The following is a 55,791-nucleotide window of genomic DNA, read 5'->3' as shown; positions in this document are numbered from 1 at the left end:
GTCCGAGGTCGCCGAAGATCGCGATTGCAGGAAGCGGAGCCAGGGCCACCGCACCCAGGAGGGTGTTACGGATCAGCGGGCGGCGCTTGATGCCGGTCTCTTCCACGATGTCGTCGACGATGCGGACCGCAGCCTGGCGGTCTTCCTCGTAACGGATCGCGTGACGCTCTTCGGAGACTTCGTGATCGGGCATCAGGGCTTTGGCCCAGTGCACGATGCCGGTTCCGATACCCAACATGGCAAAGGCAGTGCCAATGCCCAGCAGGGCGTTCTGGAGCCGGATGGTGGCGATGCTGGAGTCGTCACCCAGATCGATGGCGAAGTACGCCACCAGGAAGATCAGGGTGCCAACAACAGAAATGCCAAACAGTAAGGCGACCTGCCGTTCTGCCCGCTTTGCGGCTCTCGGGTCCGTGTCAGCCAGGCGCAAACGATGCGGGGGAATCCCAGGATCCTGGAACTTCTCCACCTCATTCTGACCAGCCGTAGCTACGGTGCCCGAGTGGTTCGGACTGCCGTCACTATGGTTGCCCATAATTCGCCTCATCCTTCTCTCGTCCCGGCAGTTGCCGGGTTAGTTTCTAATTTCAAGCTGCTGACAGGGCAGCAGAAGTTTTGTGTGTCCTGCGGGACGTCAGGAAGTCCTGGAGGTCAGCCAGATGGTGAAGGCGATGATGACGCCGAGACCGGCAACCCACACGAACAGGCCTTCAGCTACCGGGCCAAGGGATCCCAGGTCGGCTCCGCCCGGGGATCCGGTGGACTCGATCTGCTTCAGGAAGGTGATGATGTCCTTCTTGCCCTCGGGGGTGATGTTGGCGTCGTTGAACACCGGCATGTTCTGCGGGCCCGTGACCATGGCCTCGTAGATGTGCTTGCCGGTTACGTCGGCAAGAGCAGGAGCAAACTTGCCGCGGGTCAGCGCACCGCCGGCGGCGGCGGCGTTGTGGCACATGGCGCAGTTGGTGCGGAACAGCTCTCCACCGGCAGCAGCGTCGCCGCCGCCGTTTGTCAGCTCGTCTGCAGGAATTGCCGGGCCGGCTCCCAGGGAAGCGACATAGGCTGCAAGCTGTGAGGTCTGCTGCTCGTTGAACTGGACAGGCTTCTTCATCGCCTGGGGTCCGTTCATCTGCATCGGCATGCGGCCGGTGCCAACCTGGAAGTCAACAGCTGCGGCGCCGACGCCCACCAGCGAGGGACCATCCTTGGAACCGCTGGCACCCATGCCGTGGCAGGTGGCGCAGTTCGCCGCGAAAAGCTTGCCGCCCTCTTCGACGTCGCTTGCGCTTGCCGTGGTGGTGCTCGCCTTGGCCTCGTTCATGCTGGTGGCCACGGCATAGAGCCCACCAGTGATGAGGAGCCCCATCAGGAGCAGCGCTATTGCTGCAAGTGGGTGACGCCGCTTTTGTGAGAGTGCCTTCACGTGGTGGTTCCTTTATTCGATCCTGCGCCGGCTCCGGGAGCCGCTACCTGAAATTCTGCCTCTTGTAGAAAAAGAATCAAAGCTGGCTACTTGAGTACGTAGATGACCAGGAAGAGGCCGATCCACACGACGTCAACGAAGTGCCAGTAGTAAGAGGTGACGATTGCGGACGTTGCTTCGAAATGTCCGAACTTCTTCGCGGCGAAGGACCGGCCCATGATGAGCAGGAAGGCAATCAGGCCGCCAATGACGTGCAGCCCGTGGAAGCCGGTGGTCATGTAGAAGGCAGAGCCGTAAGCGTTGGAGGAGAGCGAGACGTGCTCGGAAACCAGCATTGCGTACTCGGTGGTCTGGCCGGCAACGAAGAACGCGCCCATCAGGAACGTCAGGGTGAACCATTCGTTCATTCCCCAGCGGGCGAACTGCAGGGCTCCGCCGGCGCGGCGGGGTTGCAGCCGTTCGGCGGCGAACACGCCCATCTGGCAAGTGAAGGAACTGGCCACGAGGACGATCGTGTTGACGAGCGCAAAGGGGAAGTTGAGCTTGGCTGTCTCTTCCGCCCACATCTGACCGCTCGTTGAGCGCAGCGTGAAGTACATGGCAAAGAGACCGGCGAAGAACATCAACTCGCTGGACAGCCACACTACGGTTCCGACAGAAACCATATTGGGGCGGTTCAGCGTGGGGTGCGCCGGGGTACTGGGGGCATGGGTCGCAGATGTCACATAGACATTATGTCTGCAAAAGTCCGTGCTGCCCAACGCAAACCGCCTTTTCGGGGGACTTTTTCTACAAAGACGCGAATTCGCCCCGAAAAGTTCCGGCCGACGTTCATATTGGTCAGCGCGCACCATCGCTCGATAGCATCAGCAGGTGACTTCACAGGCATCTGCAGCGTCCGGCAACACCTGGCCCCGGCTCATCTCGGCGCTGATCAAGGGCGCCGATCTTACGGCCGACAACACGTCGTGGGCCATGGACACCATCATGTCCGGCGAAGCGACGCCAACCCAGATCGCCGGTTTCCTCGTGGCACTCAGCGCCAAGGGGGAGACAGTGGCCGAGCTCTCCGGCCTGGTGGAAGCCATGCTGGCCCACGCCAAGCCGGTGGCAATCTCCGGGGAGAAGCTCGATATCGTCGGCACCGGTGGTGACCAACTCAACACTGTCAACATCTCGACGATGGCCGCCCTGGTAGCGGCGGGTGCCGGCGCCAAGGTCGTCAAGCACGGCAACCGGGCGGCGTCGTCGTCGTCCGGCTCTGCCGATGTGCTGGAGGCGCTCGGTGTCCGCCTTGACCTGCCTATCGACCGGGTGGCACGCAATGCGGAGGAAGCCGGCATCACGTTCTGCTTTGCCCAGGTCTTCCACCCCTCCTTCCGGCACACCGCCGTTCCCCGGCGCGAGCTGGCGATTCCCACCGCGTTCAACTTCCTGGGGCCTCTGACGAACCCCGCCAACGTACAGGCGTCGGCCGTCGGCGTTGCCAACGCAAGGATGGCGCCCCTCGTGGCCGGCGTCCTGGCGCGGCGGGGGAGCAGGGGATTGGTGTTCCGGGGGAACGACGGCCTCGACGAACTGACGACAACCGGTCCGTCGACCGTGTGGGAAATCCGCGACGGTGCCGTCAGCGAGCTCCGTTTCTCACCTGAAGACCTGGGCATCAGCCTGGCCACCGTGGAACAACTGCGCGGGGGAGACGCCATTGCAAATGCCGGTGTGGTCCGGGATGTGCTCTCCGGGAAGCCAGGTCCGGCCCGGGACGCGGTCCTGGTCAACGCGGCCGCCGGCCTGGTCGCCTTCGATCTCGACGCAAGTGGTCCGTTCCTGGAACGTATGCAGGCGGCTTTCGTACGGGCGGCGGACTCAATCGATTCCGGTGCAGCCGCTGCGGTGCTGGACCGCTGGGTTTCGCTGTCCCGCGCCTAGGTCCGCTTACTGTTCGAAGCCAAGCGAGAATGCGGCGTCCAAGTCGTGCTGCGAGTAGGCGCGGAAGGCAATATGCGTGGTGGTGTGGACCACTGCTGGCACCTTGGAGAGCTTGTCAGCGATGACGTCTGCCAGGTCCTCGTGCCTTGGCACCCTCGCCACGGCGATAAGGTCCCATTCCCCGGTGACGGAGTACACCTCGCTGATGCCCTCAATGGCCGATATTTCCTCGGCCGTCTCCGGAATGCGTGCGGCGTCAGTCTTGATCAGAACAAATGCGGTGACCACGTTTGAACCCCTTCAATCAGTTCCGCCGCGGCTAAGCCCGGCAGCTGTTTCTCTGCTGCCAGCCTATTACACGGGCGGGCATCTTCCGGATGCCTTCCAGGCTGGGGATTTCCCCGTTGAGCTGAGGCTTCACCTGCGACGCAGGCGTACCACGCCGGCAAGCAGCAGCCGGTAGCCCACCAGGAAAACTGCCAAGGCCAATGTGGCCACGATGATGAAGGGGAGGACCACGGTCTGGGCGGTCAGCGCCCGGAGGACCATTCCACCAACCAGGCTGCCAACCCATACGGGAACTCCTGCACGGAGTGCTGACAGTGGATTCCTCCATGCCCGTGCGGCCATCCAGCCGGCGGCTGCGCCGGCAAGGAATGGCCACGCTGTGAGCAAGACACCCAGGACCGGTTCTTCCCGGTGGTGGGCATCGCGTCCAATTGCCGCAAATGCCAGGATGAGGATGAGGTCAGTCGCGGCGGCAAGGATAACGGTTCGCGCCACAACTGTTGGTGCAGGCTTCGTCTTGAGGGAATCCATGGCTTTCACTCTAGCTGTCCGGGGCAGCATGAGCGGCTGCCGGGCTGGTAGGCAGGGCCAGGGGAGTGGGGTGGTCAGGGTGCCTCCGGAAGGGGGTCGCCGGCAGGCGCTCGGCGCACCTTGCGGACAAGCCAGCTCGCCTCCCAGCTGAGCTGGTACCCGGCGTCACCATCCCACTCAACGAGGACGTCTGTGACTGTATATGCGATGGCGATGGCCCGCAGTGACCGGACCTTAACCGGGGCCGGCCGCAGTAGCAGGATCGGACGTCCCGGAGCCCGCTTCAGGGCTTCCCCCCGCAAATGGCTATGACACGCCTGCCCGTTCGCGGGGCAGGCTGGGCAATGTTGAAGGCAGGCAAATTCTCGCATCGGGCGTCCTGGGAAACGTAGGGGTGTGGGGCGCCGGCGCCAGCTTCATGAAAAGGGCGGCATCCGAGAAACCGCTCCACCGTGTGGCCCGCAGCAGGCCTTTGGGCTTGCCGCCATGTGCAACAGGATAGGACCGCAAAGAGCCGCCGCACACTGGTCGCAGCTACCTATTTGCTGCAATGGGGGGTGTTGTCTCTTCGAAGCAGTTATGGGGGCATGCAGTAATGTCGGCAGGGATCGACGTCACTCCCTGCATCCGGAGAGATAGTGAACAAACCGTTATGGATCTGCACGCTGGTCGGGGCCGCTATGGGATTCAGCCTGGGCCTGGCCCTGTTTCAGAGCCCTTTCTGGGGTTGCGCTGTGGGGCTCGCGCTCGGAGGCGTGGTTGGGGCCTCCATACGCCGGCGCCACTGAGCGTCCGTCAAATTCGGGAGCCGGGAGAGGGCTGCGAAGCGCTCCAGTCCAGGCTCTCCGAAAACGTTACTTTACATAATGTAGATTATCGGCGCTTTGGGAATCTTCGGGAGCGGGGCGGATCCCCAAGGCCCAATCCCGCGAATCGGCTGGTCAATCGGCATGGGGCCCATTGTCTTTGGTGCGGCGCGCGTCAAGAATGAACCAATGACGGCCTACGTGTGTTCCCTGGAAACTGCAGTCCCGACGACCAAGCTGATCCAGTCCGAAGCCCGCGATGTCTTCGCTGCGCAGCCGGGATTGTCGCGTCTGGGATCCCGGCTGGTGAACACCTGCTTTGACGGTGCAGCCATCGAGACACGGTTTACCGCCGTAGAGGAAATGACGAACGCATCCCGCTCGGACAACCCGCAGTTCTACGACCAGGAATCCGGACTCCTGCTGAATCCCAGCACCAAGGTCCGCAACGATATCTTTGCCCGGGAAGCCACGAAGCTTTTCATTGAGGCAGCCCGCGCTGCCCTGGCGGCCGTCCCGGATCTTGGTTTACTTGACATAACTCACCTCATCACTGTTTCATGCACTGGATTCTTCAACCCCGGCCCGGACTATAAGGTGGTCCGGGAGCTGGGGCTGAACCCGGCCGTCCAGCGGTACCACTTGGGCTTCATGGGCTGCTACGCGGCATTTCCCGCATTGCGCGCCGCAAAGTTGTTCTGCGAGGCCGATCCCAAGGCCGTCGTCCTGGTTGTCTGCGCGGAACTGTGTTCCCTGCACGTGCGCACGTCCAACGATCCCGATGCCATCATGGGTTCAGCGCTGTTCGCCGACGGAGCCGCTGCCGCCGTCGTCACGGCCCGGCCCGGAGCCCGCGACACCGCTTTGCTCGCCCTGGACCACTTCGAAACGGTCCTCACCCCTGTCGGCGAAGACTCGATGGCCTGGAACATCGGCGACAACGGGTTCGAAATGGTGCTCGGCAACTACGTGCCCCACATCATCGACGAACACATTGTGGGCGCCCTGGAGCCCCTGCTGGCACGGGAACCGGAACTGGCGGCACTCCCCTACACCTCAATCCCCCACTGGGCCATCCATCCGGGCGGCCGCAGCATCCTGGACAAGGTCGAGTCCCGGCTTGACCTCACGGAGGAGCAGCTGGTGCCCGCCCGCGAAATCCTTCGCAACTACGGGAATATGAGCAGCGCCACGGTGCTTTTCGTCCTCAAGCACATCCTGGAACAACCACTCCGGGACGGAACCGGCGGGGGTGAACGCATTTGTTCCATGGCCTTCGGCCCAGGACTCACCGTGGAAACAGGCCTGTTTACCAAGCTCCGTCAGGCCGTTGCAAGACACGGAAAAACGTCGGATGCGGCCACCGCCGAGGCAGCGGCAGTCGGCTGACCGGGTCCGGGCGATGGATTTCAGGTTGGCCCGCCGCGCTGCTGCTGCCGTCGAGCAGATGGACCGCGCCGACTGTGATGCCCGGCTTTTGGACAACACCTACCGCCAGTTCGGCGTCATCAACAGAGTCTTGTCCGGTTGGCGGGGACTGTACGCGAGGGAGCTTCGGCCCATCGTTCCGCCACAGCCGCGCCCGCTGACCATCCTGGATGTCGGATGCGGCGGCGGCGACCTCGCCGTCATGCTCTCCCGCTGGGCCGCCCGGGACGGGAAGAAGATGCACATCACGGGAATCGACCCGGATCCCCGCGCCGCCCGCTTTGCCCGGCAGCGTGCTGCTGCCTCCGGTGTGGACTTCCGGCAGGCCCACAGCAGCGACCTCGTCCGCGAGAAGGCCCGGTTCGACGTCGTCATTTCCAACCATGTCCTGCACCACCTGTCTCCCGAAGAGCTCCGGCACCTGCTGGCAGATTCGGAAATCCTCGCGGAAAGGACATCGCTGCATAACGACCTCATCCGCAGCCCGGCAGCCTTCGCCCTCTTCAGCGTTGCCGCAATGCCGTTCCGGCACTCCTTCATCCGCGAGGACGGCCTGACCTCCATCCGGCGCAGCTATAAACCCGCTGAATTGTCCGCCGCCGCTCCCCCGGGCTGGTTCGTGGAACGGTCGTCGGCATTCCATCAAGTCCTGACGTGGCGACATGGCTGAGCTGGCTGCCGATGTTGTCATCGCCGGCGGCGGCCCTGTTGGGCTGTTCCTTGCCGGGCTCCTGCTCCAGGAGGGCGTCACCGTCAAGGTGCTGGAACAGCGTACGTCACGGAACCAGCACACCCGGGCCATCGGTATCCACCCGCCGGCGCTGCAGGCACTTAGCCGGATCGGCGTGGTACCAACCCTGGTTCGGGAGGGTGTCCGGATCCGTGAAGGCGTTGCCCTGAGCGGGGGAAGAACAGTCGGCACCATGGCTTTCGGCACCGTGTCCGCCAATTTTCCCTTCGTCCTTGCGCTGCCCCAGTTCAGGACGGAGCAAATCCTGGCGGACCGCGTGCTCGCCTTGGACCCGAACGCCCTGGTCAGGGGCGCAACCGTTACGGGGTTCACTGACGACGGCGCCGGGGTCACCGTAGCGTTCGAGTCCCCGGATCATCCATCGCTCGCGCCGGCGCGGGCCACGGCCGCGCTGCTGGTGGCCGCGGACGGTGCCCGCTCCCGGCTCCGGGGCGCCCTGGGCGTGGCTGCCGCCCGCAGGACGTATCAGGACCATTACCTCATGGGGGATTTCGACGACGACAGCGGACTGGGTGAAAAGGCTGCCCTCTTCCTCGAGCAGCAGGGCATCGTGGAATCGTTCCCGCTCCCGGGCGGAATCCGCCGCTGGGTGGTGCGGCTCGACTGCCCGGCCGGTTCCGCAACGGCCACCGACCTGGCCGGCCTGGTGGGCCGGCGGACCGGAATCGTTCCCGACCCGGCCACCACTTCCATGCTGAGCGCCTTCAGCGTCAGTTCGGCCATCGCCGGCCGTACTGTGGCCGGACGGGTAATCCTGCTGGGCGACGCGGCCCATGAAATCAGCCCTATCGGCGGCCAGGGCATGAACCTGGGCTGGCTTGATGCCGAAGCACTCGCCCCGTTGGTTCTCGAGGCCCTCCCCGGCGGCCCTGCGGACAGCCACTTCAGTGACTTCGAAAGGGCCCGGCGAAGGGCAGCGGTCCGTGCGCGCCGCCAGGCCGAAATCAACATGGCGCTCGGCCGGCCCCTGCCGGCTCCGTTGCTTCGAATCCGTACGGCGGCACTCGGTACTGCCGCCTCCATTCCGGCAGTCAACCGGTGGGCAGCCATGCGGTTCACCATGCAATGAACCAGTGGTGGGCCGGGGCGTGCCTAGCGGAAATAGCAGTCGTAGCTGTCCTGGCTCACAATAAGGCCGTCTTTCACCTCAAAGACGGAGGACGTCCTGGCCCGGATGGTCTCGCCGCGATCCCAGTACCGCAGATCCATCAGCAGGGTGGCCGACCAATCGGCTTCCACGGCCACGCGGCCGCCCTCGCATGTCGTCCGACGGACAACGAACTCCTGGTCCTCCACTACCTGGCGGCTCTGGTCAGCACCGGAAAGCACGCCCTCCAGCGTCCGGGTGGATCCCTCCGGTGCCAGCAGGTGCGGCGCTTCCGTGAGGACAAATCCGTCCGAGAGGAACGGGCGGATTTCAGCGGCGCCACCGCCCGCTTCGAGGACACGGATAAACTCCAGGACACGCGCCAGCGGCGAGCCGTGCGCCAACTCATCAACCATGCAATCGACCCTAGCCGAGGTTTCCGCAGGACGTCCCCCAGTAGGCTGTCATCATGATCCAGAGTGCTGCCCCGACGACTGCCGGACCCGACGAAATCCGTGAGGCCGTGGAGCGGATCCTGTCGACCGGTTCCCTGCCGCCGATCGTCCAGGCCGGCCACCCCGCATTGCGCCAGCAGGCCGCAGAGTTCCACGGCCAACTTTCGGCGGAGCAGCTTGGCCGCCTCATCGAGGTCATGCGCCAGGTCATGCACGAAGCCCCCGGTGTCGGCCTGGCCGCGCCCCAGCTTGGCATCCCGTTGCAACTCGCGGTCCTGGAAGACCTGTACGACGTCGACCCCGACGCCGCAGCGCTGCGGCACCGGAGCCCGCTGGAATTCCTGGCAATCCTCAACCCCCGCTACACCCCGCAAGGGTCCGGGCAGGCAGCGTTCTACGAGGGATGCCTTTCCCTCAACGGGCTGCAGGCCGTGGTGTCGCGGCCGGACACCGTGCTGCTGGACTACCTGACGCCCGACGGCGCGGCGGAGCAGCGCGTGTTTTCCGGCTGGCAGGCCCGCATCGTCCAGCACGAGACGGACCACCTCAACGGCATCCTCTATATCGACCGCGCCCAGCTCCGTTCCCTCAGCAGCAATGCGGAATATGCGGCCCACTGGGCGGAACCGGGCATCGGCAGGGCAAGCACCGGGTTGGGGTTCGACGCCGGCCCCGCGGGAATATCCCTCGGCTGACCTCGGGCGGGCCACCATCTGCCCAGCAACGGGCAGCAGGACGGGCAGGCCACCATAAACTGGTGTCCATGCCATCCGCGGACCTCCCCCTCCTGTGCCCCGTCTGCTCGAATCCGTTGGTACTCCTCGGACCCGGCGCCGGGACGCAACCCCGGCTGGCTTGCGCTGCCGGTCACCACTTTGATGCCGCCCGGCAAGGCTACTTCAACCTGCTGGTTGGCAAGGGAACGTCGTTTGAGGCGGACAGCGCCGCCATGGTGCAGTCCCGCGTCAATTTCCTGGGGAACGGCCATTACCTGCCGCTGGCACGCGCCGTAGCTTCCGCCGTCGTCCCTTATCTCTCGGAAACAGGTGCCGCGGTGCTGGATTCCGGAACCGGAACCGGCCATTACCTCCGCGAGATCCTCGACGCCGCGGACGCTGGCGGGCGGCACGTGGCGGCCATCGGCCTGGATATATCCAAGTTTGCGCTGCGCCGCGCCGCGCGGCTCAACCCGGAAGCCATCAACATGGTCTGCGACATCTGGCAGCCCCTTCCGGTGGCCACCGGCTCGGTGGACGCTGTCACGGTGGTGTTTGCCCCGCGGAACCCGGCCGAATTCGCCCGGGTACTGCGCCCTGCCGGGGCGCTGGTGGTGGTGACTCCCCGGCCCGGCCACCTCGCGGAACTTGCCGCGGTCACCGGGATGCTCGGCATCGAAGAGGGGAAGGATGACCGCCTGGCGGAGGGCATGGCCGGCTATTTCGACCTGGACAGCTCCTCCGACGTCGACATAGCCCTCACGTTGACCCGCGCGGCCGCCGCGGACCTTGCCTTCATGGGACCGGCGGGACACCACCTGGATCCCGGGCACATCGCGGAAAGGCTGGAGAGCCGCCCCGAACCCGTGACGGCCGGCGCACGGTTCAGGCTGATGGTGTTCCGGCCCAGGAAACACGGCGCCGCGTAACGACTTGGCCACTATCCCCGGGCCGGCGCCTGCGTCCGGCGCTCTTGCCCGGTCCCCGGACTAGGATGAAAAGACAGTTGCAGGCGGGTCCGCAGACGCGGCTCCCCCGTGACGAAGGGGGAAACAGGATGTTCGAGTGGCTTGGGGAAAACTGGTGGGCGCTGTGGCTCACGGCGTTCCTGGCGTTTGCCGTGATCGAGATGATCACCCTTGACCTGTTCTTCATCATGCTCGGTGGCGGCGCTCTTGCCGCCCTGGCAGCTGACTTTGCCGGCGCCGAACCCTGGCTCCAGGTGGTGGTCTTTTGCATCGTATCCCTGCTCATGGTCGCGTTCGTGCGGCCGGTGGCACTCTCGCACCTGAAGAAGGGCCCGTCCGAGCAGCGGACCAACGTTGACCGCCTCATCGGCGAACCCGCAATCGTCATGGAGGCCGTGACCTCGGACGGCGGTTTGGTGAAAATCGGCGGCGATATTTGGAGCGCACGCTCCGCGGCGGGAGTTCTTCCCGCAGGCCAGAAAGTGGTCGTCTCGGCCATTGACGGCGCAACAGCAGTGGTTTCGGTGCCGCCGGCGGCGGCCACCGGCCCTGAAACAGCCTGACATTTGGGGGATAAGGAGTTTTATGGAAAACGCAGGCGGAACCGCACTGGCCGTTGTGTTGGTGGTCCTGATCGTGTTCGTCATCATCGTTTTGGTCCGGTCGGTCCGGATCATCCCGCAGGCACGTGCCGGCGTCGTTGAACGCCTGGGCAAATACCAGCGGACGCTCAACCCGGGGCTGACCATCCTGATTCCTTTTGTGGACCGGCTCCTGCCGTTGCTGGACCTGCGCGAACAGGTGGTTTCCTTTCCACCGCAGCCGGTGATCACGGAAGACAACCTGGTGGTGTCCATCGACACGGTGGTCTATTTCCAGGTCACCGATCCACGCGCCGCCACCTATGAGATCGCCAACTACATCCAGGCGGTGGAGCAGCTCACCACGACAACGCTGCGCAATGTGGTGGGCGGGCTTAACCTCGAGGAGGCCCTGACTTCGCGTGACCAGATCAACGGGCAGCTCCGCGGCGTTCTTGATGAGGCGACGGGCCGCTGGGGCATCCGCGTGTCCCGGGTGGAGCTGAAGGCAATCGATCCGCCCCACTCCATCCAGGACTCGATGGAGAAGCAGATGCGTGCCGAACGCGACCGGCGCGCCGCCATTCTTACCGCCGAGGGGACCAAGCAGTCCGCCATCCTTACCGCTGAAGGACAGCGGCAGGCCGCCATCCTCAAGGCCGAGGGCGAGGCCAAAGCCGCCATCCTCCGGGCAGACGGCGAGTCGCAAGCCATCCAGAAGGTCTTCGATGCGATCCACAAGGGAAACCCGGACCAGAAGCTCCTGGCCTACCAGTACCTCCAGACGCTGCCGAAACTGGCCGAAGGCTCGGCAAACAAGCTGTGGATCATCCCCAGTGAAGTCGGTGAGGCCCTGAAGGGAATCGGAAGCGCCTTGGGAGGCAACGCACCTGAACAGGCGGCGAACGGACTGTTCGACGACGTTCCGGCCCAGCGGACCAAGCCCTAACCAGACCCTGAAACAGGGAGGGACCCGCGCCGCGGGCCCCTCCCTGTTTTGGTTCCGGCGGCAAGAAGCCCGTATAATTGTGTATTTGTCCGGCAGGATACCACCAGCTGGAACAACACAGCTTCGCAATGCGTTGAATCCAATGATGCAGCACAGTGCACACAAGAGTCCGGCGGCGCATCGTCACCACCGGCAGTCGCGGAGTTTTCATCCGCGAACCGACCAGAGGGAGAAATCATGAGCGATCGCAGCCTGCGGGGCATGCGCCTTGGTGCGCAGAGCATGGAGACCGAGTCCGGAGTTGAGCCGGCTCCGCGCCAGCGGGTCGAGTACCGTTGCGAGGATGGCGAGCAGGTCTTCGTCACGTTCTCCTCCGAGGCGGAAATTCCTCCGGTATGGGTCTCCAAGACCGGCAAGGAAGCGCTCCTGGTAGACGGCGAAAAGCCGGATACGAGCAACGACAAAGCAGTCCGCACCCACTGGGACATGCTGCTGGAACGCCGGTCCCTTCCTGAGCTGGAACAGATCCTTGAGGACCGCCTCACCATTCTGCGCGAACGCCGTGGAGAGCGCCGCTCCGCTTAGGCCACGCAAAAACGAGGGGGCGTCCCCGCACTTCCAGTGCGGGGACGCCCCCTTTCTTTAACCGTGGTAAGGGCTACGAGTTCGTGTTTTTCACTTTGCCGGCGAGCGTGTTCCAGCGAGCTGCGAGTCCCCACTTGGTGACGTTGATCATGGCTTCCACCACGATGTTGCCGCTCATCTTCGAGGCGCCCAGTTCGCGTTCGACGAAGGTGATGGGGCGTTCTTCGATACGGAGGCCGAGTTTGGCGACGCGCCAGGCGAGGTCCACCTGGAAGCCGTAGCCCACCGAATCCACCTGGTCCAGGTTGAGCTTTTCCAAAGTGCTTCGGCGGAAGGCGCGGTAGCCGCCGGTGACGTCCTTGATCCGGAGGCCGAGCATCAGCCGGGCGTACGTGCTGCCCACACGGGAGATTGCCTGCCGGTACAGCGGCCAGTTGACCACGCTGCCGCCGGGGACCCAGCGCGAGCCCATGGCCAGGTCTGCGCCCTGCTCAATGGCTTTAAGGAGTTGCGGGAGCTGTTCGGGCTGGTGCGAGCCGTCGGCGTCCATTTCGACGAGGACGTCGTAGCCGGCTTCCAGTCCCCACTTGAAACCTGCGATGTAGGCCGCCCCAAGGCCTTCCTTGCCTTTGCGGTGCAGGACGTGGACCTGGGGATCCTCCGCGGCGAAGCCGTCGGCCAGGGTGCCGGTACCGTCGGGGCTGTTGTCATCGACCACCAGTACGTCCGACGCCGGAACAGCCGTCCGCAGGCGCTGGAGCGTCTTGGGCAGCGATTCCAGTTCGTTGTAGGTGGGAATGATCGTAAGGACGCGCACGAAGGGCCTTTCCTGGTGGAAGTGGTCGGAGCACCTGGTGCCGGGCTGGCCGGCGGTGGGCGCAACTACCCATTATAGGGCGGTAGAAACCTGGCTCAGGAACGCAAGGCCGGGCTGGCAAACAGTTCGGCTCCGTCTTTCACGGTTTGGAGGCACACGGGATCCGAACCCGTGTCCAGCGCCGGCAGCAGCGGGGTCCTGGCACGCGGATCCGTGCTCCATGATTGGACCCGACCGTCAGCCACCTGGACCATCAGTTCTTCCACCTCCCATACGGCGAAACTTGCCGGGGCTCCGGGGACGAGTTGCCCGGCCATCGGGTTGGTGTGCCGGGCGGCCCTCCAGCCGGCGCGGGTGTGGCCCAGGAACGCGGCACGTGCGGAAATTCTTTCGCCCTCGTTGTGGTGCTCCACGCACGCGCGGACACTGGACCAAGGACGCAGCGGGGTCACCGGGCTGTCGCTGCCAAAGCAGACTGGGACCCCTGCTGAGTAGAACGAGGCGAACGGATTCATGGACCGGCTCCGCTCCCCCAGTCGTCGCTCATAAAGCCCGCCGGGTCCACCCCAGGCTGCGTCGAACGCCGGTTGGGCGCTCACAGTCACCGAATAGGAAGCCAGTTTTTCGACGGCGGCGGCGTCCACCATTTCAACATGCTCGAAGCGGTGGCCGGCGGCACGCACCCGCTGTGCGCCGACCGCTTGGGCGGCGCGGTCAAGCGCCTCCAGGGCAACGTCCAGCCCGGCGTCTCCAATCACGTGGAAACCGCCTTGGATACCGGCCAGAGAACAGGCGGCCAGATGGGCTGCGGCCTGCTCGACGTCAAGGTACGCAGCGCCGTGCTCGTGGCCGGCGTCGCTGTAACCGGCCCGCAGGGCGGCAGTCCGGGAGCCAATCGATCCGTCAATATTCAGGTCCCCGGCGAGCCCGCGGATGCCACTGCCGAACTGGGCAACGAGGGCGCGGGCCTGCTCCTCGGAAGATACCGCCTCGCCCCAGTACGGCAGGATTTCGGGAACCGGCCGGGCCGATGCATCCTGTGCGTTCCATGCGACGGCGCTCTTGAGATCGTCCAGGCCGCCGATGTGGGGCGCCCCCATCTCGGCGAGGGCGACGTACCCGTTGGCGGCAGCCTCGGCCAGGGCGCGGGCCTGGTGCTGCTTCAGGGCCCCGGCCGGCAGCTTCCGTGTGGCCAGCCGCGCTGCGGCGTGGGCTGCCCGGATGACCCTGGCTCCGCCGTCGAACCCGTCCTGGCCCTGAAGGGCCGCGGACCGGGCAAGCGACGGTGAGACGAGCGCCGAGTGCACGTCAACCCTGGAAAGGTGGACCGGCCGGCCTCCGGCCGCCCGCTCCAATTCGTCCGCCGTGGGCAGCGTGGGGTCGGCCCATGTGGTCTCATCCCAGCCGTGCCCCAACACCGTGCCTTCGCCCTTAGCGCCGGCGACGGCGTCCAGGAGCTCCCGGGCAGACGTTGCTGATCCGAGTTGCAGGGAGTCCAGGGCGATGCCGGTTTCCGTCAGGTGCATGTGCGAGTCCACAAAGCCCGGTGCCACCAGTGCGCCGCGGAGGTCGATGACCTCCATCGAGCTGTCGGCGATGGACGCAGCCGCCTGTTCAGAACCAACCCAGGCGACGGTGTCGCCATCCACCAGCATGGCTGTCGCGAATGGGTCCGCAGCGGTGTAGACGGATCCGTTGCGGTACAGGACCGGAGCGGGGCGGGACGTGGCAGCGGGATTGGGCATGGTGGGCAGGACTCCTGGGGTGTGAACAGGCCGGCGCCGGCCGGCGGGGTGGAAAGATCAGAGAACAGACGAGTAAGCGACGACGCCGCGGCGGATCAGGGTGATGGCTTCAACGCACAGCCGGGACAGGCGTGGATCAAGGCCGGGAATTTTGGCCAGTTGGTCAAGCAGGTCCACAACCTGCTTGACCCAACGGACGAAGTCGCCGGCGGCGAGGTCCGTCCCGCTCAGGACATCCTGCAGATGCCGTCCCCGGGCCCACTTGTACAGCGGCCAGACGAGTCCAAGTTCGGGTTCGCCGGTCAGCGGAAGCTTGTTCTCCTCCTCCACGTCCTCCAGGGCGGACCACTCCCTGACCACAATGTCCACGGAGGTCTCCAGCGAGACGCTGGGCATCCGTGGCCGCAGTCCCCGGTCCTCCCGCTTGGCCTGGTACACCAGGACGCTGGCCAGCGCTGCCACCTCTGTGGCGTCAAGGTCGTCGAAGGCACCCAGCCGCAGGGACTGGGAGATGAGCAGGTCCTTCTCGCCGTAGATCCGGCGCAGCCGCTGCCCGTCGGGACTGATGACAAGCCGGCCGTCTCCCGTGTCTTCCAGGTAGCCGTAAGCGGACAACACGTCGCAGACCCGGTCGAAGGTTTTGGCGATGGTGTTGGTCCGGCCCTGGATCTGCCGGACCAGGCCATCCGTTTCCCGCCGCAGCTTCCACCAGCGCTCGGACCACCGCGCGTGGTCTTCCCGTTCGCTGCACCCGTGGCAGGGGTGCGCCCGGAGGGCACGCCGGAGATCGGCAATGCGCTTTTCCTGGTTGGGCAGCGCCGCTCCGCGGCCGAAGTCGTGGTTCCGGTTCTGGCCGGGCGCGGGTGGGCGGTTCTCCCGCAGCGCATTCCGCGCCGAGGAGGCGAGGTCCCGGCGTGACTTGGGCACCTTGGCGTTGAAGGACTTGGGGATCCGGATCCTGGTTACGGGCGCGATGGGACCCTCAAGGTCGTCCGTGCCGATCCGCCGGAGCTGGTTGTCCAGCGTGAGGACGGCCGGTCGCGGTTCGCGGCTGCCGTGGTCGGAACTGAGGACGACGGCGGGTCCTGGCGCGCGTCCACCCGGAACGTTGACCACGTCTCCGGGCAGCAACCGGGCCAGCGAGTCGTCGCTCAGCGACTTCTGCACACGGGACTTGGTCCGGGACGTGGCGTTCTCGGCGTCCGACAATTCCCTCCGCAGCCGGGCGTACTCGGTGAAGTCGCCCAGGTGGCAGGTCATGGATTTGGCGTAACCGGCAAGGGATTCTTCCCTGCTTCGGACCTGCCTGGCGAGACCCACCACGGAGCGGTCGGCCTGGAACTGGGCAAAGGACGATTCGAGGATTTCGCGGGCCCGGGACCGGCCAAACTGTGCAAGCAGGTTGATGCTCATGTTGTAGGTGGGCCGGAAACTCGAGTTCAGCGGGTAGGTGCGCCGGGAGGCGAGGCCGGCGACCGCCGTCGGGTCCGTCCCGGGCTGCCACAGCACCACGGCGTGGCCTTCGACGTCGATGCCGCGCCGGCCGGCGCGGCCGGTGAGCTGGGTGTATTCGCCCGCGGTGATGTCCACGTGGGCCTCACCGTTGAACTTGTCCAGCTTCTCCAGCACCACCGAACGCGCGGGCATGTTCACGCCGAGGGCAAGGGTCTCCGTGGCGAAGACGGCTTTGACCAGTCCGTCGGCAAAGAGTTTCTCCACCACCTCTTTGAAAGTGGGCAGCATTCCGGCGTGATGGGCAGCGAAACCCCTGAGCAGTCCGTCGCGCCAGGTCCAAAAGCCCAGGACATCAAGGTCGTCCGGTGGGATGTCCTGCCCGGCTTCGTCTACCCGCTGCGCGATGATCCGCTGTTCAGTCTCCGTGGTGAGCCACAGGCCGGATGCGACGCATTGGGCGACTGCCCCCTCACACCCGGCACGGGAAAAGATGAAGGTGATGGCCGGCAGGAGGTCCATCCGGTCGAGGCTGGCGATCACCTGGGGGCGGCTGGCCCTGCGCACCCCTGCGGGTTCGCTGCCACGGACCGGGCGGTCATCGCCGCGCCGGCCGCGCTGGCCGCGCTTTCCCGGTCCCTGCCGGCTCCGGAAGCTTTGCTGGATTTCGCGGCGTGCCACATCAAGCAGTTCAGGGTTGACGTCAAAGCCACGGCCTTTGCCGTCTTCGCGGGGTTTGGCCTGCGCGGGCGCCTCATCAATCCCGTCCCCACCGGGCGGGGCGATCTCGTCGAAGGTGGTTTCGCCGGCGAACAGGTCCATGATCCGGCGGCCCACCATGACGTGCTGCCACAACGGTACCGGCCGGTGCTCAGAGACAATGATGTCTGTGTCGCCGCGCACGGTGTCCAGCCACGCCCCGAATTCTTCGGCATTGGAGACGGTGGCGCTCAACGAAGCTACCTGGACCTCGCTGGGCAGATGGATGATGACTTCTTCCCAGACCGCCCCGCGGAACCGGTCGGCCAGGTAGTGCACTTCGTCCATGACCACGTAGCCAAGGTCGCCAAGCGTGGCAGAGTCGGCATACAGCATGTTCCGGAGGACCTCGGTGGTCATCACCACCACCTGCGCGTCGCCGTTGATGCTGGTGTCGCCGGTAAGGAGCCCCACGTTGTCCGCGCCGTACTTCGCGGCGAGCTCGCTGAATTTCTGGTTGCTGAGCGCCTTGATGGGCGTGGTGTAGAACGCCTTCAGGCCCCGTTGCAGGGCCAGGTAGATGGCAAACTCGCCAACGATGGTTTTGCCCGCGCCGGTGGGGGCCGCCACCAGGACTCCCCTGCCTTCCTGCAGCGAACGGCAGGCCTGCCGCTGGAAGTCGTCAAGCTCGAACTCGAGGGTTCCGGAAAACTGTCCCAGGTACGTGGCGGCTTCAGCCCTGCGTTCGGCGCTGGCGCGGTACCTTTCAGCGGGAGACAGTTCTTCTGAATCGGTGGGCCCGGTGGAGAACGGCCCGGTGTTGGAAGACATATCCCAAGCCTAGCGGCAGGCTAGAGCTTCTTGAGTTCACTGCTCGGGGTGGCTACGTCCGCGGTGGCCTCGGTTTCGGCAACCTGCTTGGCCTGGCGGCGGTCACGCCGCTTGTCATTCATGATGCAGATTCCAATGGCGGCAAAGAACAGCGCCAGCAGGGGCCCGGCGAGCATGAACATCGAGATGGCATCCGCGCCCGGGGCGGCGATAGCTGCCAGGACGAAAACGAGGAACACCGTGATGCGCCACGCTTTGAGGATGGTGCGGCCGGACACAAGGCCTGCCATGTTGACGCCGACCAGGACCACCGGAACCAGGAACGCCAGGCCCAGCATCAGCACCATGCGCGTGACGAATTCGATGTAGGTGCGTGCATCGATCACACTTGAGGAGCCTGCGGGGGTGAATTGCGTCAGCGCATGCACCACCTGGGGAACCACCAGCCACCCAACCCAAATGCCGGCAAGGAACAGCGGGATGGCGGCGGCCATGTAGCCCAGGGTGTAGCGGCGTTCCTTGGACGTCAGGCCGGGAGTGATAAACGCCCACAGCTGGTAGATCCAGATCGGGCTGGAGATCACTGCCCCAATGAGGAGCGACATCTGGAGCTTGAAGTCAAAGGGTGAGGCGATGGTCCCGAAGTTGATGGCGGCCAGGCCGCCGGTTTCATCGGAGATCCTGTTGACCGGCTCGGCCAGCGCCTTCAACAGCGGATCGTAAAGTATCCAGCCCCCAATGCCGCCGATAACGACGCCGATGGCCGACTTGATCAGCCGGTTCTTCAGCTCCTTGAGGTGCTCCCAGAGGGACATCCGTCCCTCTGGGTTGGCTTTACGGGCCCGCGACAGTGCCACGGGAGGTCAGGCGCGGGTCGACGGCGGAACGTCAGTGCCGTCTGTCGGCTCACCGGGCTTCGCCTTGGGATGGTTCACGATGGTGCCTTCCACCGGCCCGGAGGGCTCGGCGGGCTCGGCTTTTCCGTCGTTCTTCATTTCCTTTACCTCGGATTTGATAATCCGCATTGACTGGCCCAGGCTGCGGGCCATGGCCGGAAGCTTGGGGGCGGCGAAAAGAAGCAAAGCTACGACGATGATAATGACGATTGGCCAGGGGCCATCAAAGAGTCTTCCCACGGGAAATCCTTTCCTCTAAATACATCCTACTTCTATGTGAAGTCGAGATCTCCGAACGCCTGCGGCTGGCCCCGGTCCTTTTTGCGCTGCACTCGACGGCGGCGGCGTTCTTCCTGCCTGGCCGATTTGGATGCCTCGTAATCATGTCTCATGACAGCGGGCGAGGCAAAAACGGCCGAACCCGGCGCGACACCTAATGGAGCGGCGGGCTCCTCCGGCAACCCGGCCGGACCCAGGCTTCCCAGCCTGGCGGCAGCCTCGCTGAGGTCCCTTACCGTAGCCATGAACTGGCGGTAAAGGCGGATGCCCAACAGGACATAGAACAGCAGGGACACCGCAACAAGCGCTATCCATATCAGGATCCAGGACCACCAAGGCATGCTGGAAGTCTATCCGCCGTAGGTTGCCAGCGACGCCGCGAGCCACTCGCTTGCCGCCGCGGCAAGTTCCGCCGGCGCCAGGATCCTGGCCGTGCCCCCGTGCTGGGCCACGAACATGGGCAGCCACGCAGTGCTGCCAAACCTGATCTCGGCCACCAGGCCGCCGTCGGGCAATTCCGCGGTGCGCTCCGCGTAATAGTCGTCCGCCAGGCCCCTCCCCTGCCGGGTGAGCTGGATGATCACAGTGGTGTCGTCGTCGTTGGGAGTGAAGAGTTTGGCGGGCACGCCGCCGCCGGGCGTGGCGTGGCGGCCTGCAGGTGCGCCGTTGGGGTGCACCTCCTGCACCCGGTCCAGGCGGAAGTTCCGAAGTCCTGACACGCTGTGGCACCAGGCTTCGAAATACCAGGTGTTGTCCAGCGAATAGAGCCGTAGGGGGTCGACATCCCGGATCGTGACCGCGTCCCGCTGGGGCGAGAGGTAGGTTAGCCGCAGCTGGGAGCGGGTTTCAATGGCCTGCCGGATGGTGGCATGGGTGTCGGCGTCTGCCGGTGCCACCTGGGGTCCGGCAATGGAGGCCGCCTGGAGGCCTTCCTCACCGGCTGCGGCGAGCAGCTTGAGGGTGACCGATTCCAGTGCACCGCCGCCGGGCAGGTCGGGCAGGCCGTTGAGCGTTTCGAGGCCCGTCAGCAGTGCGCAGGCTTCCTCCACGGTGAATCGGACGGGACGCTTCAAGTCCAGATCCTGGGAAATGAAGACGTGGCCGTCTTCCCATTGGATATCAAGCAGGTCATCCGGGTAACCCTCGGGCAGCCCGGAGCAGATGAGGATCTGGAGATCAGCCTCCAGTTCCTCGCGGGTGATCCCGAAATGCTTTGCGACATCCTGGATGTGCAGGCCCTGGTTGTGGACCAGGAAAGGGACCAGTTGGAGCATGCGCTTGAGCTGGTCCTCGGAGGTCCGCTTGCGGGCGGCCCGGGCGTGGACGTCGACGAACGTGTAGGCGGGGATGGGTGCGGCGCTGAAGGCGGCGGCGGCCCTAAGCCGGCGGCGCACGGCAGCGGCGACGTCTTCCGGGTCCACCACCAGCGCGTCCGGCCCGTAGGAGGCGAGTTCCTCGGCAAGCACTTCCGGATCCCGGTATTCCAGGACAAGCCGGTCAAAGCCGTCGGCGGGCGGTCCGCCCGGCACCTGCGTTGCGGCGGCTCCGGCACGGCTCCGCAAGGCGAGGAGGCGCCCCTTCCTGACGTCCACGACGGCGGCGCGCAGCGGCAGTTCAGGCAGCCGGTCCAATGCGGCGCGGATACTGAAGTCCGCGGGCGGGGCGTACTGGTCTTTGCTTAGTACCGTGACGGCGCTGGTGAACCGGGAAAGACGGAAATGCCGGGGCGCGTTGCGGATGCGGTCCTTCCCCATCAGGTACCACTGGCCAAAGCGGCTGCCAAGGCCCCAGGGTTCCACCACCCGTTCTTCCTCCTTGCCGGTGCTGCCGGCCAGGTAGGTGAAGCTGACCGGATGCCGGGCATGCATGGCGGTGACGATGTCATCAAAGGCTTGTCCGGCGGGCTTGATCCGGGGTTGGACACCGGCGGGCAGTTCAACGTCCGCCAGCTGTCCGGAGGCCTGGATTTTGCGAAGTGCGCTCTGGGCCGCCGCGCCCAGGGCCGCCCGCTCCCAGAGCTGCGAGGCGAGCAGCAGGACGGTCCATTCTTCTGGTGCCAGCTGGACGTCGGGGAGCCTGTTGGATTCCTTGCCGATCCGGTAGCGCGTGGTGGCGGGGTCGTCTTCGCTCCAGCCGGTGTCCGTGAGGGTCTCGACGTCGAAGCCCATCGCCCGCAGGTCGTTTTTGTCGCGCTCGAACATCCGTCCAAATGCGACGTCGTTGCCGGAGGCGTCGTGGTAGACCTTCTCCCGCAGTTCACTGCGCCGCAGCCCATAGCGGGTATTCAGGAGCGCGATCAACAGGTTGAGGAGTCGTTCAGTGCGGGATACGGACACCTTGGCTACGTTACTAAACTCCTCCGCCTTAAACCGAAAGCGCGGCAGCACCGGGAAACATCCCCGTGCTGCCGCGCCTGTGGTTGGTGCGGTGTGCTGAAAGTCAGCGGACCCCGACGAGGTCCACAACGAAGATCAGCGCCTCGTTGGGCTTGATCGCTCCACCGGCTCCTCGGGAGCCGTATGCCAGTTCTGAGGGGATCTCGAGGCGGCGGCGGCCGCCGACCTTCATGCCCAGCAGGCCCTGGTCCCAGCCCTGGATGACCTGGCCGACGCCGACACGGAAGTCCAGCGGTGCGCCGCGGCCCCATGAGGCGTCGAACTCTTCGCCCGTGGACCAGGCCACGCCAACATAGTGGGTGGAGACGGTGTCGCCCGCCTGGGCTTCCCGGCCGTCGCCCTCAATGATGTCGGTGATGACCAGTTCCGTGGGGACGTCGCCTTCCGGAAAATCGATCTCGGGCTTCTGGCGGTCGAATTCCCGCTGTCCAAACGACATGCTTGCTCCTCTGCGTGAGTGTACTGGTGGGTGCCGCGAAAGGATGCGGCCTCCTTGTAAGTGTTGCTACTTGACCCCGAGGATGTCCACTACGAAGACAAGGTCACCCTTTGCCTGGCCCTGGCCGGCGTCGCCATAAGCCAGGTCCTTGGGGATGACGAGCAGGACACGGGAGCCGACCGTCTTGCCGGCCAGGCCCTGGGTCCAGCCCTTGATGACACCGGTCAACGGGAAGGTTGCCGGTTGGCCGCGGTCGAAGCTGGAATCAAACTTTGTGCCGTCGGCGAGGTTGACGCCAACGTAGTTCACGGTCAGGGTGTCGGATTCCTTGACGGTGGCGCCCGTGCCCTTGATCAGGTCCTGCGATACGAGGGATGTGGGCGCGGGGGCACCCGCAACGTTGATTTCCGGCTTGCCGTCTTTTTCCGTCACGGTGGGCAGGCCGGGAGGCGGCGTCACGGTCTCGCCTTGGGGCTTGTCCAGGACGGGCGTGGAGTCGGCAGCGGAAATGACTTTGATGATCAGCAACTGGGTGGGATCAGCTGCAGCGCTCGGGCTGGGGCTGGCGCCGTCGGACGGGCTGGGGCTGGCTGACGGGGCACTTTGCTGGCCGGGGACGGCCAAGGCCAGGCTGGATCCGACCTTCGCGCCAACGAAGGCGTTGTAGATGACCGGGCTGCTGGTCTTGAGGTCGTCGGTCAGCTCGAGGCTCTCGGGCTCGCTGGGGAACGTGTCCTCCAGCTGGGATCCGTCGGTGCCGTTCAGGGCCAGGATCGAAATCTTGGCTACCTGGTTTGCCTTGACGGCGTCGCCGCTGCCTTGGGAAACGACCTTGATGGTCGGTTCAGTGACGGACAGGGGCTTGTCGAAGTCCACGCCCGGGGCCTTCTTGTCCCCGTTGTCCGTGAGTTTGAGGGAGTCGAACTTTGCAGTCTCCCCGGCGGACTGGCTGGTGGGCTCAGGCTGTGAAGCTGTGCCTCCACAGGCGGTCAGCAGCAGCAGGCCGGGAAGGAGGATTGCTAGTAGTCGGCGCACGTAGGAAACTTTCGTCGGGGCAAGATGGATACGGCATTCCGCATGGCAGCGGACAATGCCGTGGCAGGTCCCGTTAAAAGGACCTTATCCAGAATAGACCCTGAAGCTGGACGTCAGCCCATAGAGTCGAGCAGGGCATCCACGCGCTCATCCACGCTGCGGAACGGATCCTTGCAGAGAATGGTCTGGTGGGCACGGTCGTTGAGCTTCAGGTGCACCCAGTCCACCGTGTAGTCGCGGCCCAACTCCTGCGCGCGGCGGACAAAGTCGCCCCGCAGCTTGGCGCGCGTGGTTTGCGGCGGCGCGTCCACGGCTCCCTTGATGACGGTATCGTCAACGATCCGGCGCACGGCACCGCGGGACTGCAGCAAATAGTAGATGCCCCGGCTGCGGGAGATGTCGTGGTACGTCAGGTCCAGCTGGGCGATGCGTGGCGCCTCCAGGCCCAGGCCATGGCGTTCGCGGTAGTTGTCCATCAGCTTCTTCTTGATGGCCCAGTCGATTTCGGTGTCGATGCTCCTGGTATCACCGGTCTCGATCGCGTGGAGGGTCCGTTCCCACAAGTCCAGGATTACTGGAACGTGCGGGTTGTGCGCGCCATGTTCCTGGACGAAAGCGGTGACCTTGGTGAGGTACTCCTGCTGGATCTCCAGGGCGGTAAGCTGGCGGCCGTTGGCGAGCCGCACGAGTGCCCTGCCGCTGAGGTCATGGGAAATTTCGCGGATGCTCCGGATGGGGTTTTCCATCCGCATGTCGCGCATGATCACGCCTGCTTCGATCATCCGCAGGACCAGGTCCACGGTGCCCACCTTCATGAGCGCTGTGGCCTCTGACATGTTCGAGTCCCCGACAATGACGTGGAGCCGACGGTAGAACTCGGCATCCGCGTGTGGCTCGTCCCGGGTGTTGATGATGGGGCGTGACCGGGTGGTTGCGGAGGATACGCCCTCCCAAATGTGGTCGGCACGCTGGGAGAACGCGTAGGTGGCTCCGTGCGGCGTCTTGAGGATTTTTCCGGCCCCTGCGATGAGCTGGCGGGTCACCAGGAAAGGGATCAGGATCTCCGCGAGGCGGGAGAATTCCCCGCGCCTCGGGATGAGGTAATTCTCGTGGCTGCCGTAGGAGTTCCCGGCGGAGTCCGTGTTGTTCTTGAACAAATAAACGGTGCCATTGAAGCCCTCCGCCGCGAGCCTGGCTTGGGCTTCGTCCACGAGGTCGTCGAGGATCAGCTCGCCCGCGCGGTCGTGGGCGATCAGCTGGGCAAGGTCATCGCACTCGGCGGTGGCGTACTCGGGGTGGGATCCAACATCGAGGTAGAGCCGGGAACCGTTGGTGAGGAAAACATTGGATGAGCGTCCCCAGCTGACCACCTTCCTGAAGAGGTACCGCGCCACCTCTTCGGGAGCAAGAGGCCTCGAATCGGGGCTTGAATACGAGATCCCGAATTCGGTTTCGATACCGAAGATTCTCTTGTCCATGTGGTCCTCCTAGGCCAGCAATGCCGTAATGTCCGCGTCGTTCAGCCTGCGGAAGGCGCGCCGTGTCCCGCGGGAGCTTTCGGAACGCCTGTCCAGGACCGCCACTTCGAGGGCGCTTGCGGGCAGCGGGGTGGGCGGTTGGTCCGTGTCCGCGGCGGGGGTCAGCCCTTTCAGGGCCAGGCGGACGGCGTCGGCGAACCCCAGGGAGGCCTGCCAGCCGGCGTCGATGGCGGAGGAGACTTTCTCGGCCTGCCCACCCATGACGACGAAGCTGTGTTCGTCTGCGATCGAGCCGTCGAAGGTCAGGCGGTACAGGTGGTCGTCGGCCTGGGTGGGGCCCACCTCGGCGACGGCAAGCTCCACCTCGAAGGGCTTTTGCTCGGCGGTGAAGACTGCTCCGAGGCTTTGCGCGTACACGCTGGCCAGCCCGCGGGCGGTGACGTCCTCGCGGTCATAGGAGTAGCCGCGAACGTCGGCGTAGCGGACACCTGCCTGGCGGAGGCTTTCAAATTCGTTGTATTTCCCTACGGCTGCGAAAGCGATCTTGTCGTAAATCTCGCCGATCTTGTGCAGTGACGGGGAAGGGTTCTCGGCGACCAGCGCGATGCCGTCCGCGCAGCTGATCACTACCACCGAGCGGCCGCGGGCGATGCCCTTCCGCGCGAAGTCCGCGCGGTCCTTCATCAGCTGTTCAGGCGAGACATAGAACTGCTGCGTCATCTCAGGCCTCCCGTCCGGCGATGGTGCGGGATTCGATGATGTTCCGCGACGCGGCCGATAGTTCGGCGTCCGGAACCCGCCGGGCGCCCGTCCTGTCCACGGTATAGACCACCGGCCACAACTGCCGGACGGTATCCGGACCGCCTGTGGCGGAGTCATCATCCGCCGCGTCGTAGAGTGATTCCACGGCCACGGACAGCGCCTCGGCGGCGGTGAGGTTGGGCCGCCAAAGCTTCTTCAAGGCCCCGCGGGCGAAGACTGAACCCGAGCCCACCGTGTGGTGTTCGTGTTCCTCGTACCTGCCTCCGGTGACGTCATAGGAGAACAACCTGCCCACGTTGGCGCCAGTGTCGAAGCCGGCGAAGAGCGGTACCACTGCCAGGCCCTGCAATGCCATGGGCAGATTGCCCCTGATCATGGCGCCCAGCCGGTTTGCCTTTCCCTCAAGGCTGAGCTGGGTGCCCTCGATCTTTTCGTAGTGCTCAAGTTCAACCTGGAAGAGCCGGGTCAGGTCGATAGCAATGCCTGCGGTTCCGGCGATGCCAAGGACCGAGAAGCGGTCGGCGGGGAAAACCTTCTCAATGTGCCGGCTGGCAATGACGTTTCCCATGGTGGCCCGCCGGTCGCCCGCCATCAGGACACCGTCGGTGTAGCTCATCGCTACGATCGTGGTGGCGTGGGGAACCTGCACGGGGGCAGCCGCTGACGCGCTGCCGGAGAAGGACCGGCTAAAGGGCAATAGCTCCGGCCGGTCCCGCTGCAGATGCTCGGTAAAGGACGAGGTGGCGTTGGCGGCTACCTGGTTGGCGGTTGATTCCTGCACTCATCACTCCTTGAACGTGGTACCTCAACGTCGGTACAGATTCCGGCCGGCCGCGGCTTCCGCCACCCATCGGGTCCGGGTTACTGGCCGCCCTTTTGGACGAAGGCCCGGACGAATTCTTCGGCGTTCGATTCCAGCACGCCGTCGATTTCATCCAGGAGGTCGTCCACGCCTTCGGTCGACGCCGATGCCTGCGCCTCGGGCGGTGCCGGGGGTGCCTCGGGAATGTCGTCTTCGACCTGGCTGTCACGTGACTGCGGCTGCTGTTGCTCCTGGCCTGCCATCGGTTTCCCTCCTCGTTCTTCCGGCGGATCCGGCGGATCCTCCGATATCCCCATCCTGCCACGGGACGGGCATTCCGGCGCGGTTTACGCCGCAGGCGGAGTGCTGTTGTGTCCCAGCAGTTCTCCCAGGAACGGTCCGGCTTCCCGGTAGCGCTCAAACAACGCTCCGGTCAGCTCTTTGGTTCCCCTCAAGGGCTCCCGGGTGGGCACGCGTTGGAGCCGTCCGTAACCCGGTACGTCGAAGATCACCGAATCCCAGCTGGCGCCCACGACGTCCTTGCCGAAGCTGCTGATGCACTTGCCGCGGAAGAACGCCCGCGTGTCCTCCGGAGGCTCCGCCACTGCGGCGGCGATGGCGGCGTCGTCCACCACACGCAGCATCCGGCCCCTGGCGAGCATGCGGTAGTACAGGCCTTTTTCAGGCCTGATGTCGGACCACTGCAGATCCACCAAGCCGAGCCGGGCATCACTCCATTCCAGTCCGTCGCGTTGCCGGTAGCCGTCCAGCAGGGAGAGTTTCGCCAGCCACTCCACCGACCCCGCAGCCGCGGTGCGGTCGTTGTCCAGCTGCGTCAGGACGGTAGCCCACCGTTCCAGGACGTCGCGGGTGTGGCCGTCGCCATCCACGGCGTCACCGACGCCGGTGTCCTGCGCAAGTTTTGCGGCGGCCTCGTGGTACATCCACTGAAGGTCCAGCGCCGTCACCCGACGGCCGTCCAGGAGGCGCAGCTTGGCGGTCAGCGACGTGTCGTGGCTGACCGTCTTCAGTGCGGTAACAGGCTCGTAGACCTCGATTTTTGGTGCCAGCCCGGCTTCGATCAGGCTGAGGACCAGGGCGGTGGTACCGAATTTGAGGTAGTTGGACACCTGGCTGAGGTTGGCATCCCCAATGATCACGTGCAGGCGCCGATACTTGTCCGCGGTGGCGTGCGGCTCGTCCCGGGTGTTGATGATGGGCCTGCGGATGGTGGTTTCCAGCCCGACTTCCGCCTCAAAAAAGTCGGCCCGCTGGCTGACCTGGAAACCGGGGACGGAACTGTCCTGGCCGAGTCCCAAGCGTCCGGCTCCGCACACCACCTGACGGCTGACGAAGAAGGGTGTCAGTCCACGGACAATGTCGCCAAATGGTACGGATCGGGGCATGAGGTAGTTTTCATGCGACCCATAGGAAACGGACTTGTTGTCGGTGTTGTTCTTGTAGAGATTGACCGGAGGAAGGGCAGGGTCGGCTGCCAGGCGCCGGACAGCGGCCAGGGCGACCAGGTCGCCCGCTGCGTCCCAGGCCACGGCATCGCGCGGGTTGGTGACCTCGGGGCTTGAGTACTCCGGGTGGGCATGGTCAACGTACAGCCGTGCCCCGTTGCCAAGGACCATGTTCATTAGCAGGGACCCGGACTCGTCCTGGCCGTCGAGCTCAAGTTCCTCACGGCCGTAGGCCAACGCTACGGACTCAGCGTCAAGCACCGGTGGCTGGTCGGTCAGCTGGCTGGGATGCGCTGATCCGCGGTCTACCGTCCAGCCCCTGGCATCGTGCAGGGGTTCTTCATCCGTGTAGTCCCACCGGGTTTCCGCTCCCCCGGCGGCCCGCTGCCGGGTGACCTGGGCATAGGCCTGGACAACGCGGGCACTCATCATGGTGGCGTTGGCCGAGGGTGCGGAGGGAGCATGGATGCCGTATTCGGTTTCCGCTCCCATCACCCGCATGGCCCCGCCGGCAGGGAGGGCGTCCCCGACGGCGGGTCCTGATGCACCCGTCACAGATACTGTCCCGTGGTGGGCATGGTTTCGATCGACTTCCCGGGCTCCTGCCCGGCTTTGCCTTGGACGATGGTTCGGATGTAGGTGATCCGTTCGCCCTTCTTCCCGGAGATGCGCGCCCAGTCGTCAGGGTTGGTGGTGTTGGGCATGTCCTCGTGTTCGCGGAATTCATCCACCACGGCGCGCAGGAGGTGTTCGATCCGCAGTCCCTTCTGGTGCAAGGTCAGCAAATCCTTGATGGCGTACTTCTTGGCCCGGTCCACCACGTTTTGGACCACGGCGCCCGAGTTGAAGTCCTTGAAGTAGAGCATTTCGGTATCACCGTTGGCGTAGGTGACCTCCAGGAACTCGTTGGACTTGTCCGTGGAGTACATGGCTTCGACGGTGCGCTGGACCATGGCGTCTACCGTCGCCTGGACGTCACCGTTGTGTTCGGCCAGGTCCGATTCGTGGAACGGCAGGTCGGGTGTGATGTATTTGTTGAAGATGTCTGCGGCGGCTTCCGCGTCCGGGCGCTGGATCTTGACCTTCACGTCCAGCCGGCCCGGCCGGAGGATCGCGGGGTCGATCATGTCTTCACGGTTGGACGCACCGATCACGATCACGTTGTCGAGGCGTTCCACGCCGTCGATCTCGCTGAGGAGCTGGGGCACGATGGTGGTCTCGACGTCGGACGAAATCCCGGTGCCGCGGGTTCGGAACAGCGAGTCCATCTCGTCGAAGAAGACCACTACGGGGCTGCCGTCGGAAGCCTTTTCACGGGCGCGGGAAAAGATCAGCCGGATGTGCCGTTCCGTTTCGCCCACATATTTGTCAAGGAGTTCGGGCCCCTTGATGTTGAGGAAGTAGCTCTTGAGATCCACGTTCCCGGACCGCTCTGCCGCCCGGGCGGCGAGGGAATTGGCCACCGCCTTGGCGATCAGCGTTTTGCCGCAGCCGGGGGGACCGTAGAGGAGGATGCCCTTGGGGGCCTTCAGCCCGTGCTCCCGGTAGAGGTCCGGATGCAGGAACGGCAGCTCGACTGCGTCGCGGATCTGTTCGATCTGGGGCCCGAGGCCGCCAATGTCCTCGTAGGTGATGTCCGGGACTTCCTCAAGGACCAGGTTCTCCACCTCGGAACGCGGAACCTTCTCCAGCGCATATCCGGTGCGTGAATCGATGGAAAGGGCATCGCCGACCCTGAGCTTTTCGGCCAGGAGGGCGCCGGACAGGCGGACGACGCGTTCTTCGTCCGCACGGCCCACCACCAGGGCGCGGTCGCGTCCCAGCATCTCCTTCAACGTGGCGAGCTCGCCGGCCCGCTCATAGCCGAGCCCGGCGACGATCAGGAGCGCCTCGTTAAGCAGTACTTCCTGCCCGACCGCCAGCTGGTTGATGTTGACCAGGGGGCTGATGCCCACCCGCATCTTCCGGCCGGCATTAAAAATGTCCACTGACTCCTCGGTGGCGGCCTGTCCGCTGCTGCCCGGGGCGGGTTGCCGTTTGGGATTGATCTGCAGGATGGTGCCGAAGCTGTACGGCGGCTGTCCTTCCTGGTCCAGGGCGTTCTTAAGCCGCAGGATTTCCGCTTTCGCGGTCTCAAGCATGGTGACCAGCTTGGTGTTGTTCTGGGTTGCCGCTGCGAGCTGGCGGTCGATGTGCCTGAGCTTGTCCCGAAGTATGTTGACCTGGCGGTCAGCAACCGAGAGGTCGTTGGCGGCAGACTGCTCTGCCGGTGTACGTCCGGAGTCCTGGTTTGGAGTCTCCATGATGTATCAGCCCCTTCCTGCGCTTCTCTTAAGACATTAGTCCCAAGAAGGCGGGTAGGGATGGAGACTCCCGAAATATGGACTAGTTCGTAACCTCGGGGGTGTCCACGACGTTCGTGCCGGCAATGGCGTCGCGGGCGGCCCGGCGGAGTTTCTTGTCCGACACCGCCCGCTCCCCTACGGCACCGGGGGTCCAGGCATTGACGTCTTCTTCGTTGAATTCGGTCTTCGAAGGACGGCGCTTCACGGAGATTCCGGTGACCCCGTCGGCGAGCCGGCGGGTGACCAGGAGGAACCCGGTGTGGGCCACCATGCGGTGGTCGGGGCGTACCGCCAAACCTTCGAGGTGCCAGCCGCGGACCATTGACTCCCAGGCATCGGGTTCCGTGAAGCGCCCGTCGGCGCGGATGGCCTCAGCCGTCCGGGAGAGCTGCGTGACGGTGGCGACGTAGTTGATCCACACGCCGCCGGGGGCGAGGACCGTGGCCACGGCGTCGAGGCATTCCCACGGTGCCAGCATGTCCAGGACCACCCTGTCGACGGAGCCGGGGGCCTCGGCCTTGACCACTTCCTCCTGGAAGTCGCCGAGCGAAATCTGCCACGCAGGGTGCGGGCCGCCGAAGATGGTTTCCACGTTGCCGCGGGCGATGTCGGCGAATTCCTCGCGGCGTTCGAAGGAGTGGAGGTAGCCGTTGTCGCCGACCGCACGCAGGAGCGAGATGGACAGGGCACCCGAGCCGACGCCGGCTTCCACCACGCGGGCGCCGGGGAAGATGTCCGCCATGGTGACGATTTGGCCCGCGTCCTTGGGGTAGACGACGGCGGCGCCGCGCGGCATGGAGAGGACGAAGTCGGAAAGCAGCGGGCGCAGTGTCTGGTACTGCTGGCCCACATTGTTTACCACGACGGAGCCATCCACCTTGCCGATGATCTCGTCGTGATTAAGGAAGCCGCGGTGGGTGTGGAAAGCGCCGCCACGCTCCAGGGTGATGGTGTTCATCCGGCCGCGTTCGTCGGTCAGCTGGACGCGTTCGCCCTCGCGGAAAGGGCCGCGGCGACGGGCGGCTCCCACCGGCTGCGAGCCGCTGGCGGCAACACTGGATGGTGCTGCACCCTTGGCGTCGTTGACGGCAGTTTCGCTGCTCATGATTTTTCCTCGCTCCTGTAAACCTGGTGGTGCCGCGCTCCCCTGGTCCCTCGGGGCGCCAGTTGGCGTTGGCGGCGGCAATGCATGACCGGCAGGTAACTCTACCGGTTCCGGCCCTGAGGGGAGCTATTGTTCCGCGGACTCTTGCCGGTGATGGTTGCGAGGACGGCTTCCTGCGTCAACAGTCCGGTGACCTGTCCATTGTGGTCCACCACCGCATAGTGGCGGCCCGCAACCTGGGACAGGAACTGGACCAGCTCCTGTCCCTTGGACCACTCGGGAACGTACGCGCCGCCCGCGAGCGGGAAGGAAACGGCATCAACCGGCGTCGAATCCGCCGCGGCAGCGGGGACTGACTGGAGTGCCTCCGGGTCCACCACGGCTTGCGGCCGTCCGTCCGGTCCGCAGACCACCACTGCCCTTGCCCCTCCCTCCGAGAGGCGCAGGGCGTCTCCGGCGGTTGCGGTCGCAGGCAGGCCGGCAGCGGGCATGGACAATGCCGCGGCACTGACCAGTGGGAGCCTGCCGCGCAGTGTCCCTTGTTGGATGGACGCCGACGCGCCCATCCACAGGAAGCCGCCAACAAGGATGGTGATCATCAGGAAACTGAAGTCCGGGCTGTCACCGGCAAGGAAGGGGCGTACCAGGAACCAGTAGGCGATGGCGAGGACGATGATCCGCCCGCCCCAGCCGGCGGCAACGGTGCCCTTGGCCTGGCTGCCGGTGGCTTTCCAGACGATGGACTCGACCATCCGGCCCCCGTCCAGCGGAAGGCCAGGAAGGATGTTGAAGACGCCGATGAGGAAGTTGGCCCACATGAAGATGTTCGTCAGGATTTCGGCGACGCTCCCCAGGCTGTTGGTGCCCAGCACCAGCCACGCGCCGCCGGCCAGGACGAAGTTGGCCGCCGGTCCGGCAAGGGCCACCACTACCGAGCGCCCCGGGGAAGCTGTGAAGCTCTCGAACTGGGTGTGGCCGCCCCAGAGGTTCAGGACGATTTTCTGGGTGGGCCAGCCGTAGATTTTCGCGGTGAGGGCGTGGGCCAGTTCATGCACGAGCACAGAGATCAACAGCAGGACGGCGTAGGCGAAAGCGACGACGTAGGCACTGGCGCCCAGCACGGGGTTGTTCCGTGCCAGTACCGGTCCGTACACGATCACCGTGAAGGCCGCAATGACGAACCATGAGTAGGCCAGGACCACGGGGACGCCGGCGATCCGTCCCAGCGGGATCCCTTCGCGGCGCCCGGGGGCCTCCTGGCCGGTGCCAGGCTTCGTGCTGTGCTCAGCCATGGGGATCACCCGAAGCGGGTGCCGCGAGGCCTTGGGGACCCGCACCCACCAGCAGGGCTTCGAGCTCTCCCAGTGACCGGCCGGCCAGGGAGTCCCAGAGCTCGTAGCTCTCATGGTCGGGCAGGGGAACGATGTGCGGCACTGCCACCGTTGCGACCCCGGAGGCAACCGCTGCAGCCACGCCCGGCACGGAATCTTCCAGCGCGACGCAATGGTGGATGCCGAGCTCGGGGTCGGCTTCCTGCAACAACTCCACTGCCGTCAGGTAGGCCTCCGGATGCGGCTTGCCCTGGGTAACGGTGTCACCGGTGACCAGCACGTCGAAGTAGGGCCTGGGAAGGTTGGCCACCACCTCCCGGGCCAGTGGACCTTCGGACATGGTGACCAAGGCGCACCGGACCCCGGCTTGGTGGAGTTCTTCCAACAGCTCACGGGCACCGGGCCGCCACGGCACCTGCTGCTGGACGCTGCTGATGACCTGGGCCGTCAGGGCGTCGATGATGTCCCGGATTTCCAGCTCCACACCCGCCTGCTGCAACAGTCCGGCAGAAAAAGTCAGTGACTGTCCAACCAGCTGCATGGCCTGCTGGTGGCTCCAGGTTCCTCCGTGCGCTTCAACCAGTGCCCGCTCGGCGGCGATCCAGTACGGCTCGGTATCCACGATGGTCCCGTCCATATCCCAGAGGACGGCCTTGAGCGGTGAACTGGCGGCAGGTATTGACATATAGCCAGTCTACGGGGCGTGGCTGGGCGGAGGCTGTGGGCTACGCCCTTGGCGAATATGACGCGGCAGGGGTGCCACAAGGACGGGTTTACGGGGATTTGCGGCGCTTCAATCCATGCACGACCAAGCACCTTGGACGTAGGGTGAAGAAATGAATAGCTTCGAGGGAGCCACGGCGGAAGAGGGTGCCGGACCCGAGCGGGAACGGTTCCTCCAGCCGGTGGCAGACGGACAGCGCGTAACGGTGATGCTTGCCGCCTTTGAAGGGTGGAACGACGCCGGAGAAGCGGCCAGCGATTCGTTGCGCTACCTGAACAAATTGTGGGGCGGCAAGAAAGTCGCCTCCATCGATGCTGACGAGTACTACGACTTTCAGTTCACGCGCCCCACCGTCCGCAGGAACGCGGCAGGCGAACGGAAGATCAAGTGGCCTTCCACCCGGATCTACAAAGCCAGCGCGCCAAATTCCAATGTGGATGTCATCTTTGTGCAGGGCACCGAGCCATCCTATAAATGGCGCGCCTACACCGCTGAGCTGCTGGTTCATGCGGAAGCGCTGCACGTGGATTACGTGGTCCTCGTCGGAGCGCTCCTGGCGGATGTCCCGCACAGCCGCCCGATTCCGGTGAGCACGTCCTCCGACGACGCCCCGCTCCGGGAGCGGATGGACTTGGAAGCGTCCCAATACGAAGGGCCAGTGGGCATTGTCGGCGTGCTGTCCGAGGTGTCCCTGCTGGCAGGCATTCCCACCGTGTCCTTGTGGGCTGCCGTACCGCACTACGTGGCCCAGGCACCCTCGCCCAAGGCCCAGCTCGCCCTCCTGCACCGGATCGAGGAACTCCTCCAGGTGCCCCTGGATACCCATGAGCTGGCCGAGGAGGCCGAGGCGTGGGAGCGCGGGGTGGATGAGTTGGCCACGGAGGACCCGGAGATCGCCGCCTACGTGCGCCAGTTGGAGGAAGCCAAGGACACCGCCGATCTGCCCGAAGCGAGCGGCGAGTCCATTGCCCGGGAATTCGAGCGGTATTTGAAGCGGCGGGGCCAGGACAGGGGCTGAAACCCGCCGGACGCGGAAAGGGCCTGGCCCGGAGGAATCCGGGCCAGGCCCTTTTTGTGCCGCCCGAAGCGGAGTTCGTTACAGCTGGATGCCCAGGAGGGCGTCCACCGCGTCCTTGACCAGGGCGGCGTCGGCGGCGCTGGCAGCAGCGCCGGCATCATTGGCTTTGCGTGCCCACCGGGATACGGCGGCAACCGCTGCGGGCGCGTTGAGGTCCGCTGCCAGCGCTTCGCGCATCTCGGCCAGGAGCGCCGTCCCCGAACCTGCGGGGGCATGCTGCAGGGCGGTCCGCCATGCCGCGAGGTCTGCCTTGGCCGCGGAGAACCCTTCATCCGTCCACGACCAGTCGGAACGGTAATGGTGGGACAGGATCGCCAGCCGGATGGCAGCCGGGTCCTCGCCGGCGGCACGGAGCTTCGAAACCAGCACCAGGTTGCCTTTGGACTTGCTCATCTTCTCGCCGTCCAACCCCACCATGCCGGCGTGTGCGTAGTGCTTCGCCAGGGGGACTCCAGCCAGTGAGTAGGCGTGGCCGGCGCCCATTTCGTGGTGCGGGAAGATCAGGTCGGAGCCGCCGCCCTGCACGGTGAATGGTGACGGGAGGTACTTCTGCGCGATGACGGTGCATTCGATGTGCCAGCCGGGCCGCCCTGGGCCCAGGCTTCCACCGGGCCAGCTTGGTTCGCCGTCCCGCGCCACCCGCCACAGCAACGGATCCAGGGCCTGCCGCTTTCCGGCGCGCCCCGGGTCGCCGCCACGTTCGGCGAAAAGCTCCAGCATGGCGCTTTCGCCCAGGTGGGAAATGGCGCCAAGTGCCCACGCGTCAGGTGCGGTTGACTGCTTGCCGGCTGCTTCGACGTCGTAATAGACGTCTCCGTCGGGTTCGCCGTTGCTGCCGCCCACTGTGTAGGCCAGGCCCATGCTCACCAGCCGTTCCACTTCGGGCACGATCAGCCCGATGGACTCAACAGCGCCAACGTAGTGGTCCGGCGCCAGGACGTTGAGGGCTTCCATGTCGGTCTGGAAGAGCTCCACCTGTTGGGCGGCCAAATCGCGCCAGTCAACCCCGGTGGCGGTGGCGCGCTCGAGCAGGGGGTCGTCCACGTCGGTGACGTTCTGGACATAGGACACCTCGCTGCCGGCGTCGCGCCACGAACGGTTCAGCAGGTCGAAGGCGACGTAGCTGGCGGCGTGACCCATGTGGGTTGCGTCGTAGGGGGTGATGCCGCAGACGTACATGGAGGGCCTGGCCTCCGGTTCGAGGGCCACTTCGAGGCCTGCCGCAGTGTCGAACAGCCGGATGGCGGGCATGTTTCCGGGCAGGGCGGGAACGGGGCGGGAAGTCCAGGATTTCACAGGTAAAGCCTAGTCCTAGGCGCTGATGACGTTGAAACCGAGGAGGAGGTAGAGGGCGAGGCCAAGGAAGATCCGGTACCAGACAAACAGCCTGTAGCTGCGGGTGGAGACGAACTTCAGGAACCAGCCGATGATCACGTACCCCACCACCAGTGCGATCACGGTGGCCAGGGCGGTCTCCGGCAGACCGAACGGCCCCGTAATGCCTTCCTTGGTGACCACTTTGTAGAGCTGGTAGAGCCCGCTGCCGAAAACGGCGGGGATGGCGAGCAGGAAGGAATACCGGGCGGCGGCCTCACGGGTATAGCCCATCAGGAGTCCGGCGGTAATGGTGCCGCCAGAGCGTGACACACCCGGGATCAGGGCCATGGCCTGGGCCAGGCCGTAAAAGATGCCGTGCTTGTAGGTCAGGTGGGCCAGGTCCCGCTTCTGGGCGCCGATGGCGTCCGCTACGGCGAGGATGAGGCCAAAGACAATCAGCATGGTGGCAACGATCCACATGCTGCGCAGGACCGATTCGATCTGGTCCTGGAAGAGCAGCCCCAGCACGATGATCGGCAGGCTGCCCAGAATCACCAGCCAGCCCATGCGGGCATCGGGATCCTGCCGCGGCACTTTGCCGGCCAGTGAGCCTGCCCAGGCTTTGACGATGCGGACAATGTCACGCCAGAAGTAGATCAGCACGGCTGTTTCCGTGCCCAGCTGGGTGATGGCCGTAAAAGCTGCACCCGGATCCTGCGCGTTGGGAAGGAATTCCCCCACAATCCGCAGGTGTGCGCTCGATGAAATCGGTAGAAATTCGGTCAGTCCCTGCACTAGGCCCAGCAGGGCCGCTTCAAACCAGTTCACGCTAAGACCCTACGGCATGGCGGTGGCGCTTCTGCCCGTAAGCTTGCTGCTATGCAGCAGCGTTACGTCGGCAACAGTGGATTGCGAGTTTCAGCCCTCTCCCTGGGCACCCGTTCCTGGGGCCGGGAGACCGACGAGCAGGACGCCTCCGAGATGCTGCGGACGTTCCTTGGTGCGGGCGGCCGGCATGTGGACACGTCCGCGTCCTACGCTGGCGGGGGCTCCGAAGCGATCCTGGGCGCGCTGCTGGGCGACGTGGTATCCCGCACGGAAATTTCCATCTCCACCAAAGCGGGAATGACGACGCCGGATGGCCGGCGCGCCGTGGATACCTCACGGAATGCGATGCTCACCGGGCTGGACGCCAGCCTGGCCAGGCTGGGCACGGATTACGTGGACCTCTGGTTCGCCGAAGAGTGGGATGGAAACGTTCCCCTCGAGGAGACGCTGGCAGCACTGGAGTTCGCTGTCCGGTCGGGCCGGGCCCGGTACGCCGGAATCTCCAATTTCAAGGGCTGGCAGGCGGCTAAGGCTGCGGCGATCAGCAGCGTTCCGCTCGTGGCCGCCCAGGCCGAGTATTCGTTCCTTAACAGGTCGGCGGAATCGGAACTCATGCCGGCCCTCGAAGACGCCGGGCTGGGCCTGATGGCCTGGGGCCCTCTGGGCAGGGGTGTCCTCACGGGCAAATACCGGGGCAGCCTTCCGGCCGGTTCGCGCGGCGCCTCCGCGGGCGAGGCCGATTACGTGGAGCCCTACCTGGAAGAGAAGCCGTCCCGCATCGTGGACGCCGTGTGCATGGCAGCCAACGGGTTGGGACGTTCACCGCAGGATGTCTCATTGTCCTGGCTGCTGTCCCAGCACGGCGTCGCCACAGTTGTTGTCGGGGCCCGCACGAACGTGCAGTTGAAAGAGATCCTCGACGCCCAGCTCTCCCCGCTGCCGCCCCAAATTGCCAGGGCGCTGGAAGACGTTTCCGCCTAGCGACCCAACACCGGCATCCCGCGGGCTCCAGAGTCTTTCCCCGCTGCGCTATTCCTCGACAATCTCCAGGTCTTCGTCGTCGTCCACGTCGGCTTCATCATCGTCGTCTTCATCGTCGAACACCTGCAACGGGGTAACTTCGTTGTAGGCCTCATAGAGGGCGTCTTCATAAACTTCGAACGCATCTGCAACTGCAAAAAAGGCTGCCTCCACGGAGGGGTCACCGTCCCCGCGCCGGTTCGATGCTGCTATAAGGTGTTCTTCCAAAGCGGTGGTCAGGGACGAAAGCGCGACACGCGGATCGATGCTCATGACTTCACGTTAGCCGGAAAAGGACGAAAATGGAGAGCAAATGAAGGAGCAATTTCTCACCAGCTCAGTCCAGCGGGAGCGGGACTATTTACGGCAGTACGAATACCTCGTACTGACGCTCAGCCCTGAGGATTCCCTGCCGGAGGCGCGGCGCCGCCTGGTGGAACACTCCGAGTACGGCAAGTGGGAATTGGAACGCAGCAAGCTTTACATGGGCGGCGGCCGGCGGTTTTGGCTGCGCCGCCGGGTCATGCAGGTCCAACGCACCGTATAGGGCGGGCTTTGGGGAACCAGCGGCCCTTGGGGGAACGAACGGGAGCAGGTGCCCCGCGCCGGGGTTACTCCTCCAGGGGACCGAGCCAGGCGTTGGCGACAGTGTTGTGGGCTGACTCATCGTCGGAAGGGTGGAACATGCCGGCCAGCACGTCCCTGTACAGCCGCTCCAGTTCGGAGCCCCTGAAGTAGCTGGATCCGCCGCTGACCCGGATGGCCAGGTCCACTACCCGCCTGGCGGTTTCGGTCGCATTCACCTTCAGCCCCACCAGCTTGGGGAACCACTGGGACCCGTGATCAGCCAGCGCGTCGACGTCCGCCGCCACGGCGTCCAGCTGGGGGTAGAGCGCATCCATGGCCATGGCCGCTTCGGCGACTTTCCAGCGGATGTCGGGGTCCTGGGCGTAGCTGCGTCCGCCGTTCTTGAACGATGTGCGCCGCTTTGCCGTCTCCACGCCCACTGTCAGGGCACGCTCCCCCAGCCCCGTATAGACGGCGGCGAGGAGCGTCTCGAAGCAGGCGAAGATGGCGAAGGTGAGGGGGTCGGCGTTGGGCCCCACCGGCAGCTTCCGAAAGATCCGGTCCGCCGGTACTGCCGCGCCTTCCAGCACCGTGGTGGCGGACTGGCTGGCTCGCATGCCCAGCGTGTCCCAATCGTCAAGGATCCGGTAGCCCGGCGATCCGCGGCGGATGAATCCATGGACAAGCTCTCCCGCTCCATCCCTGGCCGCAGGGTCCTTGCCGAAGATCCCGAGGCGGGTCCAGGCAGGCGACAAGCTCGTGAAGATTTTCGTTCCGGTAAACGTGTACCCGCCGTCCGCGGCCGGCGCCGCGATGGTCCGTGAGTCAAAGAGGACGGAGTCGTTGCCCGCCTCGGAGTTGCCGAACGCAAACACTTCGCCCTGCGCGGCTTCTTCCAGGACAAAGGACAAGGAGTCGTCGCCCCGGGCGGCCAGGACATGTGCGACGCCGGTCCAGACCAGGTGCATATTGACTGCCAGTGCGGTGGCGGGGGCAGCCGTTGCCAGCCTGCGCTGGCACTGCGCCGCCGCCCGGAGCCCAAGGCCCGGACCGCCGTCGGACGCCGGCACGAAGAGCTTCAGGTATCCCGCAGCCGCCAACTCCTCCAAATCCTCGTGGAAGAAGGCGTTGTCCCGGTCGTAACCGGCCGCGCGTTGCCGGATCCGCTCCAGGAGAGCGTCCGGCAGCAGCTGTTCCGGAGTCACAGCCGTCCCCTAGTAGTTGGTCAGCAGGGTGTTCAGCACCCGTGCGCCGAATTTGAGGGAATCGGCCGGGACCCGCTCGTCCACCCCATGGAACATACCGGTGAAGTCGAGCTCGTCCGGAAGCATCAACGGTGCGAAGCCGTAGCCGGTGATCCCCAGCCGGCTGAGCGACTTGTTGTCCGTGCCACCGGAGAGGGTGTAGGGCAGCACTTTGGCGCCCGGGTCCTCCTTGTGGAGGGCATCGATCATGGAGTCCACCAAATTCCCGGCGAAGGGAACCTCCAATGAGACGTCGTTGTGGACATAGCTCACATCCACGCCGGTGCCGGCGAGCTCGCGGACGATTTCCAGGACCTGCTGTTCCTGGCCGGGCAGCGTGCGGCAGTCGACAAGGGCTTCGGCTGACTCCGGAATGACGTTGTGCTTGTAACCGCCCTTGAGGAGGGTGGGGTTGGTGGTGTTCTGCAGGGTGGCGCCGACGAAGCGGGCCACGGTGCCAAGCTGGTCCAGCAAGAGGTCCGGGTTGTCGGCGTCGAACTCCACTCCGGTGAGTTCAGTCACTCCGTCAAGGAACTGGCGGGTCGTGGGGGTGAGCTCGATGGGCCATTTGTACTCGCCGATGCGGGTGACAGCCGCGGCCAGTCGGGTGATGGCGTTGTCCGTGTTGATCTGCGAGCCGTGGCCGGCCCTGCCATGGGCCACCAGCCGAAGCCAGGAGATCCCCTTCTCGGCGGTTTGCAGCAGGTAGGTGCGCTGGCCGCCGATGGTGGCGGAGAAACCGCCCACCTCCGAGATTGCCTCGGTGGCGCCCTCGAAGAGTTCGGGACGGTTGTCCACGGCGTACCGGGCGCCGTAGACGCCGCCGGCCTCCTCATCGGCGAAGAACGCAAAGATGATGTCGCGCTTGGGCTTCCTGCCGTCCCGGGCGAAGCTGCGCATGACGGACAGGATCATGGCATCCATGTCCTTCATGTCGACGGCGCCGCGTCCCCAGATAAGCCCGTCCTTCAGTTCCGCGCCGAACGGGTCCACTGACCACTGGTCACGCAGGGCGGGCACGACGTCCAGGTGGCCGTGGACCACCAGGGCACTTGCCGAAGGGTCCTCCCCCGCCAAGCGGCTCACAACACTGGCGCGGCCCGGGGCGGATTCGAAGATCTCCGCGTCCAATCCCACTTCCTCGATCAGCCCTGCGGTGTATTCAGCAGCTGCCCGCTCGCCCGGACCCGATCCGTCACCGTAGTTGGACGTGTCGATCCGGATGAGTTCCTGGCAAATCCGGACAACTTCATCCTCGGGCAGGACGTCAGGCATTGGTATCTCCTTGGTAGGGAATGACTGGGTGGCACGAGCTGAACCGCTGTCCTCAGCCTACCCATTCGGCCCGATTCGTTCTTCCCGAAAAGTCATGTTAGAGTTTTTCTCGCTGCTTCGGAGAGGCGCGAAACGCTGAAAGGCGGGACGTCTTCCCGAAATACCACCTGCGCGGGTGGCGGAATGGCAGACGCGCTAGCTTGAGGTGCTAGTCCTCGAAAGGGGGTGGGGGTTCAAGTCCCCCTCCGCGCACATTGGGAAACCCCGGAAAATCAATGATTTTCCGGGGTTTTTCTGTATCCGGGCAACCCCAGGCGATCCCCGGGGTTCCTTCCCGGCGTCGCACCACCAATCCCACCGGGAAAGGCAGGCCATGACTACCAGTACCGTCCTTGTCGCCGGAGCCACCGGCGATCTCGGTCAACGCATTGTTCGTGAGCTGCTGCGCCACGACACGCTCGTCCGGGTCCTTACCCGTCCCGGGAGCGGCAGGGCGCAGAAAGTCTTCGGCGGGGCGGATCGCGTGCAGGTCCGCGAGGCCGTGTACACGGACCACGCCAGCCTCGTCTCCGCCCTGTCCGGCGTCGACACGGTCATCTCAGCTGTCAGCGGGGCGCGTCCGGTCATCATCGACGCGCAAAGGTCGCTCCTCGCAGCCGCAATCGAGGCAGGTGTGGCGCGGTTTATCCCGTCGGATTACTCCGCCGACTACCGTCGCGTCACTCCCGGCAGCAACCGGAACTTCGAGCTCCGCCGTGATTTCGCCGCGGAACTCGACGCCGCTCCCCTCCGCGTGACGTCCGTCCTGAACGGTGCTTTTGCGGACATGCTCACCGGGCAGGCGCCCATGATCCTGTTCTCGCGCCGCCGGGTCCTCTACTGGTCCTCAGCCGACCAAATCCTCGACTTCACCACCAAAGATGATGTGGCACGCGTCGTCGCGCTTGTCGCGGTCGACAAGGACGCGCCCCGGGTTGTCGAAGTGGCCGGTGACCGGGTCACTGCCCGTTCCGTTGCCCGGACCATGACCGAACTCACGGGAAAGCCCTTTGCGCTGCAGTGGGCCGGAACCACCGGGACCCTGTCGGCGATGGGCAGGATCGGCCGCCGCTTCTCGAAGGACAAGGAGGGAACCTTTCCGGCCTGGCAGGGCATGCAGTATTTCTTCAGCATGTTCAGCGGCCAGGCCGAACTCCGCCATGTCGACAACCACCGGTACGGGCCGCACCGGTGGACTTCGGTCCGCGATGTCCTCCAAGGTCACCTGGCACGGACAACGGCCGATCGCTGATCCCAAACGCTGCAGCCGGCACCTGCCGCCACCCGGGAATGCGACGGGCCCAAGACATGAAAGAGGGGAAGACCATGGTGGTCTTCCCCTCTTCCTTACCACCGCCTTTCCGGCGGGCCGGCAGCTGGGTTATTGAGTGGGCTGGTCGAACCGCTGCCCGGCCGGGTCCGGCCCCATGAGGGTGAAGACCAACAGGATGATCGCTCCCGCGAACGGAATGAGTCCCAGCAGGATCAGCCAGCCGCTCTTGTTGCTGTCATGCAGGCGGCGGACCGTCAAGGCCAGCGACGGGACGATGGTGGCCAGGCCCCAGATCATGACCAGGATCAGTCCGACAACTGCTCCAGGACCCAGCTGTGGAGCGCTGCCGTAAGTCGACGTTGACGCCACCATGCCGGAGCTGATGATGATGTTCAGGACGATGCCGACGATGATGGCGACGAGCGTCCACCACCAGTATTCGCTCCTGCTGGCCCGGCCGGAGAAGGCTGCATACTTCTTGAAGAACCGCTTGACCGCCACCGGGAACGGGGCGCCATAGTAAGGGGCCCAGAGCGGGGGTTCCCCGCCGGGCCAGGACTGCTGGGACGGATACTGCTGCGGCGGATAGGGCTGCTGCGACGGGTATTGCGGATAGCTCAAGGTTTCCCCCAGGTGTCAGAAGTGACTGGAACGTGCTCATCGTACTGTCGATGCGGTCGAAATAGCCCGCACAGGGGTAACAATTTTCCCAATTTTCCCCGGAACAACAAGGAAACGGCCGCTCCCGGAGATACCGCCGCGGGCCGCGTCCATGGGCTAGTTTGGGAACGAAGCGGCCTGCCCCGGGGCCCCGACAAGGAGCGCCGATTGGACAACATCGCCCGCAAGTGGTTTTTGAGCAGGTCCGAGCGCGGAAATCCTGCCAGTGCCGTGCAAGCGTTGAACGACGGATCACCAGCGTGGTCAGAGGGAAACCTGGTGCGGCCCTTGATCCACGGGGCGTCCTACTTTTCCCGCTTGCACGGGGAATTGTCGGCTCTCAAGGCCGGTGACCGGGTGTGGTTCACGGACTGGCGGGGGGATGCCGATGAGCGGCTTTCCGCTGACGGCCCAACGATTGGCACGGTGCTGGCGGAGCTGGCCCGGGCAGGGGTGGAAGTCCGCGGACTCGTTTGGCGGTCCCATGGAGAGCGGATATCGGCCCCCATCAGTGGACGCTCCAACGAACTGCTCAGCAGGCGAATCAACGATGCAGGCGGCGAAGCGCTGCTGGACCAGCGGGTGCGCCTCTTCGGTTCCCATCACCAGAAACTGGTGGTGATCCGCCGTCGCGACGACCCATCGAAGGACGTCGCTTTCGTTGGCGGGCTGGACCTCTCACACAGCCGCCGGGATGACGCCCGCCATGGCGGTGACCCGCAGGCGGTGAAGATGGACCCCAAGTACGGTCAGCGGCCCCCCTGGCACGACGCCGCGCTGGAGCTGCGTGGCCCCGTAGTGGCTGATGTCCTGGCGGTCTTCGCTGAACGCTGGAACGATCCCCACCCGTTGGACCGGCACACGCCATACCGCATGTTGCTGCAGCGCCTGGCCCGGATGCCCCGTCACCCCCGGCCCCTGCCTGACGCTGCCCCACCCCCGCCGCCGGCGGGCCCGCACGCGGTCCAGCTGCTGCGTACGTACGGCCGGAAGCATCCACCCTTCCCGTTCGCTCCCAACGGCGAGCGCAGCATTGCCCGCGCCTACGCGAAAGCCTTCTCGCAGGCCCGTTCCCTCATCTACATCGAGGACCAGTATTTGTGGTCAACAGATGTCGCGGCCGGAATCGCAACCGCGTTGGAGCGCAACCCTTCGCTCCAGGTGATCATCGTCGTCCCTCGCTATCCGGACTCTGACGGTCGGCTGGGCGGCCCGCCCAGGCGGCTGGGCCAACAGCGTGCCGTCTCCATGATCCGGCGGGCCGCACCGGACCGGGTTGGCGTCTTCGACCTGGAGAACAGCGACAGCACGCCGATCTACGTCCACGCCAAAATCTGCATTATCGACGACACCTGGTTTACCTGCGGATCGGACAATTTCAACCGCCGGTCCTGGACCACTGACAGCGAACTGACGTGCGCCGTCGTCGATACCTCCCAACCGGAAAGAGGCAGCCCCGGCGAGGCCGGCCAACCTGCCCGACCCGGGCCTTTGGCCAGGGAGCTACGGATCCAGCTGTGGACCGAGCACCTGGGGCTGGACCCCGACGACCCGCGGCTCCTTGAGCCGACGGCCGGCCTGGACTTGTGGAACAGCGCTGCCGATGCCCTTGCGCAGTGGCACCGAAACGGGCGCCGCGCTCCTCGGCCTCCCGGACAGGTGCAGCGCCACACCATAGAGTCCCTGCCGCCCCTCCACCGGCTCTGGGCCGATCCCCTGTACCGGCTTGTCGTGGACCCGGACGGGCGCCCTCGGTCCCTCCGCGGCACAGACCGGTTCTAGGCGCCGGAAGCGGGAAGGTTTCGCGCCACGCAACGGGGGCCACGCGGCACGAACAACCTGCAGTGGCACTGTGCGGGCGCGGTAAGTTGGAGCGGTACTTACAGCCGAGCGTGGATAGGGAGAAGACATGAAGGCCATCGTGTACGAAGAGACGGGCCCATCGGCGGTCCTGAAGCTCCGCGACAGGCCCTTGGTGGACCCCGGCCAGGACGAGGTCAGGGTCCGGCTGCTGGTGTCCGGAGTGAACCCTACTGACTGGAAGTCACGCTCCGGCGGCGGGAGCAGGAAACTGGACGCGCCCAAGGTTCCCAACCAGGACGGAGCCGGGGTGATCGATGCCGTAGGTGCCGGGGTAGCCGGGTTCGGCGTCGGGGACCGTGTCTGGCTATGGGATGTCGCGTGGGGCGGCAACGAAGGCACCGCACAGGAGTACGTCACTGTGCCGGCCGGAAAGGTTGTGCCTCTTCCGGACGGAGAGTCCTTTGACGCCGGCGCCTCACTCGGCATCCCTGCTTTGACTGCCCACCGGGCCCTCACCTCAAGCGAAGGCGGACCGTCCCGGCTCTCCCCCGGGGCCCTGGCCGGACGGACCGTCCTTGTCACCGGCGGCGCGGGGGCAGTGGGTCATGCAGCCATCCAGTTGGCACGATGGGCCGGGGCAAGCGTCATCACCACCGTCAGCGGCGACCACAAAGCGGAACTGGCCCGGCGGGCGGGAGCAGGCACGGTCATCAATTACCGGACCGACGACGTGGTGCGTGCTGTCCGCGACGCGGCCCCGGACGGTGTGGACACCATTGTGGAGGTTAACGCTCCGGCAAACATCGAGGCGGGCCTGGAGGTGCTCAAGCCGGGCGGGACGATCTCCGTCTACGCCGCAAACCCCGGGGAGTCACTGACCGTGCCCATTCGCGAGGGCATGACCAAGAACGTCCGGCTGCAATTCATCCTCACCTACACGGTGACTGACGAACAGAAACAGGATGCGGTTGCTGCGGTCTCCGGAGCCCTTGAGGCCGGCGCGCTCCGGGTCGGCGAAGACTACGGGCTGCCGCTGACCCGCTTCCCCCTTGAAGAGACCGCCGCTGCGCACGACGCCGTTGAACAGGGCATCGTCGGAAAGGTGCTCATCGACGTCGCGCCGTAACCGGCGGCGGCGACGCCGCCTGGGCACTATTGCGAAAGCCGGTCCCTCGCCGCATGCTCGACAAGCACCGGTATGAAAGCGCGCACCCTCCCGGTATCAAGCATGCTGTGCTCCTGCTGCACCACGTCTTCGATCTGCTCCCTGGACAGCGTAGGAAACCTCGCTGCCAACCGGTCCACCACTTCGCCGAGGGCCCGCAACTCTTCGCTTACTCCCATCGTGAAAGTGTCAGCGGCGTTGAGAACCTCGTCAAGACTTGACTATGCAGCCGGCTTTGCGGTGTGTGGAGGGCTCCCAGGGAGCGTGTCCAACGGCGGGCGCCGAGCCGCACCGGGCAGCCTCGCCGCCCGCCCGGTCGCCGTGTGCCCACCCGCCCACAAGCCGTCAGTGCGGATGCAACCTGCGGGGACGGGAATGGCGGTGGATACGCGAACCGGCCACGGCAGGCCGGTACTCGATCCGACGTTTCTCCGTCCGGACATCACGCCGTTCCTGGCGCCGCGCTTTGCGTTCCGGACGGTCAATGGCGGACAGGATGGTCAGCGTCACCGCCATCCACAGGAGTGCGGTCCCCAACACCAAAGCGATCTCCAGCTCCGTGCTCATAGTCCCAATTTTAGGGCCCCACGGCTCCGGCTGACCCTGCGCAGATCCACATCGAAGCCGCCTAAATCCACAGCGTCCGCGGCGCTTCCTATTGGGGAATACGGGCCGGATGCTGTACGTTTCATACCCGACAGCCAATCAAAGAAAAGAGAAGCACCTAAAGTGGCAACCGATTACGATGAACTGCGTTCCGACGTCAAGGAATCGCAGGACAACTCACTTGAGCAGCTCCAGTCAGCAAATGCTCCCGACGCCCGCAGTGTTGTGCAGGAGTTGGACGAAGCTGACGGGCTGGACGGCGCCGGCGTCCCTGGCGGCGAATTCGTCGCTGAGGAACTCGTAGTCCAGGTCATTCCGCAGGCAGAGGACGAATTCACCTGCTACTCCTGTTTCCTGGTCCGGCACCGGTCCCAGATTGCGCGCCAGAAAGACGGCCACAGCTACTGCACTGAGTGCGAAGGCTAGGAAGAAACAGTTCCGGGCAAAACACCTGGACCCTCGTGAAAACCATCCGGAAGGCACGCCGCAGAAGGCGTGCCTTCCGGTTTTAAGCGTTCACCCAGACAAAGTGGGTAACGTGCCGTCAAGGAACTTACGACGACGACCCGGCAGCCAGGAGGCAGCGTTGGACAGCCCAGCTGGCGTATGGAACACCTTCGCGGCGGCCTTCTCCCAGGCACCCGTGCCCAACATCACCTGGGTAGAGATGTTGCTGTCCCTGGCAGCAGCCACGGCGCTGTCCATCCCGCGCCGTTCCTGGCGCTACTTTGGACTCCTTGCCACCGCAACTCACGAACTGGGCCACGCGGTTGCCGCCGTAACCTCGGGCCAGCGGCTGTCCGGGATCCGGCTCCGTCTGGACCACTCCGGAACAACGACTGCCTACAGCCGGAGCCGTGTTGCCGCTGCCTGGTCGTGTTTCTGGGGCTATCCGGTCCCGGCACTCGTTGGTGCGGCGTTCGTGTGGTGCGGAGTCACCGGGTGGGGTGCCGCAGCCATGGCGGCAAGCGTGGTGGTCCTGGCCGCGTCAATACTGTTCCTCCGCAACGTTGCCGGATTCCTCATCACCCTGACCGCCATGGCCGGCGCCGCTGCCCTCACGTTCCTGGCAACGGCCTCGGCTGCCGGACATGCCGCCGTCATCTTCGGCCTCGCCTTGCTCGTGGCCGCAGTCCGGGACCTGGCCAAACTCACCCACGTCCACCTCCGGCGTCGCGACCGCCTGGAAAGTTCCGACGCATACCTGCTGTACCGCGCCACCTCCGTGCCGTCCGCCGCCTGGATCACCATCTTCAGCGCGCTCGTGGCCGGCTCATGGCTTGCGGCCTGGCTGCCCGTCTCCCGGATCCTGCTTGGCGGCGCCTGAATTGTTGAGCCGGACGCATACGCTAGTGCCATGAGCCAGGAAACCGACAGCAGTCCCACAGCGACGGACCACAGCACCGAGCACAGCACCCGAGGCGCATATGTGACCGGCGGTGCGGAGTTCACCCGTGACACCAACTACATCGAAGACCGCATTACCAGGGATGCCGCTCCCGGCAGCAACGGTGAACCCGGCTGGCCGGTGGAAGCGGGACGGTACCGGCTCATTGCCGCCAGGGCTTGCCCGTGGGCCAACCGGACCGTCATAGTCCGCAGGCTGCTGGGCCTTGAAGACGCCATCTCACTGGGCCAGCCCGGACCTACCCATGATGCCCGGTCCTGGACGTTCGACCTCGATCCCGGCGGCGTTGATCCCGTCCTGGGCATTGAGCGCATCCAGGAGGCCTATTTCAAGCGTTTCCCTGACTATCCGCGGGGCATCACCGTTCCCGCCGTCGTGGATATACCAACCGGCGCAGTCGTGACCAACAACTTCCCGCAGATCACGCTCGACTTTTCCACCGAATGGGTGGATTTCCACCGGCCGGGCGCACCGGAACTCTACCCGGAGCACCTCCGCGGGGAGATCGACCGGATCAACAAGCGCGTCTTCACCGAAGTCAACAACGGCGTCTACCGCTGCGGTTTCGCCGGTTCGCAGGAGGCCTACGACGCCGCGTACGACCGGCTCTGGACGGCCCTGGACTGGCTCGAAGAGCGGCTCTCACGCCAGCGGTACCTCGTCGGCGATACCATCACCGAAGCGGACGTCAGGCTCTTCACCACGCTGGCCCGCTTCGACGCCGTCTACCACGGCCACTTCAAGTGCAACCGGCAAAAGCTCAGTGAGATGCCCGCGCTCTGGGGCTACGCCCGGGACCTGTTCCAAACTCCGGGCTTCGGTGATACCACCGACTTCGTCCAGATCAAGCAGCATTACTACATCGTCCACGAGGACATCAACCCCACCGGGATCGTACCGAAGGGGCCGGACCTGGCTGGCTGGCTGACCCCGCATGGCCGCGAAGCGCTTGGCGGCCGGCCCTTCGGGGACGGCACGCCGCCGGGTCCGGTACGGCCGGGCGAAGAAGTGGCTGCCGGACATGGAGCCGTGGGCTAGTCCGCAAAGCCCGGGCAGGAAATCGCTTTCCCCTATGCTGGGAGGCATGCAGACTTCCCTTGGCTTCGTCGCCCCCGGATACGAGAACGTGCTGGCCTTGTTCGAGACCCTGCTCGCTGGGGACCCCCGGTACAGCGCCCAACTGGCGGCCTACCAGGGATCCCGGCAGGTGGTCCGGCTGACTGGAGGCCCGGACATGGCGCCGGACACCCTGACGGGGGCGTACTCCTGTTCAAAGGGCGTCGGTGCGATGGTCATCGCACTGCTGGTCCAGGACGGCCTCCTCGATCTGGACCGTCCGGTGGCCCACTACTGGCCGGAGTTCGCCGCCCACGGCAAAGACAAGCTGCTGGTCCGGGAAGCCCTGTCCCATCAGGCCGGACTATTGGGTATCGACGGCGGGTTCGGGCTCACCGAGCTCACCACGCCCGAGGCTGCGGCGCGGCTCGCCGCGTCACCGCCCCTCTGGGAGCCCGGGCGGCAGTTCGGATATCACGCCCTCACTATTGGAATTCTGATGGAGGAGCTGTGCCGACGCACCGCCGGCGAGCCATTGCAGGCTGTCTACGAAGCAAGGATCCGCGCGCCCCACGGCGTGGACTTCTTCCTCGGCCTGCCGGAAGAACTGGAACCGCGGTACCGGGACGTCCTCTACCAGGACACCCCCGACCAGGGATGGGTGGACCCGCTGAGCCTGGAAGGGATTAACGGCAACGCACCCGTCAGCACCATCATGGAGCTGCCGAACATCCGCGCAGTCCGGGCAGCAGGCATGTCCGCGGCCGGAGGAGTGGGATCCGCCGAAGGGCTGGCCCGCCTCTACGCCGCCGCAACCACCGGCGTCGACGGCGGCCGTCCCTTCCTCGAGGCCACAACCATCGAAGCAATGTCACGGGAACAGGTGTGGGGCCTTGACCGGTCCTCTGGGCTCGATAATGCGTTCGCCGTCGTCTTCATGAAACCGCACCCGTCAAGGAACTTCGGCAGCCACCGCGCATTCGGGCATGAGGGAGCGAACGCTGCCCTTGGCTTTGCGGATCCCTCCTACGCCCTTGGCTTCGGATATGTCCCCCGCCGCCAGGAGGAAGGGCGGACCCCGGGCAGGGCCCACCGGCTGGCCTCCGAAGTGCGGCGTTCCGCGGCCGGCTTGTCCTGACGGGATGCCGGCCTTACTGTGGCCGGATGGGCAATACTCAAGCACGACCGGACGCACGGTGGGCTCGGGGGACCCAACTTCTCAAACAATCGGTGGAAGGAATCTCCGCTGCCTTTGCAGCGCAACGGCTGCAACTGGCGGCGAAAGCCGCGCTCGCAGCGGGCCTGGCTTTCACAATCGCTCCGCTGATGCCCGGGGCGGCGTCGCACTACACGTATTATGCGCCGCTGGGCGCCCTGGTGGCCATGTACCGCAACGTCGCGGGCTCGGTCCGGAACGGACTCCAGGCCATCGCGGGACTTGCCGTGGGGATCGGTTTGGCGTTCATCCTGGTCAGCATTTCCGATCCCTCACCGTTGACGGTGGCTCTTTTCATGGGCGTCGGAGTGCTGTTGGGCGGGCTGCCAGGCATCGGCTCCGGCAGTGACTGGATTCCAACGGCCGCGCTCCTGGTCCTGCTGGTCGGCGGCAGGAATGCCGAGGACTTCTCCTACGGCTACCTCCTGCAAATGGCCGCTGGAGTGGCAGTGGGCATCGCCGTGAACTTCCTGATCTTTCCACCCCTGCACCTGAACGCGGCCGCCACCAGCCTGGCCGAACTCAGGCGCGCCCTTGGCAGGCAACTGACCGACATGGGTGCGGCCCTGACGGAAAAATGGCCGCCGGAACACGAGGAATGGTCGCGCAGGTCGGAGGAGCTGTCCGACGCGGCAAGATCGGTACGCCACCTGGTCAAGGAAGCTGATGCCAGCCGGCGCGCCAACCCGCGGCGAAAGCTGCATCCGAGGGACATCGACCAGGACTACCGCGAGTTGCAGAATCTGGAGCAGGTGACATTCCATATCCAGGACATGACCGATGTTCTTTCCGACGTGATCTGGAACAACGACCTGCCGTATGAGATTCCCCTCGAGGACACCGAACCCCTGGCCGCTGCGATCACGGCCACTGGAGAATTGCTGTCTATCGTTGTCGAAGGTGAAGACAACAATCACCAGGACCGCTATGCCGCGGCCAAGGCGGCAGTGGAAGCCTGCATGGCCGCCACCACCGCCAGGCAAGCCGAGGAGGGCACCGTCCCGGCCTCCGAATCGGTCCTCCTGAGCCTGCACCGCATCCTGCGCGCCGCCAAGCCGAAGGACTGATCCGGCGCACCGTCATACTGCCTAAAGCGCTGAGACTGTGCCGTGGAAGTGGCGCCGCCCCGAACGTGGGTTCCAGGCCACATAGCGCGAATGTTTCCACGCACCGGACGAGGCCTGGTCCGTGCTGATCTCCAAAGCCACCCGGCACGGCAGGAAAACCGGCGCTTCAAACTCCACGTCCCAGCTGAACGCGTCGCCCCGGGCGGGACCGACGTCGGCGAGCGCACGCGAGGCGAGGTACATTCCGTGGGCTATCGACCGGCGCATCCCCAGCGCCTTGGCCGAGAGGACGCTCAGGTGGATTGGATTAAAGTCACCTGACACGGCGGCGTACGCCCGTCCTGTGTCCACCCCCAAGTGCCACAGCGCCGTCGGTGCCGGAGCAGTGAATTCCGGTTTCGGCGCCGCGGCGGTTGGTTTGTCGATGCCGGGAAGGAACAACCCCTTGGCCAGGTAGGTGGAAACTCCGCGCCAGTGAATGTCCGCCGAGCCCGCGCGTCGCACCTCAGCCACGACGTCCACCTGCGTCCCTGCCCGGTGGCCTCGAAGATTTTCCACCCTGGCGGTCATGTCAAGCACGTCCGTGAAGACCAACGGCGTCCTCTGCTCAACGCTGTTGCGCAGGTGGATCATCCCCAGCAGCGGCAGCGGGAAGTCGTCGCGGTTCATGACGCTCATGGCGAGGGGAAAGGCCAGGGCATGGATGAAGCCGGCAGGCAGGACGTCACTGGCGGTCTCACCAATGAGGTGCTGGTACGCCGTGAGGTTTCCAACGTCCACGGTGACGCCCCTGACGTCGTGGCTCTCGGCCGGAAGATCGGCGGAATCATGCGTTCCCAGGAGCCTGCGCCGTGCTGCCTGGGCGGCGGCGTTGACATACAGCCTGGACAGCGAGGGCATCTCCGCCAGGATCACTGGTTGCTGGAGTGTCATGCCCCCACCAGGTTTTGACCGCACACCCGCAACACCTCCCCGTTGATACCACCTGCGGCGTCGCTGGCCAGGAAGGCAATGGTTTCCGCCACGTCCGCGGGAAGGCCTCCCTGTTGCAGCGAGTTGAGCCGGCGCGCCACCTCACGGACCGCAAAAGGGATCCGCGCAGTCATCTCGGTCTCAATGAACCCGGGCGCGACGGCATTGATGGTGCCGCCACTGGCGGCGAGCAGCGGTGCCGTGGCCCGCACCATTCCCATCACGCCTGCTTTGGAGGCGGCGTAGTTGGTTTGGCCCCTGTTGCCGGCAATGCCACTCGTGGAGGCAACTGACACGATCCGCGGTGACGAGCGGAAGTGGTCCGCGGCGAGGAGGGCTTCGTTGATCCGAAGCTGGGCTGCGATGTTGATGTTGATGACCGAGTTCCACCGGGAATGGTCCATGTTGGCCAGCAGTTTGTCCCGGGTAATCCCGGCATTGTGCACGACGATATCCAGGCGGCCATGCCGCTGCGCTGCATGCTCAAGGATCCGCGCCCCGGCGTCTGCGCCGCTGATGTCCAGCTGCAGCGCCGTACCCCTCACCTCGTTGGCCACGGCCGCCAGCTGGTCACCCGCCGCCGGAATGTCAACCAGGACCAGCATGGCACCGTCGCGGTGCAGGGTCCGGGCAATCTGCGCGCCGATACCCCTGGCTGCGCCTGTCACCGCAGCGACCTTGCCCTCCAGCGGCCGGTCCGTGTTGGCGGGAAGCGCACCGTCCGGGGAAGAGACCGTCAGGAACTGCCCGTCAACAAATGCCGAGCGGCTGGAAAGGAAGAACCTGATGGCGCCCAGTGCGCTGGGACTCGTGGTGGTGGTGCCGTCCGAGAGGAGGACACCGTTGGCCGTGGCGCCCGCCCGCAGCTCTTTGGCCAGGGAACGCAGGAAACCATCCACGCCCTGGCGGGCAGCCGCTGCTGCAGGGGAAGAAACGCCCGCCGCGGGCCGGGACACCGTAATGACCCGACCTCCGGCCCGCAGGTCCCGCAACGAACCTGCAGCGGAGAGTACCGGCTGTTCCAAATCCGCGGGATGCTCCAGCTCGTCGAGGACCAGGATGATGGCGCCCAGCTTTTCGGCCGGAACGGCGTGCCTCCGGACATCGAGGTCCCACGACAGCAGTTCGGTGGCGAGGCTGTCCGCCGCAGGACTGTTTCCGACGACGACGACCGGGCCAACGACCAGCGGTTGTCCTGGCTGGTAGCGCCGAAGCACTGCGGGCTGCGGGAGTCCGAGCTTTCTGGCCAGGTTGCGGCCCGCGCCGCTGTTGACCAGCTGGGTATATGTATCCGTCATGACTGCCCCCTACACCGATTCCAGGATTGCGACGACGCCCTGGCCGCCTGCCGCGCACACAGACACCAGGCCGCGGACGGGCCGGCCCTCCGCGTCCGCCTTGGCGTGCAGCATCTTGGCCAGCGAACCCACGATCCGTCCGCCGGTGGCGGCGAAGGGATGACCCGCCGCGAGCGAAGATCCGTTGACGTTGAGGCATGAACGGTCGACGCTGCCGAACGCGCCGTCAAGCCCGAGACGGGTCCGGCAGAATTCCTCGTCCTCCCATGCGGCCAGCGTGCTGAGGACCGTGGCGGCGAAGGCTTCATGGATTTCGAAGAAGTCGAAGTCTCCCAGTGTCAGGTTCTGCCTGGCCAGGAGCCGCGGCACGGCGAAGACCGGGGCCATCAACAGGCCATCCTTGCCGTGTACAAAGTCCACTGCTGCGGCTTCGGCGTCCACCACGGCGGCGAGTTTGGGCAGGTCGCGGGCATCGGCCCAGTCGTCGGAGGCAAGAAGGACGGTTGAGGCGCCGTCGGTCAACGGGGTGGAGTTGCCTGCTGTCATGGTGGCGCCGGCGCCCAGGTTCCTGCCGAACACCGGCTTCAGCGATGCCAGTTTTTCCAAGGAAGTATCAGCGCGGAGATTGGCGTCCCGCGTCAGTCCCCGGTAGGGAGTCAGCAGGTCGTCGAAGAAGCCTGAATCATAGGCGGCTGCGAGGTTACGGTGGCTGTTCAGTGCCAGTTCGTCCTGCGCTTCGCGGGAAATCTGCCACTGCGCCGTGGTCAGCGCCTGGTGCTCCCCCATGGACAGGCCGGTGCGCGGTTCCGCGGTACCGGGCGCCAGCGGCGCCAGGTCCTTTGGCCGGAGGCGGCTCAGGATCTGGAGCCGCTGTGGAAGCGACTTGGCGCGGTTGAGGTCAAGGATGATGTCGCGGAGCCCCTCGCTGACCACCACGGGGGCATCAGAGGCTGAGTCCACGCCGCCCGCGATGGCGGAATCGATCTGTCCAAGCTTGATCTTGTTGGCCAGCCCCACCACGGTTTCGAGACCGGTGGCGCATGCCTGCTGGAGGTCGTACACCGGGGTTTCGGCGGACAGTGCAGACCCCAGGACGGCTTCCCGGGTGAGGTTGAAGTCCCTGGAGTGCTTCAGGACGGCTCCTGCGGCAACCTGTCCGATCCGTTCGTCCTGGAGGCCGAACCGTGCGATCAGGCCGTCAAGGGCTGCGGTCAGCATGTCCTGGTTGGAGGACTTTGCGTAGGCGCCGCCGGCGCGCGCGAAGGGAATCCTGTTGCCGCCAACAATCACCGCCCTGCGCGGCGCAGAAACTGCTGGTCGAACTGATTCGACAGGTGCTGGCGTGGACTGTCCGTCGATGGACATGGGTGGCTCCTCTGCTCACATGCGGTTACCGATACCCAGCGTACCTGATACGCTGGGTATCGTGAACTTCCACACTTCCAGCCTTCCGCTTACCGTCGAGCTCCCGCCTGCCGCCAGTTCAGACGGCCGCTCGGCACGCTGGCAGAGTCACCGCGAGGAACGCCGCCGGGAGCTGATCAAGCAGGCCCGCAGAGCGGTCCATGCCCTCGGAAGCGATGCGTCCATGGAGGAGATCGCCACCGCGGCAGGAACCTCCAAGTCCGTTTTCTACCGCTACTTCGGGGACAAAGCCGGCCTGCAACAGGCGGTGGGGGAAGTGGTCCTGAGCCAGATGCAGAACCGCATCAAGGAAGCCGCGCAGAGTGCCGTGACGCCGCGGGAAGGCTTGCTCGCGATGGTCTCGGCCTACCTGCAGATGGCGGACACCAGCCCCAGCGTCTATGCATTCGTCACCAGCTACACCCCCGCCGAGCCCACGGAACCCACGTCTCCCGCGACGTCGGCCGGCGCCCTGGGCCACTTCTTCGATGCCATTGCGGACATGATCGCTGCGCCCATGCGCTCCCATCTGGGTGATGTGGGGGAAACGGTCATCGGATTCTGGCCCCGGGCCGCGATCGGCCTGGTACGGAACGCTGGAGAGCAATGGCTCAACACTCCGGACTCCCCCGCCAAGCCCAGCCAGGAAGCCATGGCCCGCCACATTACGGCGTGGCTGTGTGTTGGCATAGCACCCGAACTCACCCCCGCCCCACCGACCACCAAGTTATCCGCCAAAGAAGGACTGTGACATGACTGACGTAGTGGACCGCACCGCCCGAAAAGGGCTCCGCTCCCCGGCAACCCCGGCAGCCAACCCCGTAGCCGACTCCCCTGCACCCGCCGTCGACGTCGCGGCCCTGGGCCGGCAGCTCCTGGGAAAGTGGGCCGATGTCCGGCTCCAAGCCCGGGACCTGGCTGCACGGCCGGAACTGCACAAGGTCGAGGGCCTGACACATACGGACCATCGCCAACGGGTATTCGGCCAGCTGCAATACCTCGTGGACAACAACGCCGTCCACCGCGCATTCCCGGCGGAACTGGGCGGCTCCGACGACCACGGCGGAAACATCGCCGGGTTCGAGGAACTCGTGGTGGCGGATCCTTCACTGCAGATCAAGGCCGGGGTCCAGTGGGGGCTGTTCGGGTCGGCCGTCATGCACCTGGGCACGGCCGAACACCACGCCAAGTGGCTGCCGGGCATCATGAGCCTGGCCATCCCCGGTTGCTTCGCCATGACGGAAACAGGGCACGGTTCTGATGTTGCCAGCATCGCCACCACGGCCACCTATGACCCGGATACCGAGGAATTCATCATCCACACCCCGTTCCGTGCAGCGTGGAAGGACTACATCGGCAACGCTGCCATGGACGGACTGGGAGCAGTGGTGTTCGC

57 protein-coding genes and 1 tRNA gene (2 of these 58 running past the window's edge) are annotated in these 55,791 nt (G+C 65.3%); 23 read left to right on the top strand and 35 right to left on the bottom strand.

The genetic code is table 11. The annotated features are described in order from the left end of the window. The 3 genes from DFO47_RS10265 to DFO47_RS10255 form a co-directional block, all read right to left on the bottom strand. On the bottom strand, positions 1–535 hold the start of the coding sequence (locus tag DFO47_RS10265; RefSeq protein WP_026264469.1) for a Rieske 2Fe-2S domain-containing protein. 536 nt of this gene lie to the left of the window's left edge; the window shows 535 of its 1,071 coding nt (coding positions 1–535); its start codon is at positions 533–535; its stop codon lies off the left edge, out of view. Positions 536–634: 99 nt separating this feature from the next. Further along, positions 635–1,423, bottom strand: coding sequence for a cytochrome c (locus DFO47_RS10260; RefSeq protein ID WP_018761369.1), 789 nt, complete (start codon positions 1,421–1,423; stop codon positions 635–637). Between the two features lie 86 nt (positions 1,424–1,509). Next, positions 1,510–2,148 carry a heme-copper oxidase subunit III gene (locus DFO47_RS10255; protein ID WP_196803315.1) on the bottom strand — a complete coding sequence of 213 codons (639 nt, stop codon included), beginning with the start codon at positions 2,146–2,148 and terminating at the stop codon, positions 1,510–1,512. Positions 2,149–2,296: 148 nt separating this feature from the next. Here DFO47_RS10255 and trpD point away from each other — a divergent pair, with 148 nt between their 5' ends. Next, entirely contained in the window at positions 2,297–3,352 is a 1,056-nt protein-coding gene (gene trpD, locus DFO47_RS10250) for an anthranilate phosphoribosyltransferase (protein ID WP_133831569.1), read from the top strand. A 6-nt stretch (positions 3,353–3,358) separates the two neighbouring features. Here trpD and DFO47_RS10245 read toward each other — a convergent pair whose 3' ends face one another. Both DFO47_RS10245 and DFO47_RS10240 read right to left on the bottom strand, forming a co-directional pair. Next, complete coding sequence (locus DFO47_RS10245; RefSeq protein WP_018761366.1) at positions 3,359–3,640, bottom strand: Lrp/AsnC ligand binding domain-containing protein; 282 nt, start codon at positions 3,638–3,640, stop codon at positions 3,359–3,361. 129 nt (positions 3,641–3,769) lie between these two features. Then, positions 3,770–4,171, bottom strand: a complete 402-nt coding sequence (locus DFO47_RS10240; RefSeq protein WP_166651705.1) for a DUF3054 domain-containing protein — start codon at positions 4,169–4,171, stop codon at positions 3,770–3,772. Positions 4,172–5,166: 995 nt separating this feature from the next. Between DFO47_RS10240 and DFO47_RS10235 the strand changes: the two genes are divergently transcribed. Genes DFO47_RS10235 through DFO47_RS10225 form a run of 3 tightly spaced genes read left to right on the top strand, consistent with a single transcriptional unit; the run spans position 5,167 to position 8,225 of the window. Then, positions 5,167–6,366 carry a type III polyketide synthase gene (locus tag DFO47_RS10235; protein WP_133831568.1) on the top strand — a complete coding sequence of 400 codons (1,200 nt, stop codon included), beginning with the start codon at positions 5,167–5,169 and terminating at the stop codon, positions 6,364–6,366. Between the two features lie 13 nt (positions 6,367–6,379). Continuing rightward, positions 6,380–7,075 (top strand): class I SAM-dependent methyltransferase, encoded by a 696-nt coding sequence (locus tag DFO47_RS10230; RefSeq protein WP_133831567.1) that lies wholly within the window; start codon positions 6,380–6,382, stop codon positions 7,073–7,075. After that, on the top strand, positions 7,068–8,225 hold the full coding sequence (locus tag DFO47_RS10225) for an NAD(P)/FAD-dependent oxidoreductase (RefSeq protein ID WP_133831566.1): 1,158 nt from the start codon (positions 7,068–7,070) through the stop codon (positions 8,223–8,225). Before DFO47_RS10230 ends, DFO47_RS10225 begins: the two co-directional genes overlap by 8 nt. A gap of 23 nt (positions 8,226–8,248) precedes the next feature. Here the strand turns inward: DFO47_RS10225 and DFO47_RS10220 are convergent, their stop codons facing one another. Continuing rightward, positions 8,249–8,659: a nuclear transport factor 2 family protein gene (locus tag DFO47_RS10220; RefSeq protein WP_018761361.1), complete on the bottom strand. Its 411-nt coding sequence runs from the start codon at positions 8,657–8,659 to the stop codon at positions 8,249–8,251. Positions 8,660–8,712: 53 nt separating this feature from the next. Here DFO47_RS10220 and DFO47_RS10215 point away from each other — a divergent pair, with 53 nt between their 5' ends. The 5 genes from DFO47_RS10215 (at position 8,713) to DFO47_RS10195 (ending at position 12,497) form a co-directional block, all read left to right on the top strand. Continuing rightward, positions 8,713–9,393, top strand: coding sequence for a peptide deformylase (locus DFO47_RS10215; RefSeq protein ID WP_133831565.1), 681 nt, complete (start codon positions 8,713–8,715; stop codon positions 9,391–9,393). Positions 9,394–9,461: 68 nt separating this feature from the next. Next, positions 9,462–10,343, top strand: coding sequence for a putative RNA methyltransferase (locus tag DFO47_RS10210; RefSeq protein WP_018761359.1), 882 nt, complete (start codon positions 9,462–9,464; stop codon positions 10,341–10,343). A gap of 128 nt (positions 10,344–10,471) precedes the next feature. Next, positions 10,472–10,945: an NfeD family protein gene (locus DFO47_RS10205; RefSeq protein WP_018761358.1), complete on the top strand. Its 474-nt coding sequence runs from the start codon at positions 10,472–10,474 to the stop codon at positions 10,943–10,945. Between the two features lie 22 nt (positions 10,946–10,967). Continuing rightward, positions 10,968–11,912, top strand: a complete 945-nt coding sequence (locus tag DFO47_RS10200) for an SPFH domain-containing protein (RefSeq protein ID WP_133831564.1) — start codon at positions 10,968–10,970, stop codon at positions 11,910–11,912. Between the two features lie 237 nt (positions 11,913–12,149). Beyond that, the gene (locus DFO47_RS10195; protein ID WP_018761356.1) at positions 12,150–12,497 is read left to right on the top strand and encodes an RNA polymerase-binding protein RbpA; all 348 of its coding nucleotides are present in this window, start codon (positions 12,150–12,152) and stop codon (positions 12,495–12,497) included. 73 nt (positions 12,498–12,570) lie between these two features. Here the strand turns inward: DFO47_RS10195 and DFO47_RS10190 are convergent, their stop codons facing one another. From DFO47_RS10190 to DFO47_RS10105, 18 genes are all read right to left on the bottom strand, one after another. Continuing rightward, the gene (locus tag DFO47_RS10190) at positions 12,571–13,314 is read right to left on the bottom strand and encodes a polyprenol monophosphomannose synthase (RefSeq protein ID WP_133831563.1); all 744 of its coding nucleotides are present in this window, start codon (positions 13,312–13,314) and stop codon (positions 12,571–12,573) included. Positions 13,315–13,409: 95 nt separating this feature from the next. Next, a complete protein-coding gene (locus DFO47_RS10185; RefSeq protein ID WP_133831562.1) occupies positions 13,410–15,059 on the bottom strand; it encodes an amidohydrolase family protein in 1,650 nt (549 codons plus the stop codon). 57 nt (positions 15,060–15,116) lie between these two features. Next, positions 15,117–18,041, bottom strand: coding sequence for a DEAD/DEAH box helicase (locus DFO47_RS10180; RefSeq protein ID WP_133831561.1), 2,925 nt, complete (start codon positions 18,039–18,041; stop codon positions 15,117–15,119). 20 nt (positions 18,042–18,061) lie between these two features. Beyond that, a complete protein-coding gene (gene tatC / locus DFO47_RS10175; protein WP_018761352.1) occupies positions 18,062–18,856 on the bottom strand; it encodes a twin-arginine translocase subunit TatC in 795 nt (264 codons plus the stop codon). Positions 18,857–18,904: 48 nt separating this feature from the next. Further along, positions 18,905–19,177: a Sec-independent protein translocase subunit TatA gene (gene tatA / locus DFO47_RS10170; RefSeq protein WP_018761351.1), complete on the bottom strand. Its 273-nt coding sequence runs from the start codon at positions 19,175–19,177 to the stop codon at positions 18,905–18,907. 32 nt (positions 19,178–19,209) lie between these two features. Then, the gene (locus DFO47_RS10165) at positions 19,210–19,557 is read right to left on the bottom strand and encodes a hypothetical protein (protein ID WP_018761350.1); all 348 of its coding nucleotides are present in this window, start codon (positions 19,555–19,557) and stop codon (positions 19,210–19,212) included. Between the two features lie 9 nt (positions 19,558–19,566). Then, the gene (locus DFO47_RS10160; protein WP_133831560.1) at positions 19,567–21,552 is read right to left on the bottom strand and encodes a WYL domain-containing protein; all 1,986 of its coding nucleotides are present in this window, start codon (positions 21,550–21,552) and stop codon (positions 19,567–19,569) included. 103 nt (positions 21,553–21,655) lie between these two features. Next, a complete protein-coding gene (locus DFO47_RS10155; protein ID WP_018761348.1) occupies positions 21,656–22,051 on the bottom strand; it encodes an FKBP-type peptidyl-prolyl cis-trans isomerase in 396 nt (131 codons plus the stop codon). Between the two features lie 66 nt (positions 22,052–22,117). Next, the gene (locus DFO47_RS10150; RefSeq protein WP_018761347.1) at positions 22,118–23,086 is read right to left on the bottom strand and encodes an FKBP-type peptidyl-prolyl cis-trans isomerase; all 969 of its coding nucleotides are present in this window, start codon (positions 23,084–23,086) and stop codon (positions 22,118–22,120) included. Positions 23,087–23,199: 113 nt separating this feature from the next. Next, complete coding sequence (gene pafA / locus DFO47_RS10145) at positions 23,200–24,564, bottom strand: Pup--protein ligase (protein WP_018761346.1); 1,365 nt, start codon at positions 24,562–24,564, stop codon at positions 23,200–23,202. A gap of 9 nt (positions 24,565–24,573) precedes the next feature. Beyond that, positions 24,574–25,284: a proteasome subunit alpha gene (gene prcA, locus DFO47_RS10140; RefSeq protein WP_018761345.1), complete on the bottom strand. Its 711-nt coding sequence runs from the start codon at positions 25,282–25,284 to the stop codon at positions 24,574–24,576. Between the two features lies 1 nt (position 25,285). Next, on the bottom strand, positions 25,286–26,107 hold the full coding sequence (gene prcB / locus DFO47_RS10135) for a proteasome subunit beta (RefSeq protein WP_018761344.1): 822 nt from the start codon (positions 26,105–26,107) through the stop codon (positions 25,286–25,288). A gap of 80 nt (positions 26,108–26,187) precedes the next feature. Further along, positions 26,188–26,391: a ubiquitin-like protein Pup gene (locus DFO47_RS10130; RefSeq protein WP_018761343.1), complete on the bottom strand. Its 204-nt coding sequence runs from the start codon at positions 26,389–26,391 to the stop codon at positions 26,188–26,190. Positions 26,392–26,475: 84 nt separating this feature from the next. After that, a complete protein-coding gene (gene dop, locus DFO47_RS10125) occupies positions 26,476–28,095 on the bottom strand; it encodes a depupylase/deamidase Dop (protein ID WP_208294395.1) in 1,620 nt (539 codons plus the stop codon). A gap of 50 nt (positions 28,096–28,145) precedes the next feature. Further along, positions 28,146–29,897, bottom strand: a complete 1,752-nt coding sequence (gene arc, locus DFO47_RS10120) for a proteasome ATPase (RefSeq protein WP_133831558.1) — start codon at positions 29,895–29,897, stop codon at positions 28,146–28,148. A gap of 82 nt (positions 29,898–29,979) precedes the next feature. Beyond that, positions 29,980–31,044 (bottom strand): tRNA (adenine-N1)-methyltransferase, encoded by a 1,065-nt coding sequence (locus tag DFO47_RS10115; RefSeq protein WP_018761340.1) that lies wholly within the window; start codon positions 31,042–31,044, stop codon positions 29,980–29,982. 101 nt (positions 31,045–31,145) lie between these two features. After that, on the bottom strand, positions 31,146–32,336 hold the full coding sequence (locus DFO47_RS10110; protein ID WP_133831557.1) for a site-2 protease family protein: 1,191 nt from the start codon (positions 32,334–32,336) through the stop codon (positions 31,146–31,148). After that, entirely contained in the window at positions 32,329–33,060 is a 732-nt protein-coding gene (locus DFO47_RS10105) for an HAD family phosphatase (RefSeq protein WP_133831556.1), read from the bottom strand. Before DFO47_RS10105 ends, DFO47_RS10110 begins: the two co-directional genes overlap by 8 nt. Positions 33,061–33,211: 151 nt before the next feature. Between DFO47_RS10105 and DFO47_RS10100 the strand changes: the two genes are divergently transcribed. Beyond that, positions 33,212–34,117, top strand: a complete 906-nt coding sequence (locus tag DFO47_RS10100) for a PAC2 family protein (protein WP_018761337.1) — start codon at positions 33,212–33,214, stop codon at positions 34,115–34,117. Positions 34,118–34,195: 78 nt separating this feature from the next. On the opposite strand, the gene mshC is transcribed toward DFO47_RS10100, so the two are convergent. Together mshC and DFO47_RS10090 are read right to left on the bottom strand one after the other, a co-directional pair. Then, a complete protein-coding gene (gene mshC, locus DFO47_RS10095) occupies positions 34,196–35,473 on the bottom strand; it encodes a cysteine--1-D-myo-inosityl 2-amino-2-deoxy-alpha-D-glucopyranoside ligase (RefSeq protein WP_133831555.1) in 1,278 nt (425 codons plus the stop codon). Between the two features lie 15 nt (positions 35,474–35,488). Beyond that, the gene (locus tag DFO47_RS10090) at positions 35,489–36,322 is read right to left on the bottom strand and encodes an undecaprenyl-diphosphate phosphatase (protein WP_018761335.1); all 834 of its coding nucleotides are present in this window, start codon (positions 36,320–36,322) and stop codon (positions 35,489–35,491) included. 51 nt (positions 36,323–36,373) lie between these two features. On the opposite strand from DFO47_RS10090, the gene DFO47_RS10085 reads away from it, so the two are divergent. Further along, complete coding sequence (locus DFO47_RS10085) at positions 36,374–37,303, top strand: aldo/keto reductase (protein WP_133831554.1); 930 nt, start codon at positions 36,374–36,376, stop codon at positions 37,301–37,303. Positions 37,304–37,351: 48 nt separating this feature from the next. On the opposite strand, the gene DFO47_RS10080 is transcribed toward DFO47_RS10085, so the two are convergent. Beyond that, positions 37,352–37,615, bottom strand: a complete 264-nt coding sequence (locus tag DFO47_RS10080; protein ID WP_018761333.1) for a hypothetical protein — start codon at positions 37,613–37,615, stop codon at positions 37,352–37,354. A gap of 40 nt (positions 37,616–37,655) precedes the next feature. On the opposite strand from DFO47_RS10080, the gene DFO47_RS10075 reads away from it, so the two are divergent. Then, positions 37,656–37,889, top strand: a complete 234-nt coding sequence (locus tag DFO47_RS10075) for a DUF5703 family protein (RefSeq protein WP_018761332.1) — start codon at positions 37,656–37,658, stop codon at positions 37,887–37,889. A 64-nt stretch (positions 37,890–37,953) separates the two neighbouring features. On the opposite strand, the gene DFO47_RS10070 is transcribed toward DFO47_RS10075, so the two are convergent. Together DFO47_RS10070 and DFO47_RS10065 are read right to left on the bottom strand one after the other, a co-directional pair. Beyond that, positions 37,954–39,114 (bottom strand): acyl-CoA dehydrogenase family protein, encoded by a 1,161-nt coding sequence (locus DFO47_RS10070; protein ID WP_133831553.1) that lies wholly within the window; start codon positions 39,112–39,114, stop codon positions 37,954–37,956. 9 nt (positions 39,115–39,123) lie between these two features. Continuing rightward, positions 39,124–40,428 (bottom strand): M20/M25/M40 family metallo-hydrolase, encoded by a 1,305-nt coding sequence (locus tag DFO47_RS10065; protein ID WP_018761330.1) that lies wholly within the window; start codon positions 40,426–40,428, stop codon positions 39,124–39,126. A 169-nt stretch (positions 40,429–40,597) separates the two neighbouring features. On the opposite strand from DFO47_RS10065, the gene DFO47_RS10060 reads away from it, so the two are divergent. Further along, positions 40,598–40,680, top strand: a tRNA-Leu gene (locus DFO47_RS10060). A gap of 121 nt (positions 40,681–40,801) precedes the next feature. Next, positions 40,802–41,719 (top strand): NmrA family NAD(P)-binding protein, encoded by a 918-nt coding sequence (locus DFO47_RS10055; RefSeq protein ID WP_133831552.1) that lies wholly within the window; start codon positions 40,802–40,804, stop codon positions 41,717–41,719. A gap of 129 nt (positions 41,720–41,848) precedes the next feature. Here the strand turns inward: DFO47_RS10055 and DFO47_RS10050 are convergent, their stop codons facing one another. Then, positions 41,849–42,361, bottom strand: coding sequence for a DUF805 domain-containing protein (locus tag DFO47_RS10050; RefSeq protein ID WP_018761328.1), 513 nt, complete (start codon positions 42,359–42,361; stop codon positions 41,849–41,851). Positions 42,362–42,730: 369 nt separating this feature from the next. On the opposite strand from DFO47_RS10050, the gene DFO47_RS10045 reads away from it, so the two are divergent. Both DFO47_RS10045 and DFO47_RS10040 read left to right on the top strand, forming a co-directional pair. Beyond that, positions 42,731–44,182, top strand: coding sequence for a phospholipase D-like domain-containing protein (locus DFO47_RS10045; RefSeq protein ID WP_243835430.1), 1,452 nt, complete (start codon positions 42,731–42,733; stop codon positions 44,180–44,182). A 127-nt stretch (positions 44,183–44,309) separates the two neighbouring features. Further along, the gene (locus DFO47_RS10040; RefSeq protein WP_133831550.1) at positions 44,310–45,329 is read left to right on the top strand and encodes an NADPH:quinone reductase; all 1,020 of its coding nucleotides are present in this window, start codon (positions 44,310–44,312) and stop codon (positions 45,327–45,329) included. Between the two features lie 26 nt (positions 45,330–45,355). On the opposite strand, the gene DFO47_RS10035 is transcribed toward DFO47_RS10040, so the two are convergent. Then, entirely contained in the window at positions 45,356–45,547 is a 192-nt protein-coding gene (locus DFO47_RS10035) for a hypothetical protein (RefSeq protein ID WP_018761325.1), read from the bottom strand. A gap of 166 nt (positions 45,548–45,713) precedes the next feature. Next, complete coding sequence (locus tag DFO47_RS10030) at positions 45,714–45,935, bottom strand: hypothetical protein (RefSeq protein ID WP_018761324.1); 222 nt, start codon at positions 45,933–45,935, stop codon at positions 45,714–45,716. 162 nt (positions 45,936–46,097) lie between these two features. Between DFO47_RS10030 and DFO47_RS10025 the strand changes: the two genes are divergently transcribed. The 5 genes from DFO47_RS10025 to DFO47_RS10005 all read left to right on the top strand — a co-directional run bounded on the left by DFO47_RS10025 (position 46,098) and on the right by DFO47_RS10005 (position 50,721). After that, positions 46,098–46,400: a DUF4193 domain-containing protein gene (locus tag DFO47_RS10025; RefSeq protein WP_018761323.1), complete on the top strand. Its 303-nt coding sequence runs from the start codon at positions 46,098–46,100 to the stop codon at positions 46,398–46,400. Positions 46,401–46,560: 160 nt separating this feature from the next. Further along, positions 46,561–47,301 carry a M50 family metallopeptidase gene (locus DFO47_RS10020; RefSeq protein WP_133831549.1) on the top strand — a complete coding sequence of 247 codons (741 nt, stop codon included), beginning with the start codon at positions 46,561–46,563 and terminating at the stop codon, positions 47,299–47,301. 30 nt (positions 47,302–47,331) lie between these two features. Next, positions 47,332–48,420 (top strand): glutathione S-transferase C-terminal domain-containing protein, encoded by a 1,089-nt coding sequence (locus DFO47_RS10015; protein ID WP_133831548.1) that lies wholly within the window; start codon positions 47,332–47,334, stop codon positions 48,418–48,420. 46 nt (positions 48,421–48,466) lie between these two features. After that, positions 48,467–49,576, top strand: a complete 1,110-nt coding sequence (locus DFO47_RS10010) for a serine hydrolase domain-containing protein (protein WP_133831547.1) — start codon at positions 48,467–48,469, stop codon at positions 49,574–49,576. A 92-nt stretch (positions 49,577–49,668) separates the two neighbouring features. After that, a complete protein-coding gene (locus DFO47_RS10005) occupies positions 49,669–50,721 on the top strand; it encodes an FUSC family protein (RefSeq protein WP_133831546.1) in 1,053 nt (350 codons plus the stop codon). A 21-nt stretch (positions 50,722–50,742) separates the two neighbouring features. Here DFO47_RS10005 and DFO47_RS10000 read toward each other — a convergent pair whose 3' ends face one another. The 3 genes from DFO47_RS10000 to DFO47_RS09990 are packed head-to-tail and all read right to left on the bottom strand — an operon-like array spanning position 50,743 to position 54,356. Further along, positions 50,743–51,654: a MaoC/PaaZ C-terminal domain-containing protein gene (locus DFO47_RS10000; RefSeq protein WP_133831545.1), complete on the bottom strand. Its 912-nt coding sequence runs from the start codon at positions 51,652–51,654 to the stop codon at positions 50,743–50,745. Further along, positions 51,651–52,991: a 3-oxoacyl-ACP reductase gene (locus tag DFO47_RS09995; RefSeq protein ID WP_133831544.1), complete on the bottom strand. Its 1,341-nt coding sequence runs from the start codon at positions 52,989–52,991 to the stop codon at positions 51,651–51,653. Before DFO47_RS09995 ends, DFO47_RS10000 begins: the two co-directional genes overlap by 4 nt. A 9-nt stretch (positions 52,992–53,000) precedes the next feature. Beyond that, a complete protein-coding gene (locus tag DFO47_RS09990; RefSeq protein WP_133831543.1) occupies positions 53,001–54,356 on the bottom strand; it encodes an acetyl-CoA C-acetyltransferase in 1,356 nt (451 codons plus the stop codon). A gap of 61 nt (positions 54,357–54,417) precedes the next feature. On the opposite strand from DFO47_RS09990, the gene DFO47_RS09985 reads away from it, so the two are divergent. Both DFO47_RS09985 and DFO47_RS09980 read left to right on the top strand, forming a co-directional pair. After that, positions 54,418–55,146 carry a TetR/AcrR family transcriptional regulator gene (locus DFO47_RS09985; RefSeq protein WP_133831542.1) on the top strand — a complete coding sequence of 243 codons (729 nt, stop codon included), beginning with the start codon at positions 54,418–54,420 and terminating at the stop codon, positions 55,144–55,146. Between the two features lies 1 nt (position 55,147). Continuing rightward, positions 55,148–55,791 carry the start of an acyl-CoA dehydrogenase gene (locus DFO47_RS09980; protein ID WP_133831541.1) on the top strand. 1,471 nt of this gene lie beyond the right edge of the window, so only the first 644 of its 2,115 coding nucleotides appear in the window; the start codon lies at positions 55,148–55,150; the stop codon falls past the right edge of the window.

Origin of the sequence: Arthrobacter sp. AG258 (assembly GCF_004364695.1) — a bacterium.
In the GTDB taxonomy this organism is placed as follows: domain Bacteria; phylum Actinomycetota; class Actinomycetes; order Actinomycetales; family Micrococcaceae; genus Arthrobacter.
Note: the sequence above shows the minus strand (reverse complement) of the source record. Positions and strands in the feature narration are given on the sequence as shown.

Excerpts from the sequence above, each read along its gene's own strand:
- DFO47_RS10240 (WP_166651705.1), bottom strand. The coding sequence starts at position 4,171 with ATGGATTCCCTCAAGACGAAGCCTGCACCAACAGTTGTGGCGCGAACC.
- DFO47_RS10235 (WP_133831568.1), top strand. The coding sequence starts at position 5,167 with ATGACGGCCTACGTGTGTTCCCTGGAAACTGCAGTCCCGACGACCAAG.
- DFO47_RS10230 (WP_133831567.1), top strand. The coding sequence starts at position 6,380 with ATGGATTTCAGGTTGGCCCGCCGCGCTGCTGCTGCCGTCGAGCAGATG.
- DFO47_RS10225 (WP_133831566.1), top strand. The coding sequence starts at position 7,068 with ATGGCTGAGCTGGCTGCCGATGTTGTCATCGCCGGCGGCGGCCCTGTT.
- DFO47_RS10220 (WP_018761361.1), bottom strand. The coding sequence starts at position 8,659 with ATGGTTGATGAGTTGGCGCACGGCTCGCCGCTGGCGCGTGTCCTGGAG.
- DFO47_RS10215 (WP_133831565.1), top strand. The coding sequence starts at position 8,713 with ATGATCCAGAGTGCTGCCCCGACGACTGCCGGACCCGACGAAATCCGT.
- DFO47_RS10210 (WP_018761359.1), top strand. The coding sequence starts at position 9,462 with ATGCCATCCGCGGACCTCCCCCTCCTGTGCCCCGTCTGCTCGAATCCG.
- DFO47_RS10205 (WP_018761358.1), top strand. The coding sequence starts at position 10,472 with ATGTTCGAGTGGCTTGGGGAAAACTGGTGGGCGCTGTGGCTCACGGCG.
- DFO47_RS10200 (WP_133831564.1), top strand. The coding sequence starts at position 10,968 with ATGGAAAACGCAGGCGGAACCGCACTGGCCGTTGTGTTGGTGGTCCTG.
- DFO47_RS10195 (WP_018761356.1), top strand. The coding sequence starts at position 12,150 with ATGAGCGATCGCAGCCTGCGGGGCATGCGCCTTGGTGCGCAGAGCATG.
- DFO47_RS10185 (WP_133831562.1), bottom strand. The coding sequence starts at position 15,059 with ATGCCCAATCCCGCTGCCACGTCCCGCCCCGCTCCGGTCCTGTACCGC.
- DFO47_RS10180 (WP_133831561.1), bottom strand. The coding sequence starts at position 18,041 with ATGTCTTCCAACACCGGGCCGTTCTCCACCGGGCCCACCGATTCAGAA.
- tatC (WP_018761352.1), bottom strand. The coding sequence starts at position 18,856 with ATGTCCCTCTGGGAGCACCTCAAGGAGCTGAAGAACCGGCTGATCAAG.
- DFO47_RS10165 (WP_018761350.1), bottom strand. The coding sequence starts at position 19,557 with ATGCCTTGGTGGTCCTGGATCCTGATATGGATAGCGCTTGTTGCGGTG.
- DFO47_RS10155 (WP_018761348.1), bottom strand. The coding sequence starts at position 22,051 with ATGTCGTTTGGACAGCGGGAATTCGACCGCCAGAAGCCCGAGATCGAT.
- pafA (WP_018761346.1), bottom strand. The coding sequence starts at position 24,564 with ATGGACAAGAGAATCTTCGGTATCGAAACCGAATTCGGGATCTCGTAT.
- prcA (WP_018761345.1), bottom strand. The coding sequence starts at position 25,284 with ATGACGCAGCAGTTCTATGTCTCGCCTGAACAGCTGATGAAGGACCGC.
- DFO47_RS10130 (WP_018761343.1), bottom strand. The coding sequence starts at position 26,391 with ATGGCAGGCCAGGAGCAACAGCAGCCGCAGTCACGTGACAGCCAGGTC.
- dop (WP_208294395.1), bottom strand. The coding sequence starts at position 28,095 with ATGCGGGTGATGGGAGCGGAAACCGAATACGGCATCCATGCTCCCTCC.
- arc (WP_133831558.1), bottom strand. The coding sequence starts at position 29,897 with ATGGAGACTCCAAACCAGGACTCCGGACGTACACCGGCAGAGCAGTCT.
- DFO47_RS10115 (WP_018761340.1), bottom strand. The coding sequence starts at position 31,044 with ATGAGCAGCGAAACTGCCGTCAACGACGCCAAGGGTGCAGCACCATCC.
- DFO47_RS10110 (WP_133831557.1), bottom strand. The coding sequence starts at position 32,336 with ATGGCTGAGCACAGCACGAAGCCTGGCACCGGCCAGGAGGCCCCCGGG.
- DFO47_RS10105 (WP_133831556.1), bottom strand. The coding sequence starts at position 33,060 with ATGTCAATACCTGCCGCCAGTTCACCGCTCAAGGCCGTCCTCTGGGAT.
- DFO47_RS10100 (WP_018761337.1), top strand. The coding sequence starts at position 33,212 with ATGAATAGCTTCGAGGGAGCCACGGCGGAAGAGGGTGCCGGACCCGAG.
- DFO47_RS10085 (WP_133831554.1), top strand. The coding sequence starts at position 36,374 with ATGCAGCAGCGTTACGTCGGCAACAGTGGATTGCGAGTTTCAGCCCTC.
- DFO47_RS10080 (WP_018761333.1), bottom strand. The coding sequence starts at position 37,615 with ATGAGCATCGATCCGCGTGTCGCGCTTTCGTCCCTGACCACCGCTTTG.
- DFO47_RS10075 (WP_018761332.1), top strand. The coding sequence starts at position 37,656 with ATGAAGGAGCAATTTCTCACCAGCTCAGTCCAGCGGGAGCGGGACTAT.
- DFO47_RS10065 (WP_018761330.1), bottom strand. The coding sequence starts at position 40,428 with ATGCCTGACGTCCTGCCCGAGGATGAAGTTGTCCGGATTTGCCAGGAA.
- DFO47_RS10055 (WP_133831552.1), top strand. The coding sequence starts at position 40,802 with ATGACTACCAGTACCGTCCTTGTCGCCGGAGCCACCGGCGATCTCGGT.
- DFO47_RS10040 (WP_133831550.1), top strand. The coding sequence starts at position 44,310 with ATGAAGGCCATCGTGTACGAAGAGACGGGCCCATCGGCGGTCCTGAAG.
- DFO47_RS10035 (WP_018761325.1), bottom strand. The coding sequence starts at position 45,547 with ATGGGAGTAAGCGAAGAGTTGCGGGCCCTCGGCGAAGTGGTGGACCGG.
- DFO47_RS10030 (WP_018761324.1), bottom strand. The coding sequence starts at position 45,935 with ATGAGCACGGAGCTGGAGATCGCTTTGGTGTTGGGGACCGCACTCCTG.
- DFO47_RS10015 (WP_133831548.1), top strand. The coding sequence starts at position 47,332 with ATGAGCCAGGAAACCGACAGCAGTCCCACAGCGACGGACCACAGCACC.
- DFO47_RS10010 (WP_133831547.1), top strand. The coding sequence starts at position 48,467 with ATGCAGACTTCCCTTGGCTTCGTCGCCCCCGGATACGAGAACGTGCTG.
- DFO47_RS10000 (WP_133831545.1), bottom strand. The coding sequence starts at position 51,654 with ATGACACTCCAGCAACCAGTGATCCTGGCGGAGATGCCCTCGCTGTCC.
- DFO47_RS09995 (WP_133831544.1), bottom strand. The coding sequence starts at position 52,991 with ATGACGGATACATATACCCAGCTGGTCAACAGCGGCGCGGGCCGCAAC.
- DFO47_RS09990 (WP_133831543.1), bottom strand. The coding sequence starts at position 54,356 with ATGTCCATCGACGGACAGTCCACGCCAGCACCTGTCGAATCAGTTCGA.